This is a genomic window from Clostridium sp. DFI.5.61 (genome assembly GCF_024462915.1).
GTDB classification, from domain to species: domain Bacteria; phylum Bacillota; class Clostridia; order Oscillospirales; family Oscillospiraceae; genus Lawsonibacter; species Lawsonibacter asaccharolyticus.
In genome coordinates this window covers 55,925-112,534 of sequence record NZ_JANGBZ010000005.1, presented here as the reverse complement: position 1 = coordinate 112,534, position 56,610 = coordinate 55,925, and the positions used below count along the sequence as shown (strand labels likewise).

At 61.3% G+C, this 56,610-nt stretch carries 54 protein-coding genes and 2 tRNA genes (2 of these 56 only partly in view); 34 read left to right on the top strand and 22 right to left on the bottom strand.

What is annotated here, in order from left to right; all coding sequences use genetic code 11:
- Nucleotides 1-734 carry the beginning of a class I adenylate-forming enzyme family protein gene (locus tag NE584_RS04540; protein ID WP_256181963.1) on the bottom strand. 901 nt of this gene lie to the left of the window's left edge, so 734 of the gene's 1,635 nt are visible here — the first part of the coding sequence; the start codon lies at nt 732-734; its stop codon lies off the left edge, out of view.
- Between the two features lie 650 nt (nt 735-1,384).
- Between NE584_RS04540 and NE584_RS04535 the strand changes: the two genes are divergently transcribed.
- The 8 genes from NE584_RS04535 to NE584_RS04500 all read left to right on the top strand — a co-directional run bounded on the left by NE584_RS04535 (nt 1,385) and on the right by NE584_RS04500 (nt 6,953).
- Nucleotides 1,385-1,708: a YerC/YecD family TrpR-related protein gene (locus tag NE584_RS04535; protein ID WP_050624983.1), complete on the top strand. Its 324-nt coding sequence runs from the start codon at nt 1,385-1,387 to the stop codon at nt 1,706-1,708.
- A gap of 61 nt (nt 1,709-1,769) precedes the next feature.
- On the top strand, nt 1,770-3,512 hold the full coding sequence (gene iorA, locus NE584_RS04530) for an indolepyruvate ferredoxin oxidoreductase subunit alpha (RefSeq protein WP_050624982.1): 1,743 nt from the start codon (nt 1,770-1,772) through the stop codon (nt 3,510-3,512).
- Nucleotides 3,513-3,515: 3 nt separating this feature from the next.
- Nucleotides 3,516-4,088, top strand: a complete 573-nt coding sequence (locus NE584_RS04525; RefSeq protein WP_050624981.1) for an indolepyruvate oxidoreductase subunit beta — start codon at nt 3,516-3,518, stop codon at nt 4,086-4,088.
- A gap of 15 nt (nt 4,089-4,103) precedes the next feature.
- Nucleotides 4,104-4,667 carry a GNAT family N-acetyltransferase gene (locus NE584_RS04520; protein WP_050624980.1) on the top strand — a complete coding sequence of 188 codons (564 nt, stop codon included), beginning with the start codon at nt 4,104-4,106 and terminating at the stop codon, nt 4,665-4,667.
- Nucleotides 4,664-4,867, top strand: a complete 204-nt coding sequence (locus tag NE584_RS04515; protein WP_050624979.1) for a hypothetical protein — start codon at nt 4,664-4,666, stop codon at nt 4,865-4,867. The genes NE584_RS04520 and NE584_RS04515 overlap by 4 nt, the downstream gene beginning before the upstream one ends.
- A gap of 43 nt (nt 4,868-4,910) precedes the next feature.
- Nucleotides 4,911-5,123: a hypothetical protein gene (locus NE584_RS04510; RefSeq protein WP_050624978.1), complete on the top strand. Its 213-nt coding sequence runs from the start codon at nt 4,911-4,913 to the stop codon at nt 5,121-5,123.
- A 72-nt stretch (nt 5,124-5,195) separates the two neighbouring features.
- Nucleotides 5,196-6,497: a phenylacetate--CoA ligase family protein gene (locus tag NE584_RS04505; RefSeq protein WP_050624977.1), complete on the top strand. Its 1,302-nt coding sequence runs from the start codon at nt 5,196-5,198 to the stop codon at nt 6,495-6,497.
- A gap of 24 nt (nt 6,498-6,521) precedes the next feature.
- Entirely contained in the window at nt 6,522-6,953 is a 432-nt protein-coding gene (locus tag NE584_RS04500) for an acetolactate synthase (RefSeq protein ID WP_050624976.1), read from the top strand.
- Nucleotides 6,954-7,014: 61 nt separating this feature from the next.
- Here the strand turns inward: NE584_RS04500 and NE584_RS04495 are convergent, their stop codons facing one another.
- The 3 genes from NE584_RS04495 to NE584_RS04485 all read right to left on the bottom strand — a co-directional run bounded on the left by NE584_RS04495 (nt 7,015) and on the right by NE584_RS04485 (nt 9,040).
- A complete protein-coding gene (locus NE584_RS04495) occupies nt 7,015-7,800 on the bottom strand; it encodes an enhanced serine sensitivity protein SseB (protein ID WP_256181962.1) in 786 nt (261 codons plus the stop codon).
- 67 nt (nt 7,801-7,867) lie between these two features.
- Nucleotides 7,868-8,098 (bottom strand): DUF4177 domain-containing protein, encoded by a 231-nt coding sequence (locus tag NE584_RS04490; RefSeq protein ID WP_256181961.1) that lies wholly within the window; start codon nt 8,096-8,098, stop codon nt 7,868-7,870.
- A gap of 93 nt (nt 8,099-8,191) precedes the next feature.
- Nucleotides 8,192-9,040: an amidohydrolase family protein gene (locus NE584_RS04485; RefSeq protein WP_108981150.1), complete on the bottom strand. Its 849-nt coding sequence runs from the start codon at nt 9,038-9,040 to the stop codon at nt 8,192-8,194.
- 224 nt (nt 9,041-9,264) lie between these two features.
- On the opposite strand from NE584_RS04485, the gene NE584_RS04480 reads away from it, so the two are divergent.
- From NE584_RS04480 to nrdR, 3 genes are all read left to right on the top strand, one after another.
- Nucleotides 9,265-9,855: a hypothetical protein gene (locus NE584_RS04480; RefSeq protein WP_256181959.1), complete on the top strand. Its 591-nt coding sequence runs from the start codon at nt 9,265-9,267 to the stop codon at nt 9,853-9,855.
- A gap of 296 nt (nt 9,856-10,151) precedes the next feature.
- Nucleotides 10,152-11,639 carry a glutamate--tRNA ligase gene (gene gltX / locus NE584_RS04475; protein WP_108981151.1) on the top strand — a complete coding sequence of 496 codons (1,488 nt, stop codon included), beginning with the start codon at nt 10,152-10,154 and terminating at the stop codon, nt 11,637-11,639.
- Nucleotides 11,640-11,789: 150 nt separating this feature from the next.
- Nucleotides 11,790-12,245 carry a transcriptional regulator NrdR gene (nrdR, locus tag NE584_RS04470; RefSeq protein ID WP_050624970.1) on the top strand — a complete coding sequence of 152 codons (456 nt, stop codon included), beginning with the start codon at nt 11,790-11,792 and terminating at the stop codon, nt 12,243-12,245.
- Nucleotides 12,246-12,548: 303 nt separating this feature from the next.
- Here nrdR and NE584_RS04465 read toward each other — a convergent pair whose 3' ends face one another.
- Complete coding sequence (locus NE584_RS04465) at nt 12,549-12,980, bottom strand: hypothetical protein (protein WP_050624969.1); 432 nt, start codon at nt 12,978-12,980, stop codon at nt 12,549-12,551.
- Nucleotides 12,981-13,167: 187 nt separating this feature from the next.
- Here NE584_RS04465 and purF point away from each other — a divergent pair, with 187 nt between their 5' ends.
- On the top strand, nt 13,168-14,553 hold the full coding sequence (purF, locus tag NE584_RS04460) for an amidophosphoribosyltransferase (protein ID WP_256181973.1): 1,386 nt from the start codon (nt 13,168-13,170) through the stop codon (nt 14,551-14,553).
- 87 nt (nt 14,554-14,640) lie between these two features.
- Here purF and NE584_RS04455 read toward each other — a convergent pair whose 3' ends face one another.
- The 6 genes from NE584_RS04455 to glnA form a co-directional block, all read right to left on the bottom strand.
- Nucleotides 14,641-15,180 (bottom strand): aromatic acid exporter family protein, encoded by a 540-nt coding sequence (locus NE584_RS04455; RefSeq protein ID WP_050624967.1) that lies wholly within the window; start codon nt 15,178-15,180, stop codon nt 14,641-14,643.
- 250 nt (nt 15,181-15,430) lie between these two features.
- Complete coding sequence (locus NE584_RS04450; protein ID WP_256181957.1) at nt 15,431-15,940, bottom strand: hypothetical protein; 510 nt, start codon at nt 15,938-15,940, stop codon at nt 15,431-15,433.
- A 143-nt stretch (nt 15,941-16,083) separates the two neighbouring features.
- Nucleotides 16,084-17,307: an LL-diaminopimelate aminotransferase gene (locus tag NE584_RS04445; RefSeq protein ID WP_256181956.1), complete on the bottom strand. Its 1,224-nt coding sequence runs from the start codon at nt 17,305-17,307 to the stop codon at nt 16,084-16,086.
- Between the two features lie 67 nt (nt 17,308-17,374).
- Nucleotides 17,375-18,169, bottom strand: a complete 795-nt coding sequence (dapF, locus tag NE584_RS04440) for a diaminopimelate epimerase (RefSeq protein ID WP_256181955.1) — start codon at nt 18,167-18,169, stop codon at nt 17,375-17,377.
- 82 nt (nt 18,170-18,251) lie between these two features.
- The gene (locus tag NE584_RS04435; RefSeq protein WP_050624963.1) at nt 18,252-18,791 is read right to left on the bottom strand and encodes an ANTAR domain-containing response regulator; all 540 of its coding nucleotides are present in this window, start codon (nt 18,789-18,791) and stop codon (nt 18,252-18,254) included.
- Nucleotides 18,792-18,828: 37 nt separating this feature from the next.
- A complete protein-coding gene (glnA, locus tag NE584_RS04430) occupies nt 18,829-20,160 on the bottom strand; it encodes a type I glutamate--ammonia ligase (RefSeq protein ID WP_050624962.1) in 1,332 nt (443 codons plus the stop codon).
- A gap of 509 nt (nt 20,161-20,669) precedes the next feature.
- Between glnA and NE584_RS04425 the strand changes: the two genes are divergently transcribed.
- From NE584_RS04425 to NE584_RS04390, 8 genes are all read left to right on the top strand, one after another.
- The gene (locus NE584_RS04425) at nt 20,670-22,778 is read left to right on the top strand and encodes a glutamine synthetase III (RefSeq protein ID WP_050624961.1); all 2,109 of its coding nucleotides are present in this window, start codon (nt 20,670-20,672) and stop codon (nt 22,776-22,778) included.
- A gap of 205 nt (nt 22,779-22,983) precedes the next feature.
- On the top strand, nt 22,984-23,550 hold the full coding sequence (locus NE584_RS04420; protein ID WP_256181952.1) for a sugar O-acetyltransferase: 567 nt from the start codon (nt 22,984-22,986) through the stop codon (nt 23,548-23,550).
- Between the two features lie 2 nt (nt 23,551-23,552).
- On the top strand, nt 23,553-24,080 hold the full coding sequence (locus tag NE584_RS04415; protein WP_256181950.1) for a GrpB family protein: 528 nt from the start codon (nt 23,553-23,555) through the stop codon (nt 24,078-24,080).
- 337 nt (nt 24,081-24,417) lie between these two features.
- Nucleotides 24,418-26,250: a glutamine--fructose-6-phosphate transaminase (isomerizing) gene (gene glmS, locus NE584_RS04410; RefSeq protein ID WP_256181949.1), complete on the top strand. Its 1,833-nt coding sequence runs from the start codon at nt 24,418-24,420 to the stop codon at nt 26,248-26,250.
- An 89-nt stretch (nt 26,251-26,339) separates the two neighbouring features.
- The gene (locus tag NE584_RS04405; protein ID WP_256181947.1) at nt 26,340-27,785 is read left to right on the top strand and encodes a M48 family metalloprotease; all 1,446 of its coding nucleotides are present in this window, start codon (nt 26,340-26,342) and stop codon (nt 27,783-27,785) included.
- Between the two features lie 24 nt (nt 27,786-27,809).
- Complete coding sequence (locus tag NE584_RS04400) at nt 27,810-28,460, top strand: RNA polymerase sigma factor (protein ID WP_256181945.1); 651 nt, start codon at nt 27,810-27,812, stop codon at nt 28,458-28,460.
- A gap of 71 nt (nt 28,461-28,531) precedes the next feature.
- On the top strand, nt 28,532-28,870 hold the full coding sequence (locus NE584_RS04395; RefSeq protein WP_108981160.1) for a PadR family transcriptional regulator: 339 nt from the start codon (nt 28,532-28,534) through the stop codon (nt 28,868-28,870).
- Nucleotides 28,863-30,245 carry a permease prefix domain 1-containing protein gene (locus NE584_RS04390; RefSeq protein WP_256181943.1) on the top strand — a complete coding sequence of 461 codons (1,383 nt, stop codon included), beginning with the start codon at nt 28,863-28,865 and terminating at the stop codon, nt 30,243-30,245. Before NE584_RS04395 ends, NE584_RS04390 begins: the two co-directional genes overlap by 8 nt.
- Nucleotides 30,246-30,432: 187 nt before the next feature.
- Here the strand turns inward: NE584_RS04390 and NE584_RS04385 are convergent, their stop codons facing one another.
- Nucleotides 30,433-31,758 (bottom strand): Ig-like domain-containing protein, encoded by a 1,326-nt coding sequence (locus NE584_RS04385; protein WP_256181942.1) that lies wholly within the window; start codon nt 31,756-31,758, stop codon nt 30,433-30,435.
- A 441-nt stretch (nt 31,759-32,199) separates the two neighbouring features.
- Between NE584_RS04385 and NE584_RS04380 the strand changes: the two genes are divergently transcribed.
- Nucleotides 32,200-33,060, top strand: coding sequence for a patatin family protein (locus NE584_RS04380; protein ID WP_108981162.1), 861 nt, complete (start codon nt 32,200-32,202; stop codon nt 33,058-33,060).
- Here NE584_RS04380 and NE584_RS04375 read toward each other — a convergent pair.
- The 3 genes from NE584_RS04375 to NE584_RS04365 are packed head-to-tail and all read right to left on the bottom strand — an operon-like array spanning nt 33,041 to nt 34,303.
- Complete coding sequence (locus tag NE584_RS04375) at nt 33,041-33,244, bottom strand: hypothetical protein (protein WP_256181941.1); 204 nt, start codon at nt 33,242-33,244, stop codon at nt 33,041-33,043. The two genes, NE584_RS04380 and NE584_RS04375, sit on opposite strands and share 20 nt — an antisense overlap.
- Nucleotides 33,245-33,299: 55 nt before the next feature.
- Complete coding sequence (locus tag NE584_RS04370; protein WP_108981163.1) at nt 33,300-33,734, bottom strand: hypothetical protein; 435 nt, start codon at nt 33,732-33,734, stop codon at nt 33,300-33,302.
- Nucleotides 33,731-34,303, bottom strand: a complete 573-nt coding sequence (locus tag NE584_RS04365; RefSeq protein ID WP_050624949.1) for a helix-turn-helix domain-containing protein — start codon at nt 34,301-34,303, stop codon at nt 33,731-33,733. The genes NE584_RS04370 and NE584_RS04365 overlap by 4 nt, the downstream gene beginning before the upstream one ends.
- A 142-nt stretch (nt 34,304-34,445) precedes the next feature.
- On the opposite strand from NE584_RS04365, the gene NE584_RS04360 reads away from it, so the two are divergent.
- Entirely contained in the window at nt 34,446-35,153 is a 708-nt protein-coding gene (locus tag NE584_RS04360; protein WP_256181940.1) for a ClpP family protease, read from the top strand.
- Between the two features lie 255 nt (nt 35,154-35,408).
- On the opposite strand, the gene NE584_RS04355 is transcribed toward NE584_RS04360, so the two are convergent.
- Nucleotides 35,409-36,737: an acetyl-CoA hydrolase/transferase family protein gene (locus NE584_RS04355; RefSeq protein ID WP_050624947.1), complete on the bottom strand. Its 1,329-nt coding sequence runs from the start codon at nt 36,735-36,737 to the stop codon at nt 35,409-35,411.
- Nucleotides 36,738-37,019: 282 nt separating this feature from the next.
- On the opposite strand from NE584_RS04355, the gene NE584_RS04350 reads away from it, so the two are divergent.
- The 4 genes from NE584_RS04350 to NE584_RS04335 all read left to right on the top strand — a co-directional run bounded on the left by NE584_RS04350 (nt 37,020) and on the right by NE584_RS04335 (nt 39,296).
- A complete protein-coding gene (locus NE584_RS04350; RefSeq protein WP_050624946.1) occupies nt 37,020-37,391 on the top strand; it encodes a GntR family transcriptional regulator in 372 nt (123 codons plus the stop codon).
- Nucleotides 37,388-38,095 (top strand): ABC transporter ATP-binding protein, encoded by a 708-nt coding sequence (locus NE584_RS04345; protein WP_050624945.1) that lies wholly within the window; start codon nt 37,388-37,390, stop codon nt 38,093-38,095. The genes NE584_RS04350 and NE584_RS04345 overlap by 4 nt, the downstream gene beginning before the upstream one ends.
- Complete coding sequence (locus NE584_RS04340) at nt 38,089-38,889, top strand: hypothetical protein (protein WP_256181938.1); 801 nt, start codon at nt 38,089-38,091, stop codon at nt 38,887-38,889. The genes NE584_RS04345 and NE584_RS04340 overlap by 7 nt, the downstream gene beginning before the upstream one ends.
- 140 nt (nt 38,890-39,029) lie before the next feature.
- Nucleotides 39,030-39,296, top strand: a complete 267-nt coding sequence (locus tag NE584_RS04335) for a YlmC/YmxH family sporulation protein (protein WP_050624943.1) — start codon at nt 39,030-39,032, stop codon at nt 39,294-39,296.
- 79 nt (nt 39,297-39,375) lie between these two features.
- On the opposite strand, the gene NE584_RS04330 is transcribed toward NE584_RS04335, so the two are convergent.
- Nucleotides 39,376-43,956 (bottom strand): S-layer homology domain-containing protein, encoded by a 4,581-nt coding sequence (locus NE584_RS04330; RefSeq protein WP_256181937.1) that lies wholly within the window; start codon nt 43,954-43,956, stop codon nt 39,376-39,378.
- A gap of 561 nt (nt 43,957-44,517) precedes the next feature.
- On the opposite strand from NE584_RS04330, the gene rpsB reads away from it, so the two are divergent.
- Nucleotides 44,518-45,252 (top strand): 30S ribosomal protein S2, encoded by a 735-nt coding sequence (gene rpsB / locus NE584_RS04325; protein ID WP_050624941.1) that lies wholly within the window; start codon nt 44,518-44,520, stop codon nt 45,250-45,252.
- 93 nt (nt 45,253-45,345) lie between these two features.
- Entirely contained in the window at nt 45,346-46,269 is a 924-nt protein-coding gene (gene tsf / locus NE584_RS04320; RefSeq protein ID WP_050624940.1) for a translation elongation factor Ts, read from the top strand.
- 134 nt (nt 46,270-46,403) lie between these two features.
- On the opposite strand, the gene NE584_RS04315 is transcribed toward tsf, so the two are convergent.
- Genes NE584_RS04315 through NE584_RS04305 form a run of 3 tightly spaced genes read right to left on the bottom strand, consistent with a single transcriptional unit; the run spans nt 46,404 to nt 49,681 of the window.
- A complete protein-coding gene (locus NE584_RS04315; protein ID WP_050624939.1) occupies nt 46,404-47,939 on the bottom strand; it encodes a glycine betaine ABC transporter substrate-binding protein in 1,536 nt (511 codons plus the stop codon).
- Nucleotides 47,936-48,541 (bottom strand): ABC transporter permease, encoded by a 606-nt coding sequence (locus tag NE584_RS04310; protein WP_242850351.1) that lies wholly within the window; start codon nt 48,539-48,541, stop codon nt 47,936-47,938. Before NE584_RS04310 ends, NE584_RS04315 begins: the two co-directional genes overlap by 4 nt.
- 27 nt (nt 48,542-48,568) lie before the next feature.
- Nucleotides 48,569-49,681 (bottom strand): ABC transporter ATP-binding protein, encoded by a 1,113-nt coding sequence (locus NE584_RS04305; RefSeq protein WP_050624937.1) that lies wholly within the window; start codon nt 49,679-49,681, stop codon nt 48,569-48,571.
- Nucleotides 49,682-50,002: 321 nt separating this feature from the next.
- On the opposite strand from NE584_RS04305, the gene NE584_RS04300 reads away from it, so the two are divergent.
- Nucleotides 50,003-51,265 carry a glycosyltransferase family 2 protein gene (locus NE584_RS04300; RefSeq protein WP_108981169.1) on the top strand — a complete coding sequence of 421 codons (1,263 nt, stop codon included), beginning with the start codon at nt 50,003-50,005 and terminating at the stop codon, nt 51,263-51,265.
- A 230-nt stretch (nt 51,266-51,495) separates the two neighbouring features.
- Here NE584_RS04300 and NE584_RS04295 read toward each other — a convergent pair.
- Both NE584_RS04295 and NE584_RS04290 read right to left on the bottom strand, forming a co-directional pair.
- A tRNA-Ser gene (locus NE584_RS04295) sits at nt 51,496-51,587 on the bottom strand.
- Nucleotides 51,588-51,618: 31 nt separating this feature from the next.
- A tRNA-Ser gene (locus NE584_RS04290) sits at nt 51,619-51,705 on the bottom strand.
- A gap of 343 nt (nt 51,706-52,048) precedes the next feature.
- Here NE584_RS04290 and NE584_RS04285 point away from each other — a divergent pair.
- The 5 genes from NE584_RS04285 to NE584_RS04265 form a co-directional block, all read left to right on the top strand.
- Nucleotides 52,049-52,660 carry a recombinase family protein gene (locus tag NE584_RS04285; protein WP_301578371.1) on the top strand — a complete coding sequence of 204 codons (612 nt, stop codon included), beginning with the start codon at nt 52,049-52,051 and terminating at the stop codon, nt 52,658-52,660.
- Between the two features lie 180 nt (nt 52,661-52,840).
- Complete coding sequence (locus tag NE584_RS04280) at nt 52,841-53,095, top strand: carbon storage regulator (RefSeq protein WP_108981171.1); 255 nt, start codon at nt 52,841-52,843, stop codon at nt 53,093-53,095.
- Nucleotides 53,096-53,164: 69 nt separating this feature from the next.
- On the top strand, nt 53,165-54,262 hold the full coding sequence (locus NE584_RS04275; RefSeq protein ID WP_256181930.1) for a flagellin: 1,098 nt from the start codon (nt 53,165-53,167) through the stop codon (nt 54,260-54,262).
- A 122-nt stretch (nt 54,263-54,384) separates the two neighbouring features.
- Nucleotides 54,385-56,331, top strand: a complete 1,947-nt coding sequence (locus NE584_RS04270; protein ID WP_108981173.1) for a hypothetical protein — start codon at nt 54,385-54,387, stop codon at nt 56,329-56,331.
- 10 nt (nt 56,332-56,341) lie between these two features.
- Nucleotides 56,342-56,610, top strand: the beginning of a protein-coding gene (locus NE584_RS04265; RefSeq protein ID WP_108981174.1) for an adenylyl-sulfate kinase. 886 nt of this gene lie beyond the right edge of the window; the window shows 269 of its 1,155 coding nt (coding positions 1-269); the start codon lies at nt 56,342-56,344; the stop codon falls past the right edge of the window.

Below are 56,610 nucleotides of genomic sequence, written 5' to 3'. Positions count from 1 at the left end.
CCGAACCAGTGCATCTTGGCGCCGGTGTGGTACAGGGGCGGGATGCAGAGGAATACGTCCTCGTGACAGGTCTCGTGGTGGACGGCCTCCATCCGAGCGGACTGGAGCAGGGCCTGGTGCTTGAGGAGGATGGCCTTGGGGAAGCCGGTGGTGCCGGAGGAGTAGTAGATGGCCGCGTCATCCTCATCCTGGATGAGCACCTTAGGGGGCTCACTGGAGCAGTTGGCGGTGGCGGTGTGGTAGTCCTCGGCAAAGGAGGGGCAGTTCTCTCCCACAAAGAAGAGCAGGCGGCCCCGGGACAGGGAGGGCGCCACGTCCTCCACCCGGCCGATGAACTCCGGGCCGAAGAGGAGCACATCCACGTCGGCCAGCTGGACGCAGTACTCGATCTCCTGGGCAGTGTAGCGGAAGTTCAGAGGGACGGCGATGGCTCCGGCCTTCAGAATGCCGAAATAGATGGGCAGCCACTCCAGGCAGTTCATCAGCAGGATAGCCACCTTGTCCCCCTTCTTCACCCCGCGGGAGAGGAGCATGTTGGCCACCCGGTTGGCCTTCTCGTCGAAGACGCCCCAGGTGATCTCCCGGCGGTAGGGGACGGTGGATGCGGGCTCGATGAGCTCATATTCCTTCCACGTGACCCGGTGCTTTTCCTGGATCTCCGGGTTGATCTCCACCAGGGCGGTCTCGCCGCCGTAGAGCTTGTGATTGCGCTCCAGCAGGTCGGTAATGGGCATTTGCCTCGGTCCTTTCCAAAAGGCGGCGGTGCCGCCTGACTTCATTGGTTTTACTCGTTAAAGTATCATAGCGAATTTTTTCCCGAATGTCAAGAGGAAAGGTCCTTTCTTTCCCAAACGCCTCCTGCTGGCGGGATCTTTCAGAGGCAGAGTCTTTGGAGCGAAGGAGGGGACTCCTGCCTGGAGACACAGAAAATCCCGCTTGACAAATGGGAAGAGAGGTGTATAATGCAAACCAACAAAGGCGCAGACGGAGACAGCATAGAGCGCGGAGAGAGCCAGTCAGAGAGTTCCCGGTAGGTGCGAGGGGCCTGGTTCCGCAGCTTGAAATTTCCTCTCCCGAGCCGTCCGAGGAACGCTCCCTCCGGGGGCAAGTAGAGCGGAACCGGGTCCTCCCGTTACAGAGGCTGGGTATTGCTGGATACCCATTGAGGCCGCACTCGCGAGGGGGCGGTAAAAAGAGGTGGTACCACGGGGCACGCCCCGTCCTCTGGCGGCAGTCGCCAGAGGTTTTTTTGTACCCTTTTTCAAAAAACGGTCCCCGCCAGGGCGGTTTTCTCTTTACCTTCACGCTTTGATGTGCTAAAATCACTTTAAACCATTGAACCACGGGCGTCCCTTTGCCCGCGGCGCGAAAAAGGAGTGACACTATGCCCAAAGCGGAACATCAGAGGGGCCGCAGCATGGCCCTGTACGAGACAATCCTGAAGCTGAAGGACCTGGACGAGTGCTGCCGTTTTTTTGACGACCTGTGCACCCCCACCGAGCTGCGCTCCCTGGAGCAGCGGTTCGACGTGGCGGTCTACCTCCAGCAGGGGTTGGTCTACCTGGACATCCTGGAGAAAACGGGGGCCAGCAGTGCCACCATCAGCCGGGTCCGCCGGGCCATGCTGGACAACGGCGCCGGCGGTGTGATGCAGGACGTCATCATCCGGGAGGGCCTGGGAGAGCCCAAAGCAGATCCTGAGCCGTGACGGTGCGGGAAGCCGTCCGGCTTTGCGGGGAAGAACAATACAGAAAGCAGGGAACAGATTCATGAAACAACTGATGTTGGGCAACGCCGCCGTTGCCCGGGGACTTTACGAGGCGGGCTGCTGCGTGATCTCCAGCTACCCCGGCACCCCCAGCACCGAGATCACCGAGGAGGCCGCCAAATTCGACGATATTTACTGTGAGTGGGCCCCCAATGAGAAGGTAGCCATGGAGGTGGCTTTCGGCGCCAGCCTGGCAGGAAAGCGGTCCTTCTGCGCCATGAAGCACGTGGGACTCAACGTGGCCGCTGACCCGCTGTTCACTGTGGCCTATACCGGCGTCAATGCGGGCATGGTCATCGCGGTGGCCGACGACCCGGGGATGCACTCCTCCCAGAACGAGCAGGACTCCCGGCACTACGCCATCGCCGCCAAGCTGCCCATGCTGGAACCCGCCGACTCCGCCGAGGCCCTGGCCTTCACCAGGCGGGCCTATGAGATCTCCGAGGAGTTCGACACTCCGGTGATCCTGAAGATGTGCACCCGGGTGGCCCACTCCCAGTCCATCGTGGAGACCAGCCCCCGGACCGAGGGGCCGGAGCGTCCCTATGAGAAGAACATCGCCAAGTATGTAATGATGCCGGGCAATGCCATCCGCCGCCACCCGGTGGTGGAGGACCGGATGCGCCGCCTGGCCCAGTACGCCGAGACCTGCGATCTGAACCGGGTTGAGATGGGGGACACCAAGCTGGGCATCATCACCTCCAGCACCTCCTACCAGTATGTGAAGGAGGTCTTTGGGGAGGAAGCCTCTGTCCTCAAGCTGGGGATGGTCCACCCTATGCCCGAGGGACTGATCCGGGACTTCGCCGCCAAGGTGGACCGACTGGTGGTGGTGGAGGAGCTGGACCCCATCATCGAAAACTACTGCCGTCAGCTGGGCCTAACCGTTTCCGGCAAGGAGGCCCTGCCCCTGGAGGGGGAGTTCTCCCAGAACCTGGTGGCCGCCAAGCTGGGCGGCGCGGTACATACCGGCACCGCCCTGGAGGACGCCATCCCGCCCCGCCCGCCGGTGATGTGCGCCGGCTGTCCTCACCGCGGACTGTTCTACACCCTGGCAAAAAACAAGTGTACCGTGCTGGGCGACATCGGCTGTTACACCCTGGGGGCGGTGGCCCCTCTGAACGCCATGGAGATGACCCTCTGCATGGGCGCCTCCATCAGCGGCATCCACGGCTTCAACAAGGCATTGGGGGAGAAAAGCGAGGGGAAGACGGTGGCCGTCATCGGAGACTCCACCTTCATGCACTCCGGCATGACCGGCCTGGCCAACATCGCCTATAACCAGTCCAACTCCACGGTCATCATCCTGGACAACTCCATCACCGGCATGACCGGCCACCAGCAGAACCCCACCACCGGCTACAACATCAAGGGGGAGCCGGCGGGAAAGATCGATTTGGAGCAGCTGTGCCGGGCCATGGGCTTTGAACGGGTCCGGGTGGTGGACCCCTATGACCTGAAGGCCACCGACCAGGCGGTGAAGGAGGAACTGGCCGCCCGGGAGCCCTCCGTCATCATCAGCCGCCGGCCCTGCGCTCTGCTGAAGTATGTAAAGCACCAGGCCCCTCTGGCGGTGGATACGGACAAGTGCGTGGGCTGCAAGAGCTGCATGCGCATCGGCTGCCCCGCTATCTCCATGAAGGAGGGCAAGGCCCATGTGGACAACACCCTGTGCGTGGGCTGCGGCGTGTGTGAACAGATGTGCGCATTTGGTGCCTTCCAGAGCACCGAGAAGGAGGGCTGAGCCATGAAGACCAAGAATATCATGATCGTAGGCGTGGGCGGACAGGGCTCCCTGCTGGCCAGCAAGCTGCTGGGCCATCTGCTGATGGAGCAGGGCTATGACGTAAAGGTGTCCGAGGTCCACGGCATGTCCCAGCGGGGCGGCAGCGTGGTCACCTATGTGCGCTACGGCGACCGGGTAAATTCCCCTGTTATCGACAAGGGGGAGGCTGACTACATCGTCTCCTTCGAGCTGCTGGAGGCCGCCCGCTGGCTCAGCTATCTGAAGCCCGACGGCCAGATCGTCACCTCCACCCAGCAGATCGATCCCATGCCCGTTATCACCGGCGCGGCCCAGTACCCGGAAAACCTGGTGGAGAAGATGAAAGCGGCCGGCGCCAAGGTGGACGCCCTGGACTGCTTGGCTCTGGCCGAGGAGGCAGGCTCCTCCAAGGCGGTGAACATCGTGCTGATGGGCCGGCTCTCCCACTACTTCGATCTGCCCGACGAGGCGTGGCAGAAGTCCCTGGAGGTCTGTGTGCCTTCCAAGTTCCTGGAGCTGAACAAGAAGGCATTCCAGCTGGGTAAGAACGCCTGAAAGGAGGGCGGAGAGATGGCGGAGGAGCGCGTCCCTTTGGAGATCCGCAGGGCAGAGCCGGAGGACGCGGCGGAGCTGCTGTCCATCTATGCCCCATATGTGGAGGAGAGCTGGGTGACCTTTGAGTGCGTCCCGCCCACGGTGGAGGAGTTCCGGCGCCGCATGGAGGAATTTTCCCGGCACTACCCCTATCTGGTGTGCTGCCGGGCGGGGGAGATCCTGGGCTATGCCTACGCCCACCGCCACATGGAGCGGGAGGCCTACCAGTGGAACGCGGAGCTCACTGTCTATGTGCGCCGGGGTCGGGAGGGCTTGGGGATCGGCACCGCCCTCTACGGGGCGCTCATCCCCAAGCTGCGGGAAATGGGGCTGGTCAACCTGTACGGGGTGCTGGGACTGCCCAACCCGGGCAGTGAGGCCCTGCACCGCCACTTCGGCTTTACCCGGCAGGGACTGTACCCTCGGATGGGATTCAAGCTGGGGGAGTGGCACGACGTGGCCCAGTACGGCCTGCGCCTCACCCCCCCGGACCGGCCGCCGGAGCCCCTTTTTCGGACAGAAGGGGGGACGCAGGGATGATCTGGAAGTATCTGCTGCGGATCTGGGGCTGGGTGTGCCTGCTGGCAGCCGCCCTGCATGGGGCTTTGACCCTGTATGCGGCCGCTGTGCCGTACAATATCTATCAGCCGGGAAGCACCGGACTGGCGGAGTGGCTGGGCATGGGGCTGATCTCCCACGGCCTGGCCCATGTGATGGCCCGCCTGGACGAGCTGGGATGATCGCAGGGGGTCCATAAAAAATCAGGACAGAGGGGGGACATGGATGAAATTTGTCATTGTCATAGAGTGGCTTTTGGGGCTTTGGGGAGCATTTGCCCTCTATGTGGCTCTGGTGTGCGGAATTGCTTTTTTTGATGCGAGCACGCCGGAAAATCTGGCCATGTTCCTGTTGAGCGGGTGTGCCGCCCTGTTTTCCTTTGCTCTGATCGCGGTGCTGGAACTGCTTCGGAAAAAGCAGCAGACATCGCCTAAATAAAAGCCGAGAATTTCTTTGACTCTTTTTTGCATGAAAGAGAAGAAATATGAAAACGAGAGAGGGATGATTCCATTGGAACGCTATTATCAGCCGGAGATCGAGACTGCGTCCCGGGAACAGATCAAGGCCTGGCAGGACGAGCGCCTGGTAAAGCAGGTCCAGCATGTGTGGGACAACGTGCCCTACTACCGCAAAAAGATGGAGGAGAAGGGGGTCACACCGGCGGATATCAAGTCCAGCGACGACCTGTACAAGCTGCCCTTCCTCACCAAGTCTGACCTGCGGGACGCTTACCCCTACGGACTGGTGGGGATGCCCCTGAAGGACTGCGTCCGCATCCAGTCCACCTCTGGCACCACTGGCAAGCGGGTGGTGGCCTTCTACACTCAGGAGGACATCGATCTCTGGGAGGACTGCTGTGCCCGAGCTATCATGGCTGCGGGGGGCACCAATGAGGATGTGTGCCAGGTGTCCTACGGCTACGGACTGTTCACCGGCGGCCCCGGCCTCAACGGAGGCAGCCACAAGGTGGGCTGCCTCACCATCCCCACCTCCTCGGGCAACACCGAGCGTCAGATCATGTTCATCAAAGACTTGAACGCCACCATCCTGTGCTGCACCCCCTCCTATGCCGCCTACATCGGCGAGACCATGAAGGAGATGGGAATGAGTCCGGAGGAGATCCCCCTGAAGGCGGGCATATTCGGTGCGGAAGCCTGGTCCGAGGAGATGCGCCAGGACATTCAGAATACCCTGGGCATCAAGGCATATGATATCTACGGGCTCACCGAGCTGTCCGGCCCCGGTGTCTCCTTCGAGTGCTCCGCCCAGAGAGGGATGCACATCAACGAGGACCACTTCATCGCTGAGATCATCGACCCGGACACCGGCGAGGTGCTGCCCGAGGGCAGCGAGGGCGAGCTGGTATTCACCTCCATCACAAAGAAGGCGTTTCCTCTGCTGCGCTACCGCACCCGGGACATCTGCACCCTCACCCGGGAAAAGTGTCCCTGCGGCCGCACCCATGTGAAGATGTCCAAGCCCAGGGGCCGCACCGACGACATGCTCATCATCCGGGGGGTCAACGTATTCCCCTCCCAGATCGAGACGGTGCTCCTCAATTACGGTTATCCCGCCAACTACCAGATCATCGTGGATCGGGTCCACTCCACCGACACCCTGGACGTGCAGGTGGAGATGACCCCGGAGATGTTTACCGACAAGGTGGGCGAGGTGGACCGCCGCCAGAAGGAGTTGGTGGACGGCCTGCGCTCCATGCTGGGCCTGTCCGCCAAGGTCACCCTGGTGGCTCCCAAGTCCATCGTCCGCAGCGAGGGCAAGGCGGTCCGTGTCATCGACAAGCGCAAGATCTGACTGATTTGACAGGAGGGAAGAGTTATGAGCGTCAAGCAGCTTTCCGTGTTCCTGGAGAATAGGCCCGGTGCCCTGTATGGGATGACCGGTATCCTCTCCCAAAACAAGATCGACATGCGGGCCCTCTCGGTGGCGGAGACCCGGGATTTCGGCATCCTCCGCATCATCGTGGACGACCCGTACAAGACGGCCACTGTCCTGAAGGACGCGGGCTATGTGTACAACATCACCCCCGTGCTGGGGGTGGCGATCCCTGACGTGCCGGGCGGATTGAACAAGGTGCTCCAGGTGCTCACCGATGCCAGGATCAACGTGGAGTACATGTATGCATTCCTGGGGGGCAAGACCGAAGCCGCCTATATGATCTTCCGGGTAGAGGACAACAATGCCGCGGCGGAGGCCCTGGCCTCCCGGGGCATCAAGACCCTGGAGGAAGCGGATATCCAGCGAATGTAAAGCGAAACAGCTTTCAAGAAAAAGGACAGACCGCGCGCCAGCCGGCGCGCGGTCTGCTTTTTCAGATCCGGTCGTAGAAGGGGGAGACTCCCTTGGAGGCGTCCTGGCCAAAGCGGGAGGAGCGGGGGACCAGATCCACCGTTTTTCCCTCCAGCCAAGGGCGGGCGGCCCCGGCAATGGCGGAAAAGACAGCGTCCTGCTCTCCCTCCTGGTCCACTACCACCAGATAGCTGGGCTCCATCTCACCCTCCCGGACCATCAGGCGCAGGTAGAGTGCCTTTACAGCTGGGAGCTCACGGGCAGCGGAGCAGATGGCCTCCACCATCCGCTCCGGGTACTCCGCCGGGTCCCCCAGCATGACTCGGGTATCCTTCTGAATCACCTGCCGGACCGGTGGAGTGCCCTCTGCCTTCTGCCGGGCCAGGCGGGCCACCGTCTCCCGGTCCAGGGTGAGGCTGTCCCCGAAGGGATCGACCACAAAGCCGGCGGCCCGGCTGTCCCGCTGGAGCATAGAGGCATAGTCGTCGAAGGTGAGGACCAGGGTCTGCTGGTCCCGGGGGCCGCACAGCTTCCGCAGCTCCCCCCAGTTGGTGAAGGCGGGAAAGAAGGGACGGCCCTCCTGGCTGGAGATGAGCTGAAACTGGATGGCGGTGTTCTGCTCCAGTGTAGTCTGGCCGGAGACAGCGGGGGGCGGCGCGGGGGTGAGGACCACAGGCGCGAGCAGATGGGCCTGGGTCATGAGCTCCCTCAGCGCCCGGTCCTGGTTGGCGGGCGTGTTCTCCCGGTGGAGGGCGGCGAGGGCTTCAGACAGACGGGGATTGACGATGGGCTTTGTGACATCAACCATGGCGGTGACCTCCTTGTGTGTCATGGGTAGGGTGCGGGGCCTGACCTGCTTGTCTCTGCTTGGAGCCTCAGGAAATCTCCCGTTCAAAGATCACCTGATAGCACTGGGCGGGACCCACACCCCGCCCCTCACAGAAGGGGATCACGATCTGCTTGAATCGCCACCCATTTGCTGCCTCGTTTTCGATTACGTCCTTACAGGCATCGAAGGTAGACCCTGCTTTCGGGGGACGGGAAATGATCCCCTGGGTATTCCAGGCCACAGGGACCTGTATGAATTTGTACTCGTACTGCTTCATCAAGATGACCTCCCTGCGGGCTTTCTTGCCCGCTGCTTTATGTACTGACGGCCTGGATCTCTCCGGAGAATGGAAGAAAAAGGCCCCGAGTGGCTACAGCCCCAGCAGGCGCTGGGCGTTGCCGCCCAGAATGGCGTCCCGCTCTTCTGGGGAGAGGGGCAGGGCGCGGATAGAGGCCACATCGGCGGATTGGTCCCCCCAGGGGCTGTCGGTGCCGAAGAGGAGGCGCTGGGCCCCAAATTTTCGGACAAAGCGGACAAACTGCTCCTGTTCCATCATGTGCAGCTGGTCCTCCGAAAAAGGGTGTCCCTCCAGGGGGGTGAGGTCGCCGTAGGAAAAGGCGGTATCCAGTAGCACGCTGGACTGGGGGAGCAGGGCCTCTACCTGGTCCCACTGGCGCCAGCCTCCCATGTGGGCCAGGATCAAGGTCACCGGGCCCACCTGTTCCAGGGCGCGGAGCACCATCTCCGGGTCGCAGTAGGTGGGGGCGGGGATGCCGATGTCGATGCCGGCGTGGGTGAGGACCACGAGCCCCAGCTCGCCGGCCCGGTCCAGGATGCGCAGATAGCGGATATCGTCGAACCGGGTGGCCTGATAGGCGGGGTGGAGCTTGATGCCCTTCAAACCCAGGGCGGCGATCCGAGCCAGCTCTCCCCTGGGGTCCGGACAGTCCGGGTGGATGCAGCCGAAGGAGTAGATGCCGGTCCCGCGGCCCCGGGCGTTGATCTGAGCGGCGCTCTCGTTGACATGGGCCACCTGATGGGGGTTGGTGGCCACCGGCAGGACTACGGAGCAATCGATGCCCGCCCGGGCCATGGAGGCGGCCAGGCCGGCGTTGGTGGCGTCGGTGAAGGCCCGGGTATGACAGGCACCCTGGAGCTTGCGGATGGTGGGGGCCGCAAGCTTGTCAGGGAAGGTGTGGGTGTGGATATCAATGACCATGGCGGTCCTTCCTTTCCTGGGAAATGATGCCGAAGCCAAGGGAGCGCGGCATGCCGGTCCCAAGCATACCACATTTTTCGCTCGGAGGCAACGACAGCCCGTTCGAGGTCCGTTTATCTTAAAACTCCAAACTCCGCTGGGGTTGAAGCGGCGGTTTCGTATTGCCATACAGAATCGGCTGCGGTATAATCAGGGCGGCAATCAAAAGCTGCGGAGGTATGTCCATGAAAACGATCTATGAAAAGTATATGGCATCGCCGATCGACAAGGAGCTTTTATGCTTGGAGCATGGCGAGATCACAGAGCCATATTTTTGCTACCCTGTCAATGCAGAGCCGATAGGATTTGAAGGGTGTATCCTGTACTGCTTTTTGCCGGAGTATGGAGAGATGGTATTTGCCTGCGACCCGGAAAGCTGTGCAGATCGGAATGTATATCCACTGGCAAAAAATTTCGAGGATTTTCTCCGTTTGATCCTGGCGTGCGGCACCGCTGATCCAGTGGAGCAGATCGTTTGGATGGATAAAAGGAAATTTGAGGAACACATGGAACACGAAGAAAAAATTTTGACACAGGAGCAGAGGGCGGCGGTACAGCAGCTTCAACGCGAAATGGGTCTGCTGCCAATGGAAACCCCGTTTGAATATGTCAAGGCGATCCAAAAAGACTTTGATGACAGTAAAATACAGTACAGCGATGAATATTACGAGGTGACTGGCAGAGAGGCCCCGAAAGAAACAGACACGCCCAACAAAACTTTATTGGAATTTCAGACTGTCACAGTTGAAGTTCGCGGCCAAAATGATAGAGCCTGACAACTTCTGATCTATCTGGCAGTTACCCGATAAGGGCAGCTGCGGCTTGACTGTTTTGTAAGGAGCATTTCCAAAACTGCTTCTCAGCTAAAAAGAGGAAAAGGGGACCGCCCCGGCGGGCGGGGGATGGGAGTCACAGCAGCAGACAAAGAGGACGGGCTTCGCGGACCGCCCCGGCGGGCGGGGGATGGGAGGAGCGGTGCCGGACTGCGTTCCGGCCCTTGCCAAATGGCGGGAAAGCATCTATAATACCAGTAAAACAACGGCAGAACGTCTGCCGCGATGGAGGGAACGACATGGCTCTGGATATGAAGTATTTTGAGGAGATGGAGGCCAAGATCCCAAAGGGGAAGGTCCGCACCCGGTTTGCCCCCTCTCCCACCGGCTATATGCACGTGGGCAATCTGCGCACCGCCCTTTACACCTGGCTCATCGCCCGGCACCATCAGGGCACCTTTATCCTGCGCATCGAGGACACTGACCAGACTCGGCAGGTGGAGGGTGCCACAGAGGTGATCTACCGCACCCTGGCGGAGTGCGGGCTGGACCACGACGAGGGCCCCGACGTGGGCGGCCCGGTGGCCCCCTATATCCAGACCCAGCGCCGGGACACCTATGGAAAGTACGCCCGGCTGCTGGTGGAAAAGGGACACGCCTACTACTGCTTCTGTGAAAAGACCGAGTCGGAAGAGGACTCCGGCCAGTTCGACCGGGCTTCGGACCCCTGCCGCGCCCTGAGCCAGGAGGAGGCTCAGGCCCGGGTGGACGCGGGCGAGCCATACGTCATCCGCCAGAAGATCCCCAGCGGCGGGACCACTACCTTCCATGACGCCATCTTCGGGGACATCACCGTGGAGAACGACACCCTGGACGACCAGGTGCTCATCAAGCGGGACGGCCTGCCCACCTATAACTTCGCCAATGTCATCGACGACCACCTGATGGGCATCACCCATGTGGTCCGGGGCAGCGAGTATCTGTCCTCTGCTCCTAAGTATGATCTGCTCTATCAGGCCTTTGGCTGGGAAGTGCCCACCTATGTGCACTGTTCCCCCGTGATGCGGGATGCCCACAACAAGATGTCCAAGCGCCACGGGGACCCCTCCTACGAGGACCTGAAAGCCCAGGGCTACCTCACCCCCGCCATCCTGAACTATGTGGCCCTGCTGGGCTGGTCCCCCAGAGGAGAACTGGCGGAACAGGAAGTATTCTCTCTGGAGGAGCTGGTGGCCGCCTTTGATCTGGCGGGTGTATCCAAGTCCCCGGCCATCTTTGATATTGAGAAGCTCACCCACTTCAACGCCCTGTACCTGCGGGCCATGGAGCCGGCGGACTTTGCCCGGGCGGCAGAGCCCTATATCCGCCAGAGCGTGAAAGACCCGGCGCTGGACGCGGCGGAGATTGCCGGCCTGCTCCAGGCCCGGTGTGAGCGGCTCACTGACATCCCGGAGAAGGTGGACTTCTTCGATGCCCTGCCTGACTATGATGGGGCTCTGTTCACCAACAAGAAGTCCAAGACCGACCCGGAAGTGGCCCGGGCCATGCTGGAGGCCGCCATCCCCGCCCTGGAGGGGCTGGACGGCTGGACCACGGAGGGCATCCACGACGCCCTCATCGCTCTGGCGGAGAAGCTGGCGGTGAAGAACGCCACCCTCATGTGGCCGGTGCGCATCGCCGCCGCCGGAAAGGCGGTCACTCCCGGGGGCGCGGTGGAGATCTGCCACGTGCTGGGCCGGGAGGAGACTCTGCGCCGCCTGCGCCTGGGGCTGGACAAGCTGCGATAAGATCCACCTGTCCCCGGCGGCCTGTGCCGCCGGGGACATTTTTTCCGAAACAGGAAAAAACAGGCTGTTCAAGGCTGGGCCGGGATGGTATAATAGCGGAGAAAACACATGCCCGCGGCAGCCGGGCAACCACAGAATGGAGGAATCGAGATGAAATGCCCCTTCTGCGCCTATCTGGAGAGCAAGGTGGTGGACTCCCGTCCCGCGGACGAGGGAGCCAGCATCCGCCGCCGCCGGGAGTGTCTGTCCTGCCATAAGCGCTTCACCACCTACGAGACCATGGAGAGCCTGCCCCTGATGGTGGTCAAAAAGGACGGCAGCCGCCAGAGCTTTGACCGGAACAAGGTGATGAACGGCCTGATCCGGGCCTGTGAAAAGCGGCCGGTCTCCTTCAGCACCATGGAGGAGATCGTCAACGAGATCGAGCAGACCCTCCAGAACGAGATGGAGCGGGAGGTTAGCTCCGCCGAGATCGGAGAGCTGGTGATGGAGCGGCTGAAAAAAGTGGACGAGGTCTCCTATGTGCGCTTTGCCTCCGTCTACCGCCAGTTCAAGGACATCAACACCTTCATGCGGGAGCTGAACAAGCTGCTGGAAGATAAGTGAGCAATCCGGCCCCGGGACCACATGGTCCCGGGGCTCAAATTGTCGCAAAAGGCCGTCGGGTCTTTTGCGACGAAGGGCTGCATGACAGATGAGGCCTATTTTTGCAGGAAAAAGCCGCCTCATCTGTCATGAGAGGTGTCATTTTCCAGAAGCATGTCCCGGGAAATAATGCTTTTTGATTTGATCCTGTCTTCCACGGACGACAGAACTCTTTGGGGCCCCCTCTGGGGGAGATTTTTCACTAGCGGAAGCGGGGGGCCGAGCCATCGGCCTCCCGCTTTTTGTGCCGCGCCAGGGCGGAGCTTAAAGGAACCGCTTCATCTGCTGGATGTTCTGTTCCTCGGTGTGCAGCAGGCGGCTGCCCAGGGCCAGCAGCTCCGGGTCCGCCTTGCCGGTGTACTGGTGGATGCGCCGGGTCATCTCCACAGTGCCCATGGTGCTCCCCTGGATCATCAGCTGAGCCAGCTTGGAGGTGGTGTGGTCGGCGGCAGTGCGGGCCTTGAGCATGGCACCGGACATGGCCCGGACAGCCAGACCCGGGGTATGGAGCCGGGCACCATGCTTCCGGGCATAGGCCTGTGACTGGGCGGCGATGGTCCGGTATTCCTGGAGCTGGCTGTTCAGGGCCTGGCCCATGGCCCGGCTCTGGGGCAGGGACAGCACCTGGGGGATGGCGCTCACCCCCATAGCCGCGTTTTTATGAATGAAAGACAAAAACTGCTGATCGTGATCCATGAAATTTCTCTCCCTTCCTCCATATTATCTGAAAAATTCTGCAAAATATACGAGAAAGAGCAGGGATTTTGTAAAAATATTTGAGATCCTGTCCTTGATGGTCGGAGCGGGGGGCGCTATAATAAACTATCTTTTTCCCGGGGCACGCGAGGCGCCGGAGTCGAAAGGGGCGGAGAATATCGTGAGTATGGAAGACATCCGGCTGGAGCAGGGGCTCCACGAGGAGTGCGGTGTATTCGGGATCTATGACCCGGAGGGCAGCTGCGCCCAGACCACCTATTACGGGCTGTACGCCCTCCAACACCGGGGGCAGGAGGCCTGCGGCATCGCGGCTATCAATGACCGGGAGCAGTCCTTTTATAAGGACGTGGGGCTGGTCAGCGAGGTCTTCGACCGGGAGACCCTTCAGCGCCTGAATGGGACCATGGCGGTGGGCCATGTGCGCTACGCCACCACCGGCGCTGGGGCGCGGGAGAACGCCCAGCCCCTGACCATCAAGTATGTGAAGGGAACGCTGGCGGTGGTCCACAACGGCAATCTGGTGGACGTGGACCGGCTGCGGGCCCGGTTCGAGTACCAGGGGGCCATCTTCCACACCACCAGCGACTCGGAGCTCATTGCCTACGCCATTGCCCAGGCCCGGCTCCACGGGCCCAGTGTGGAGGACGCGGTGTGCCGGGCTGTGGGGGAGCTGAGAGGGGCGTTCTCCCTGATCGTCATGTCCCCCCGTAAGCTCATCGCCTGCCGGGACCCCTGGGGCTTCCGCCCCCTGTGCATGGGCCGGAAGGGGAAGGCGGTGCTGTTCGCCTCTGAGTCCTGCGCCATCGAGAGCGTGGGGGGCACCCTGGAGCGGGAACTGGACCCAGGAGAGATCGTGGTGGTGGAGGAGGGGCAGGTGCGCTCCATCCGAGACAACTGCAGGGGCCAGTCCCACATGTGCATCTTCGAATATATCTACTTCGCCCGGCCCGACTCGGTGATCGCCGGGCAGTCGGTCCACGAGGCCCGGATGAATGCCGGCCGTCTGCTGGCCCGCCGCCATCCGGTGGAGGCCGACCTGGTGGTGGGGGTGCCCGACTCCGGGCTGGACGCCGCCCGGGGCTATGCCCAGGAGAGCGGCATCCCCTACGGGGTGGGCTTTGTGAAAAACCGCTACGTGGGCCGCACTTTCATCACTCCAGACCAGACCAGCCGGGAGCAGGCGGTGCGCATCAAGCTGTCTGCCCTGCGCAGTGAGGTGGAGGGCAGGCGGGTGGTGATGATCGACGACTCCATCGTCCGGGGAACCACCTGCCGCCAGATCACCAACCTGCTGCGGGAGGCCGGGGCGAAGGAGGTCCACATCCGGGTGTCCGCGCCCCCCTTCATCGCCCCATGCTACTTTGGAACCGATATCCCGGACCGGGAACGGCTCATCGCCTGCCAGCATTCCCTAGAGGAGATCCGGGAGATCGCCGGGGCGGACAGCTTGGGCTATCTGCCTCTGGAGGACCTGCACCAGCTGGCCCCCAAGGCGGCCTGCGGCTTCTGTGACGGCTGCTTCACTGAGCGCTATCCGGTGGACCTGGAGTGAAAAACGAGCCCGCGCGCCTGCAGTGTTCTGCGGACGCGCGGGCCTGTTCTTTTTTGGTGGGTTCTTGCTGACAAGGAGTTCAGCCTGTCACTTATCCTGGGGCTGTGGATTTCTGGTGGGGAGCAGGGAGTTGATGAGGAAGGCCACCGTTACTCCCACCACAGTCTCCGACACCCGGGCGGCGGCGTAGTAGTAGCGCTGGATGCCGGACACGTCACCGGAAATGAGCATGACGCAGGGGAGGATACAGGCCATGCCGCAGGCCGCGGGCCGGTTGAAGAGCATGCAAAGCCAGATCCCGCACACACAGGCGGCTCCCAGCATCAGGACGATGCCCACCCAGTGGGACAGCAGGGGCTCCAGGAGCAGCATAGCCACCCCCAGGATGGCACCGATGAACACCCCCACAAAGCGGGAGAGCCCAACCTGGAGGGTCTGCTCCAGGGAGCTCTGCATGCACACGATGCAGGCGATGCAGGAATAGGTGGGGCCCACATAGGCCAGCACCCCAGGGTAGCTCTCGTTATAGAGGAGGCCGAAAGGGACAAAGATCAGGTAGGAGAGCATCACTGCCACGGCGGTCTTAGTGGTGCGCATCCCGATATGTGGGAACTTGAACTGTTTCATGGGGCAGACCTCCTGCTGTGTCCTGTTGTGCCAGGCCCCGCAGCCGGGGCGCCCTGCTAGGATGCCCGGAAAGTCTGAGCAGTAACAGGGGAGAGGGTAGAGTTTGGGAAACAACTCGATTGTATCCTGAGGCGGGGGGAAAGTCAAGCCGTCCACGCCCTGTACCCTTTTCCCCTATGGACCGGTCTTCAGGACAGAAACCCTCCCCGCGTCCATTCAGATGAGGGGGATCTGCTCCAGGTCACACGGGTCAATAAGCAGAAGGCGAATTATCATTCGCTCTAGTGATCTCAATCACTTCTAATTGCAGATGATATGTGTTTTCCTCTCCATCCAGATCAACTGTTTTCAGCTCAAACCAAAGACCATCAACTAAATTATCAATATCATCAGGGATAAGAATGTCCCCGGTTATTTTTCCTATATCCTCGGAAATATTTATTGCGCCTCCTGTTTTATCTTCAACTCTATTGGACATTAAAATATTCTCTTCACCATCTGATGTAAGATAAATGGTAGCTGAGTATGAAGCAATATCCGTAAACTTATCTTTTCTTGTTTCCAAATTACCGCCATAACAGATATCTTCTTCAGCGTCTAAAACGATGACCCCATTTGAAACAGAAATAAATTCATTTTCCCCGCTAAAAGAATAGACTGCTAGCGGCTGCCCTTGCCTGCTTTGAGAAGAAATACTGCACCCTGCGAGCAGCAAAGCGCAGAATACGATTGCCATCAAAACTGGTGTTACCTTTTTCATGACACCACCCACTTAAAATTGTGATTTATCCCTTTTTGCTTTCATTAACGGGATGAAAGGGGGAAGTCGTCCTCTGCCGCTCCAAAGGGAACGCTCCCTCCGGGCAGGAAAAAATTCCCCGTGCCAGGGGCACGGGGAATGGATCACTTGCGGACAGCGGCCTTCACCCGCTCCACGGCTTCCACTGTGGCGGCGGCGTCGCCAAAGGCGGTGAGGCGGACGTAGCCCTCACCGCTGGGGCCGAAGCCGGCGCCGGGGGTGGTGGCCACATTGGCCTGATCCAGCAGCAGATCAAAGAAGTCCCAGGACCCCATACCGCCGGAGGTCTTGAGCCAGATATAGGGAGCGTTGACCCCGCCGAACACCTGGAGCCCGGCAGAGGTGAGGCCCTCCCGGATGACCTGGGCGTTTTTGCGGTAGTAGTCGATGGAGGCGCGGGTCTGCTCCCTGCCCTCGGGGGTGTAGATGGCGGCGGCGCCCCGCTGGACCACATAGGGGACCCCGTTGAACTTGGTGCACTGGCGGCGGTTCCACAGGCTGTTCAGCTTGGCACCGTCCCGCTCCAGCTCCATGGGGACCACGGTGTAGGCGCAGCGGTTGCCGGTGAAGCCGGCAGTCTTGGAGAAGGAGCGGAACTCGATGGCACAGGTTCGGGCACCCTCGATCTCAAAGATGCTGTGGGGGACATCCTCCTCGCAGATGAAAGCCTCATAGGCGGAGTCGTAGAGGATGACGGAGCCGTTGGCGTTGGCGTAGTCCACCCACGCCTTCAGCTGCTCCCGGGTGGCTACCGCGCCGGTGGGGTTGTTGGGGAAGCAGAGGTAGATGATGTCCACCTTCTCACGAGGGGGAACAGGGGTAAAGCCGTTCTCCTCCACACAGGGCATGTAGACCAGCTTGTTCCATCGGCCCAGCTCCTCCTGGTAGTCACCGGCCCGGCCGGCCATGGCGTTGGTATCGACATAGACAGGGTACACCGGGTCGCACACCGCCACCACGTTGTCCAGACCGAAGATGTCGCCAATGTTGCCGCAGTCGCTCTTGGCGCCGTCGGAGACAAAGATCTCCTCCGGCTTGATGTCCACGCCCCGGGCGGCGTAGTCGTGCTGGGCAATGGCCTCCCGCAGGAAGTCGTAGCCCTGCTCCGGGCCATAGCCGTGGAAGCCCTCGAAGGTGCCCATCTCGGTGACGGCCTGGTGCATAGCCTCGATGACAGCAGGGGCCAGGGGGCGGGTCACGTCGCCGATGGACAGCCGGATGATCTTGGCGCCGGGGTGGGAGGCGGAGTAGGCGGTGATCCGGCGGTTGACCTCGGAGAAGAGGTAGCTGCCGGGCAGCTTCAGATAGTTTTGGTTGATGTGGGCCATGGGGAGACCCCTCCTTTGCAGAAAAACTTACAAACTATTATGGCGGAATTTTGCCCCGCTGTCAATCCTAACCTCCGGGCCACTCCCCCTCGAACACGGTGACGGCGGGGCCGGTCATGCGGATGTGCCCGCTGGCTGTGTCCAGAGACAGGACCAGGGAGCCTCCGGGGAGAAGGGCGGTGACCTCTGGGGGGCACAGTCCCAGGAAGTGGGCGGCAGCCAGGGCGGCGCAGGCGCCGGTGCCGCAGGCCAGAGTCTCGCCGCTGCCCCGCTCCCACACCCGCAGCCGCAGCTGATCCCCCTCCACGGCCACAAATTCCACGTTGGTCCGGTCGGGAAAGACGGGGTGGCGCTCCAGGGCAGGGCCCAGCACGTCCAGGGCGATCTCCTCCGGGTGGGGGCAGAAGAGGATGCAGTGGGGGTTGCCCATAGAGACGGGCATGACGGAGTAGGTGAGCTCCATCAGAGGGATGGAGATCTGGGGAAAGACGGAGGGCTCCCCCATGTCCACCTCCACCTGTCCGATGCCGGCGGGGCCGGGGAGGAGCCGGAGGGCACGCAGGCCGGAGTCGGTGTCCACCTGGAGGCTGGTGCGGCGGGTGAGCCCCTTGTCGTACACATACTTGCCCAGGCAGCGGATGCCGTTGCCGCACATCTTTCCCCGCGAGCCATCGGCGTTGTACATCTCCATGGCAAAGTCCCCCCGCCGGCCGGGGCAGACGCAGATCAAGCCATCCGCCCCCACACCAAAGTGGCGGTCGGAGAGCCGGACCGCCAGCCCGGCGGGGTCGGGGGGACGGCGGGAGAGGCAGTTGAGGTAGATGTAGTCGTTTCCCAGCCCCTCCATTTTGGTGAAGCGCATGCCATCACTCCTTTTCGGGGCGCGGCGGGCGCGCCCGGTCTGGAGGATGGATATGCGCCGGCAGGCGGGAATATGCCGCAGCTCAGCCTCCGCCCTGGGCGAGGGTCCGCCGGGCGGTCTGGACCAGTGTGAGGCCCTGGTCCATACTCCGCTTCTGGAGGGTCCGGTGGGCCTGTTCCTCGGTGAGCCCGTCCCGCTCCATGAGCAGGGCCTTGGCACGAGCGATGAGATCCTGCTCTAAGGGGGAGCGGCGGTGGCGGGTATAGCGCTCCATCCGGTGTCCGAACTGGAGCAGCAGGGAGACGGTGGAAAGGGCCTCCTCACGGCGGATGGGGGTCGGCAGCTTGAATATGTCCGGGTCAGAACACAGGGCCAGCTGGTGGGCGGGCCCCACCATCAGCAGGGAGCAGAAGGGGGGCAGATCCCCGCACAGCCACTCCGCCGGGCCGTCGGACAGACGAGTGCCGCAGACCACGCAGTAGATGGGCTGGGCGGCGGCGGCGCGGCGAACCTGGCTGCCCGAGTGGCAGATGAGGCAGGCGGCGGAGCCGGAGCCCTCCAGCAGATCCCGGAATTTGCGGCAGAGGGAGTCACTCTCAAAGGCGACGATGACCGTATCCAATGGGGGGGCTTCACTCCTTTCAGCGGGGGGACGGGGCTCAGTAGGTGACCAGATACTTCTCCAGTTCCCAGTTGGACACCCGGATGCAGTACTCGTTCCACTCCTTCATCTTGCCGTGGATGTAGTGAGAGGCCACATGGCCGCCCAGCACGTCCATGATGACGGGGTCGGCCTCCATCTCCCGCAGGGCCTCCTCCAGGGAGGAGGGCAGGGCCTGGATGCCGCTGGCGGCCCGGGTGCTGTCGTCCATCTCATAGATGTTGCCGGTGATCTCAGGGGGAGGGGTGAGGCCCCGCTGGATGCCGTCCAGGCCGGCGGCCAGGCAGGCGGCCACCGCCAGATAGGGGTTGCAGGAGGGGTCAGGGCTGCGCAGCTCCACCCGGGTGGACTGGCCCCGGGCGGCGGGGATGCGGATGAGGGCGGAGCGGTTGGAGGCGGACCAGGCGCAGTAGCAGGGAGCCTCGTAGCCGGGGACCAGCCGCTTGTAAGAGTTGACCAGGGGGTTGGTGAGAGCGGTGAAGCCCTTCACATGCTCCAAAAGGCCGGCAATAAAGGAGTAGGCCAGGGAGGAGAGCTGTTTTTCCCCCTTCTCGTCAAAAAAGATATTTTTTCCGTCCCGGAACAGGGACATGTTGATGTGCATGCCGGAGCCTGCCAGCCCGAACAGAGGCTTGGGCATGAAGGTGGCGTGGAGTCCGTTCTTTTGGGCAAGGCTCTTCACCGCCAGCTTGAAGGTCATGATCTTGTCCGCACAGTCCAGGGCTTCATCGTACTTGAAGTCGATCTCATGCTGGCCCCGGGCGCACTCATGGTGGCTGGCCTCGATCTCAAAGCCCATCTGCTCCAGATTCAGGCAGATCTCCCGGCGGGTGCTCTCACCGTGGTCCAGGGGGCCCAGATCGAAGTAGCCCGCCTCGTCCCGGGTGAGGGTGGTGGCGTGGCCCTGGTCGTCAGTCTCAAAGAGGAAGAACTCCAGCTCCGGCCCGATGTTGAAGGCATCAAAGCCCATGTCCCGGCTGCGCTGGAGCACCCGGCGGAGCACCCCGCGGGGGTCGCCCACAAAGGGGGTTCCGTCAGGGTTATACACGTCGCAGATCAGCCGGGCCACCTTGCCCTGGGCGGGCCGCCAGGGGAAGATGGCAAAGCTGTTCAGATCGGGGTAGAGGTACTGATCGGACTCATTGATGCGGGTGTAGCCCTCGATGGAGGAGCCGTCAAAGGTGATCTGGTTGTTCACCGCCTTTTCAATTTGGGAGGCGGTGATGGCCACATTCTTCAGCTGTCCGAAGATGTCCACAAACTGCATCCGAATGAATTCGATGTCCTCCTCCTTCACGATGCGGATAATGTCTTCCTTAGTATAGCTCATGGTGTGTCTGCCCCTTTCTCACCGCCCCAGGGACGGAAAATGTTTGGATAAAACAGTATTGCACTGAAGGGGGGCGGCTGTCAAGACTTTTCCGAATGGGAGTGCTGGAGAGGACGAGTACCGAGCCCGCCGCGCCCTGCGCGGCGGGCCGGCAAATGGATGTGGCGGACTTCCTTGGGGCACTTTGCGGGCAAAGGCGGCCCCGCGCGGCCACCCGGTCTCCGGGAACCTGCCGGCGCCATCTCACGGGAGAGGGATTTGTGCGTTTTCGCAACTCCTGCCCCAGAGGGCCCCAAAAAAATGGGCGTTATGGTGGAAATGAAAAAAACACTTGCAAAAACTTCCGGAAAGGAGTATGCTGTCAACCAGAAAGCAGTCCGGTCCGCCGGTCCGTTTGGGAACGAATGAAGACAAAGACGTCTTGATAGGATGTCTTTGTCTTTTTTGTTTTTGCGGCTGGGAGATCAGGAGCGGCTTGGAATTACGGAAATGGAAAGGGTTGACTGGAAATGAGTACTGCGATCACCGAGCTGTTTGGCACAAATGTGTTCAGCGTCTCCGTCATGCGGGAGCGCCTGCCCAAAAAGGTGTTTGCCGAAGTGACCAATGTGATGGAGAATGGCGGCAGCATCAGCATGAGCACCGCCGATGTGGTGGCCAACGCCATGAAGAATTGGGCGCTGGAGAAAGGGGCTACCCACTATACTCATTGGTTCCAGCCCCTTACCGGCATCACTGCGGAGAAGCACGACTCCTTCCTCACCGCCCCGGTGGAGGGCAAGACCCTGCTCCAGCTGTCGGGCAAGCAGCTGATCCAGGGGGAGCCGGACGCCTCCTCCTTCCCCTCCGGGGGCCTGCGGTCCACCCACTACGCCCGGGGCTACACCGCCTGGGACATGACATCCCCCGCCTTTGTGAAGGAGATGTCCTGCGGCACCATCCTGTGCATCCCCACCATCTTTGTCTCCTACACCGGCGAGGCACTGGACAAAAAGACTCCCCTGCTGCGCTCCATGGAGGCCATCAACACCCAGGCCCTGCGCATCCTGCGGCTGTTCGGAAACACCGAGGCCCACAAGGTGACCCCCTCCGTAGGGCCGGAGCAGGAGTATTTCCTGGTGGACCGGGAGAAGTACCTGAAGCGTCGGGACCTGATCTACACCGGGCGGACCCTGTTCGGTGCCCCTGCCCCCAAAGGGCAGGAGCTGGATGACCAGTACTTCGGCGTCATACGGGAGCGGGTGGGCGCCTTTATGAAGGACCTGAACGTGGAGCTGTGGAAGCTGGGCATCCCGGCCACCACCCAGCACAACGAGGTGGCCCCCGCCCAGCATGAGATGGCCCCCATCTATTCTATGTGCAACTTAGCGGTGGATCAGAACCAGCTGGCCATGGAGACCATGAAGCGGGTGGCGACCCGCCACGGTCTGGTCTGTCTGCTCCATGAGAAGCCCTACGCCGGCGTCAACGGCTCGGGTAAGCACAACAACTGGTCCATCGGCACAGATACCGGGGAGAACCTGCTGGACCCCGGGGACACCCCCAATGAGAACATGCAGTTCCTGCTGGTGCTCTCCTGCATCATGAGAGCGGTGGACCGCCATGCCGACCTGCTGCGCCAGTCCGCCTCCTGCGTAGGCAATGAGCACCGTCTGGGTGCCCAGGAGGCCCCTCCCGCTATCATCTCCATCTTTTTGGGGGATCAGCTGGACGATGTGGTGAGCCAGATCGTCTCCAACGCGGACTCCATCAAGCTGCTCACCTCCAGCGGACTGGATACCGGTGTGTCCACGGTTCCCGTCATCAAGAAGGATGCCACCGACCGCAACCGCACCTCCCCCTTTGCCTTCACGGGCAACAAGTTCGAGTTCCGCATGGTGGGCTCCTCCGACTCCATCGCCGACGCCAACACCACCCTGAACGCCATCGTGGCGGAGTCCTTCTGTGAGGCGGCAGACGAGCTGGAAAAGGCGGCGGACTTTGACTCCGCCTGCACCAAGCTTATTCACGATATGATGACGGAGCATCAGCGCATCGTATTCAACGGCAACGGCTACTCCGACGAGTGGGTAGAGGAGGCGGAACGTCGGGGCCTGCCCAACCTGCGCTCCATGGTGGACGCGGTGCCCGCTCTGCTCACCCCCAAGGCGGAGGCTCTGTTCACCAAGTTCGGCATCTACACCAAGGCGGAGCTGGAGGCCCGGGCAGAGATCATGTATGAGACCTATGCCAAGGTGCTGAAGATCGAAGCCAAGACCATGACCCACATGGCAGGCAAGCACTATGTCCCTGCAGCCATCACCTATACCACCCGGCTGGCCGAATCCATCACCGCCGTCACCGCCGCCTGTCCCCAGGCCGACCTGACGGTGCAGCGGGAGCTGCTGGAGAAGGTGAGCCTGCGCCTCACCGCCGCCACCAAGGCCCTGAACAGCCTGACCGAGCTGGTGGAGCAGGTGGACGCCATGGAGGATGTGAAGGAGATGGCCCTGGCCTACCACGACCAGATCGTCCCCGCCATGGCCGCGCTGCGCAAGCCGGTGGATGAGATGGAACTGCTGGTGGATAAGTCCATCTGGCCGGTGCCCACCTACGGCGACTTGATGTTCGAGGTGTAAGGACCAGCAGAGATACTGATGCATACAGAGCCCCGGCGTCTGACGGCGCTGGGGCTCTTTCCGTTCAAAGAAATCTGCCTTTTCAGAACGGCGGAAAAAGAAAAAGATTTTCAATGGCAGAGGGTATTTACTCCAGGCCACCGGTCTCGTATAATAAAGCGTCCCACCCGAGCTATGAAGCAGGAGGGAGACAGGAGGAGAAGCCATGACTGAGCGGGAAAAGATGCTGTCCGGCGCACTATATGCTTCAGAGGACCCGGAGCTGGCCGCGGCCCGCATCCGGGCCCGTACCCTGTGCGGCAGGCTGAACCAGACGCCGCCGGAGGAACGGGAGGCGCAAGAGGAGATCATCCGCAGGCTGTTCGCCTCGGTGGGGGAGAACAGCACCGTCAATCCTGTCTTCTGGTGTGACTATGGCAGCAACATCACCGCTGGGGACAATTTTTATGTCAACTACAATTGTGTCATCCTGGACTGCGCATCCGTCACCTTCGGGGACAACGTATTCATTGCCCCCAACTGCGGCTTCTATACCGCAGGCCACCCCCTGGACGCCCCTACCCGGAATGCCGGGCTGGAGTACGCCAGGCCCATCACCGTGGGCAGTGACGTGTGGTTCGGAGGAAACGTGGTGGTACTGCCCGGGGTGACCATCGGCTCCGGCTCGGTGATCGGCGCGGGCAGCGTGGTCACCAGGGACGTGCCGCCCGGGGTGCTGGCGGCGGGCAACCCCTGCCGGGTGATCCGCCGCCTGGTACCGGAGGAGGGGTGAGCATGCCGCAGCACGTGCGGGTGGTTCCGCCGGACCCGGCCTGGGCGGAGGGCTATCGCCGGGAGCGGGCCCTGCTGATGCCAGTCTTCGGGCCGCTGCTGGTGGAGCTGCACCACATCGGCAGCACGGCGGTGGAGGGACTGTGGGCCAAGCCCATCCTGGACCTCATGCCGGTGGTCACCAGCCTGGAGGCGGTGGACCGGCTGGACCCGGAGCTGGAGGCCCTGGGCTACCAGTGCATGGGGGAGTTCGGCATCCCGGGCAGGCGGTATTTCCGCAAGGGCGGGGACCATCGGACCCACCAGCTCCACGTCTTTCAGGCGGGCGACCGGAAGAATATCCTCCGGCATCTGGCGGTGCGGGACTATCTGCGGGCCTGCCCGGCGGAGCGGGAGGCCTATGGGGCGCTGAAGCGGTGGCTGGCCGGACAGTACCCGGAGGACATTGAGGGTTACTGCGACGGAAAGGACTCCTTTGTCCGGGCGCTGGAGCGGCGGGCCCTGGACTGGTACGACGAGAAACGGCCGTGATATGAGATATGAGGGCCCGCCGCCCCTGGCGGTGGCCTTGATATACCAGCTTCGCAGAGAGAAAGGAGGACTATGGGCTCTGGCCCATCATAAGCGCCAGCGCCCTTCCCGGCAGAACGCCCGGGGAGGGACGACGAGGGGAAGGGAGTATCGAGGGGGAGCGCCGCCGGCACAGGGGGCGCTCCGGTTCGGCGGATGCCCTTCCGCGCCGCTCCGGGCGCGTGACATGGCTCGAAATATGCGGGCGACCGCAAAACAGAGGGGCCGTGACCGGGGAACGAGGTGCAAATGGCTGCGAGTTTGTCCTCCATTTCAATTCAGGAGGATCATCATTGCAATGTGTGGTATCGTAGGATATATTGGAACGGAAGAGGCGGCCCCCATCCTGCTGGAGGGGCTGCGCCGCCTGGAGTACCGGGGGTATGACTCCGCGGGGCTGGCGGTGCTGGACCCAGAGCAGGGGCTCCAGGTGGCCAAGGCCAAGGGGCGGCTCCAAGTGCTGGCCGACCTCACCGGTCAGGGGCAGAAGCTGACCGGACACATGGGGCTGGGGCATACCCGCTGGGCTACCCACGGGGCGCCCAACGACGTCAACTCCCACCCCCAGGTGAGCCAGTCCGGCCGGATCGCTGTGGTCCACAACGGGATCATCGAGAACTATGCCCGGCTGAAGGAGTTTTTGGAGTCCAAGGGGATAGCCTTCGTCTCGGAGACAGATACGGAGGTGGTGGCCCAGCTGCTGGACTACTACTATGAAGGCGACCTGCTGGACGCGGTGGGCAAGGTTCTCCACCGCATCGAGGGGGCTTATGCCCTGGGCATCGTCTGCGCCGACGAGCCAGACCGGCTGGTGGCAGTGCGGAAGGACTCGCCCCTGATCTTGGGATACGGGGCGAACTTCCACATGCTGGCCTCTGATGTCACCGCCGTCATCCAGCACACCCGGGAGGTGTGCTATCTGGAGGATGGGGAAGTGGCGGTGCTTACCGCCCATGGGGCCCAGGTGTACAACTCCCTGCTCCAGCCGGTGGAGAAGGAGATCTCCCATGTAGATTGGGAGATCTCTGCCGCGGAAAAGGGGGGCTATGAGCACTTTATGTTCAAGGAGATCATGGAGCAGCCCAAGGCCCTGCGGGACACCATTTTCCCCCGCCTGCGGGACGGGGAAGTGGTGCTGGACGAGGTCTCCCTCACCCGGGAGGAGCTGGAGAGGCTGGACCGGCTGTACGTCATCGCCTGCGGCTCCTCCTACCATGTGGGGGTTGCGGCCAAATACACCCTGGAGCGGCTGCTGCGCATCCCGGTGGAGGTGACACTGGCCTCAGAGTTCCGCTACTGTGACCCCATCGTCACCCGGCGCACCCTGGCCGTCGTCATCAGCCAGTCCGGCGAGACTATCGATACCCTGGCCGCCATGCGGGAGGCCCGGAGGCTGGGAGCCCGGCTGCTGTCCATCGTCAATGTGGTGGGGTCCACCATTGCCCGGGAGTCGGACGACGTGATCTACACCTGGGCCGGGCCAGAGATCGCCGTAGCCACCACAAAGGCATACTCCACCCAGCTGGCGGTCATCTATCTGCTGGGCCTGCGTTTCGCCCATCTGCTGGGCACAGTGGGGGAGGAGGAGTACGCCGGCATGGTAGCCCAGCTGAGGCAGCTCCCCGCCAAGGTGGAGGAGATCCTGTCCGACACAGAAAAGATCCAGTACTACGCCTCTATCTACTTCAACCACGACTCCGTGTTCTACATCGGGCGGAACATCGACTATGCGGTGGGGCTGGAGGGCTCTTTGAAGCTGAAGGAGATCTCCTACATCCACTCGGAGGCCTACGCCGCCGGGGAGCTGAAGCACGGCACCATCTCCCTCATCGAGGACGGCACCCTGGTAGTGGCCCTGGCCAGTTGGGGGGACCTGTTTGACAAGCTGATGAGCAATGTGAAGGAGGTAAAGGCCCGGGGGGCGGACGTGGTTGGCATCACCACACGCAGCCATGGGGCGGAGCTGGCCAAGAGCGTGGACAGCGCCATCCAGATCCCGGACACCCACCCCATGTTCCTCCCCTCCCTGGAGGTGGTGCCCATGCAGCTGTTCGCCTACTATGTGGCCCTGATGCGGGGCTGTGACATCGACAAGCCCCGGAATCTGGCGAAAAGCGTCACGGTGGAGTGACGGCCCGGGGCTGCACAGAAAAACAGGAGCGCGCGTCTCCTTCTGACGCAGAGGGGGGCGCGCGCATTTTTGCGGAGGAAAAGAGAGAGATGGGACATCTGCTGTGTTTTTATCTGCTGGAGCTGGGGATGGCGGCAGCCTGGTGCCGGTGGGTCATCTGCCGCGAGGTAGACCTGCCCGCCCTGCTCCGCACCGCCCGAACCGTGTGGAGCGGGGAACGGCAGGTGCTGGGGGAGCTGCTGCTGGTCCGCCGCCGCTGGACAGAGGGGGAGGAGACAGAGCGCTTCCGCCAGGCCTGGCGCAGGATCGCCCTGCGCCTGCTCCCGCCTCTGCTATACCTCACCCTGGGTGGGGCGCTGGCCCCAGTGCTGGCCTGGAGCATGTTTCCGGAGGGGGCCGGCCAGCTGGCGATGGGCTGCTGTGTGCTGGCGGGGCTGGCAGGCGGCTGCTTCAAGGCGGGGACCCAGAGGACCGTAGAGGAGCTAAGCTGGATGCAGGGGGAGCTGGAGGGCCTGCGTTCCCGACCTGGGTTTCTGAAAGAGCACACGCGGCCGGTGGAGTGGGACCAGAAAAAGAGAGGGCTCCTTGTCTTGCTCCTGCTGGCTGCGGCGGCCGTTTTTGGAACCGTCTGGGGGCTGAGCCACAGTCTGGCCGCCGCCGGTCCGGTGGGAGAGGCGGCGGCCCTGGTTCTGCTGGCCCTGCTGTGGCTGCTCTCAGAACAGCCCTGGCGGAAGAAAAAGGGGAGGAGCGCAGCAGCAGAGCCGGGCGTGACCATCCAAGGGAGCAGCCTGGAGCGGTATCAGGAGGCGCTGGAGGACTTCTGCCGGGCGATGAAGATCCCGGCCCTGCTGGTAACGGAGACCCAGGAGGGGACGGTCAACGCCAGCGCCCGCCTCTCCCCAGGCCAGGTGCCCGAGCTGCGGGTGACCGGGGGACTGCTGAAGCAGGCTGAGCTCCTCTTCCGGCGGACGGGAAACCTGGAGCAGATGGACCGGACAGTGCTTTCCATCCTGGGCCATGAGCTGAGCCACATCGCCCACCGGGATGCCCTCCAGCTGGAGCGGCGGGCACGAAAGGCGGCACTGGTCAGCGGAGGCCTCTTCCTGCTGCTGGCGGGATCGGTCCTGCTCCTGCCGGCGGCTGCCCCACTGCCCGCTCTCCTGCTGGTCCTCTATCTGGGGGCAGACCTGCTCTTTGGGAAGATCCTGACGGACCGCCGGTTCTGGGGACAGATGTGTGAGCTGCGGGCGGACCGGACCGGCCTGCGCCTGAGCGGGGCGTCCGGGGAGGAGTGGATGCAGTTCTGGGAGATCGCGCGGCTGCTCCAGGCGGAGGAGAAGCGGCAGGCGCGGCTGAGAGGGGAAAATGTGCTGTACCAAGGTTACCGGCGCTATCTCAGAGTGGAGTTCCACCCCTCCCTCCGGCGGCGAAGAGCCATGATGGAGCGGGGGCGGCCCTGGGGGTGGCGGGACTATCTGGATCAGCTCTGGTATCTCCGGATGGCTCTGTGGCAGGGGAGGGGCTGGAATGAGTGAGAGACATGGGGAGGAGAGCCGCATATGAGTTTGGAGCGGGCCCGGCAGGCCGCCCTGGTCCAGGCTGCCCTGCGAGGAGACGAGCACGCCCGGGAGGAGTTGGGTGCGCTGGCAGAGGAATATTTGCGCCGCTGTTTCTTCCGGCACGCACGGCGGTGCTATGGGGACGGTGTGAAAGAGGAGTTGGAGGACATCGCATCCGATGCGGTGGAGAAATGCCTGGCAAGGCTGGACCGGTTTCAGGGGGGAAGAGCTCTGTTCACCACCTGGGTCTATGGGTTCGCGAAGAATGTCCTTCGGAACCACCACAGGAAGAGGGCACGCCGAGATCGGATCTGGGAGGAAGTGCGGAAGGATCAGAGTGCATGGTGGCATGAGCCGCCACCGGATGAGCCCCACTTCGGCGGCGACCCGCTGAGGTGGGTGATCCATCAGGAGAAACTGGAGGCCCTCCACTTGGCTATGGCGGATCTTCCAGTCAACGATGAGGTCATTTTGACGCTGAGGGTGGCAAAGGCACGGCCTGAGGCAGAGACAGCCAGACAGCTGAAGCTGGAGGATGAGGAGGCGGAAAAGCTCTATCGGTGCGCCCTGGAGCTGCTTCGGGAGCGGTTTTTCCGCTACTATTACGGAGCCCCCAGGCGGAAGAGAGCGGGGCAGCCGAAGTCGGCCTGAAAAAATTGTCCTTGACAAAAGGATGGGACCGCCTTTAATATATAGATATCCGATATATAGGAGGCCTATCTATGGGCATCGATAAAGGATGGATGGCCGGGAGCACAGCGATGCTGCTCCTCCGGTTGCTGGAGGAGAGAGACCGGTACGGCTATCAGATGATCGAGGAGCTCCGCCGCCGCTCAGACCATACGTTTGACTTGAAAGCAGGAACACTTTACCCTTTGCTTCATGGGCTGGAGGAGAAGGGGTGGATCACCTCCTATCAGGGGGAGGGGGGCGGAAGAACCCGAAAGTATTATCACTTAACAGAAAAGGGAGGGCGGGAGCTGAAGGAGAAGCGGGCGGAGTGGGACCGCTACACCCGGGCGGTGTCCCGGGTGCTGGAGGGGGGCGTCTGTTTTGGATGACTTTTTTGCGGATTACCTGGATCAGGCCATGGAGCAGGTGCGCTGGAGGCGCGCCCGGCCCGCTCTGGCCCAGGAGCTGCGCACCCACCTGCTGGACCAGCGGGACGCCTGCCTGGCCCAGGGGATGAGCCAGACGGAGGCGGAGGCGGAGAGCCTGCGGCAGATGGGGGACCCGGTGGAGGTGGGTACCCAGCTGGACCGGGTGCACCGGCCTGCGCCCCAGTGGGGCATGCTGGCCCTGGTTGGGCTGCTGCTGTGCTCCGGATTTTTCATCCAGGCCACCGTGATGCAGCAGCTAGGCAGAGTTCAGCCCTATATGCCTACCGTGATCGTAAGCATCCTCCTGGGGGGCGCCGCTATGGCGGCGGTGTACCTGGGGGACTATACCCTGCTGGGACGGCGTCCGGTCCTTCTCTATGGGCTGGGCATGACCGGCCTGGTCCTCCTGACGGTGACGAGTGAAGTCAAGGCCCAGGGCGTCAAGTTGGATGCGATTAGCTATCTCCTGCTGGGGCCGGTGCTCTACGCCCTGCTGGTCTATGGCCTGCGAGGGAAGGGCTGGCGGGGACTGCTACTGGCCCTGGCGGGGCTGGTCCCGCCGGTGGTCCTGCCCTGCCTCATCCCGAATTTCACCAGCGGTGCCATCGCCGGCCTCAGCGGAGCAGCGGTGGTGCTCACCGCGGCGTGGAAGGGCTGGATGGGGGTGCCCCGGAAGAAGGGGGCAGCCGCCGTGGCCGTTGGGCTCCTGGTATTGAACGGGGCCGCGCTGTGGCATCTGTCTCAAAGCCCTTATGCGTTGGAGCGGGTCCGATTCGCCCTCCACCCGGAGCTGGACCCCCTGGGGCTGGGATATTTCCCCATGATGGTCCGGGAGATGCTCTCCGGCGCCCAATGGCTGGGGAAAGGGGAGCTGGGGGAACTGAGCGGAGCGGCTGGCTATCTCCCTGGCGTTTCGGATTACTGGCTGGCCCGGGTGATCCACGAGCTGGGCTGGGCCGCTGGGCTGGCCCTTCTGGCCCTGATGACTGCCCTCTTCGCACTGGGGCTGCGGCGCTGTATGCGGCAGAGGGGGATGCTGGGACGCCTGCTGTCCACCGCGGCCCTGACGACTCTGGTCCTGGAGACAGTGTGCTTTGTGGTCTATGATCTGGGATTCCCCCTGGCCGCGCCGCTGGTGCTCCCCTTCCTGTCCACCGGCGGGCGGTATATGGTGGTCAATCTGCTGCTGCTGGGGCTGATGCTGTCCGCCTTTCGGGAAGAGAGGCTCCCGCAGGGGCAGAAGGGGCCCGCCGCACAGTCAAGCCGGGGCCGCCCTCTGATCTCCTGGAGGGACGGGGATCTGGTCATCGCCTTGGGCAGAAGGACGGGAAAATGACCGCAGGGGAAGTCTCCGACGCATCTTGAATAAAAGGCCCTCCAGCGGGGATTATCTGGAATTTTGTTTTTTCCCGGGACATGTGTCTGGGAAGGGACATCCCATACAAAAGATGCCTCAGACAGACAAAACCTCCGGCTCAGCCGGAGGTTTTGTCTTAAAAGTGGAGCTGTTTCGGATCTCCGCATCAGGACCAGCTGAACCAGATGCTGCCGTCCTGATCCGCCATCACGTCCATCGCGCCGTCCAGCAGCTCGGCCACGTCGGCCCGGGTCAGCGGGTCGGCCATGGCCTGGGCGCTGTCGTCCCCGCCGTGGATAACGCCTGAGGCGGACAGGTTGGCCGCGGCCTGGCCGGCCCAGTGGCCGCCGCTCTCAGAGGCAAAGACCTCCGCGGGCACGTCCAGGATGCCCATGAGGTTATCCAGCATCACCGTGGCCTCCCCCCGGGTCACCGTCTCACCGGAGCCGAAGACGGGCTGGCCCTCCTGGTCCAAACTGCCTTGGATAGCCCCTGCCTTCAGGGCAGAGGAGACATAGCCCTTGGCCCAGGTGGGGATGGCCTCGTCGTCATAGAAGCCGGTGAGGGTCACGTCCTCCAGGGGTTCCAGGCCGGTGGCCGCCATGGCCATGGTCAGAAATTCCGCCCGGCTGACCGGCTGGTCTGGGTCAAAGAAATAGCTTCCGTTGACATAGGAGCCCACAAAGATGCCCTCTTCGGCCAGGCGGATGGAGGCCTTGTGGGCAGGGTTGCCCTCCATATCAGCGTAGGTCACCTTGGTGTCCGGCTTTTCGATCTGGATGGATACCTTGGCCTCGGGAGATACGTTGCCCGCCGGGTCCACCGCCACATAGGTGAAACTATCCTTGCCAGTCTTGTTCTCATAGGGGGTATAGACGAACTGGCTGGAGCCGTCCTCCGCCACAGTCACGGCCCCCCGGGCGGGGGTGGAGGTGAGCTGGAAGGTGAGGGAGTCCCCTTCGCCGTCCTCCGCGTCGAACCAGCCGGTGATAGCCACATTTTTATAGGTGGACAGGTCCATATTCCGGGCGATGGGGGCCTCGTTGGCCTCGGTGAGCAGATATAGGGTGACGGTCACCTCCTCACCGGTCTCTCCGGTGGTAAAGGAGGGAAGGAAGGTGAAGGCAGTCTCGTTGACAGAGGGGGTGGGCAGAGCTTGGAACTGGAGCCCGCTCAGGGCGGAGGCGTCCACCAGGGCGCCCTCGGTCAGGGGCTGTCCTCCTACGGTGAGCATCCCTGTGCCGATATCGGGCAGAGTTTTCAGCGTAATGGCGGCCAGCGCGGTCCCACCGCTGCCGCCGGAGACAGGGAAGTCCTCGGCAGAAAAGGAAATGACCTGCCCCACCATGCCGTTTTTGGAGAAATCGGAAACGCTGGGGACATCAGTTTTCTTGTTCCAGAAGAAGGCGGAGGCGGGCAGGGACAGGGTACAGACCAGCGCCAACGCCAGCACCGGGGCGAGCATCCTGCGGAAAGCTGGGGAATGATTCAAAGGAATGACCTCCTTACTTTGTTGATGTGCCCTTATTTTCTGTGCTAACAGGAAAAATATGCGGGCCCACATGCCGGAAAAGCCCATGGAAGATATTGAGAACCAGCAAAAGGAAGTGCAAAAGGAGCTTTGAGGCAGATCCTCCACATCATCTTATTTAGATACAGAACGGGCAGAACGAAGTGCTGCCGTGATGAATGAGGGGGATGTTCTTCCATCAGAACAAATCGCCGGGATCGGGCGTGTATGGGACACGCCCCTGTGTGAGACGGCAAGACCTGGCGCGCCGCGCCGGGCTCAGCGGTCAAAACCATCCGAAAGAGGGAAGATAATGACAGGTGCCTTGACGGGGGGCGGCAAAGGGGATACAATGAAAAAAACTATGGATGTCCACGGAATGCCGCCGGGGGCGCGGCACCGGCCTGGAAAGGAAGTTTCATCATGAAGACTGGATTGGTGTTGGAGGGCGGAGCTCTCCGGACGATTTTTTCCAGCGGGGTGTGCGACGCCCTGCTGGACGGCGGCGTGATGGTGGACTACGTGATCGGGGTGTCCGCCGGGATCGCCTATGGGGTGAGCTATATCTCCCGCCAGCCCCGCCGCAACCTGGAGATCGTGACCCGGTACGCCGGGGACCGGCGGTATATGGGGATGAACAACCTGGCGGACCGGCACAACAGGAGCTACTTCGGCCTGGAGTTCGTCTATGACACCATCCCCAACGAGCTTGTCCCCTTTGATTACCAGACCTTTGCCGCCTATCCCGGTCAGGTGGAGGCGGTGGTGACCAACCTGAGCACGGGGGAGGCGGAGTATATGCCAGTCCCGCGGGAGGATGACAAATTCCTGCTGCTCCAGGCCACCTGCGCCCTGCCTCTGATGTTCCCCATCTACCATCTGAATGGACAGCCCTATCTGGATGGCGGCGTGGCCGACTCTATCCCCTATGAACGGGCCTTCCAGCAGGGGTGCGACCGGGTGGTGGTGGTGCTGAGCAAGACCCGGAGCTATGTGCGCCGGCCGGAGAAGCTCCAGCCGGTGATCGAGCGGACCTACCGGGAATATCCCAACTTCTGCCGGGCTATGGCGCGGCGGGCAGAGCAGTACAACACCTGCCGGGAGCGCCTGTTCCAGCTGGAGCGGGAGGGCAGGGTACTGGTGCTGGCCCCGGTGTCCACCCACAAGGTATCCCGCATCGAGCGGGATACCAAAAAGCTGAGGATGCTGTGGGGAGATGGGTATCAACAGGCGGTGGACCGGATGGACGAGATCCGGGCTTTCCTCACGCCGGACAGAGCGTGACCTCGTCCTCCGCAGCTGGACAGCTGGGCTGGAGGGCCAGCAGAGCCAGGGCGTCCCCCAGCACAGTGAAGAAGGCGGCCATGCGGCCCCGCTCGTCCACGTCGGCCTCCCAGGCCAGGAGGACGGCCAGCAGGACGGCCGCCGCCAGAAGGATGTAGGAATTTCGGGAAAACATATGGGACAAAAAAGACCACCCCCCGCAGTCCATTCTATGTGGACGGCGGCGGGGCGGTCTCTTTTTAGTCAGAAAGTGGGGCGGTACAGTAGACCGTCACGCCCCCGGCAGTGAGATAGAGGGCGGCCTCCCGGCTGCCATCGGTGTGCTCTGTGATACCATACACCGCCCAGCCTGCCTCGGCGCCGGGGAAGGACAGGGGGTAGGCGGTAGTGCCGTCGGAGAGGGCCTCGCCGGGGGCGAGGGTGCCGCTCCATCGCTCTCCGGTCTCCGGCCGGGTGAGGACCACGCTGTCTGCCTCCACCTGGACGGACAGGGAGAGACGGGGAACGTCCTTTCCCCCTTCCCAGCCTGGGGCGGCGGAGAGCAGCGCGCCTCCCTTCTGGTCAGTGACGGTGAGGGCCTGCCAGTCCAGACCGCGGGGGATCCCATTCCCCAGCCCACAGCCGGGCAGGGGGAACAGGAGCAGCGTCAGCAGGAGAGGGAACAGGCGCTTCATTTCAGCCTCCTCTCCAGGCAGTGGAGCCGGAAAACCAGTACGCCGCAGGCGGCGCACAGGAGGGCCAGCAGTGCCGGCCGGAACCAGGCGGGGAACAGGGGAGCCGAGGAAGTGATGATAACGGTGGGGCCCTCCGCGCTGCCGATGACCCCCATCTGGGGCTCGATCACCCAATGAAAGTAGAGCTGGGAGACGCCGTAAACCAGGTACGGCAGCAGAAAGAGGAAGCAGAAGACCGCCGCGGCGGTGCAGACCCACCGGAACAGCCGGAGATAGCGCAGGACGGTGGTCTGCTGGTACTGGTCCATAGCGCGGGCCGCCACCTGTCCCGCCTCCTCCACGGACAGAGTGGGGGAAGAGGTCCGCTCCCCCTGGAGCAGCTCCACCAGAGAGACCTCCAGGGTCTGGGCCAGGGGCTCCAGCAGCTTCAGGTCGGGAAATCCCCGTCCTGTCTCCCATTTTGAGACGGCCTTGTCCGTCACGTGGAGCCGCTGGGCCAGCTCCTTCTGGGTCAGCCCCCGCTCCTTTCTCAGCTGGGCCACAAAGGACCCAAAGCGTATGTTGTCCATACAGCCCCTCCTTTTCTATTTTATTATGACATGGGGCGGAAAAAAGTCAACCTACGAAAAGTAGACAGGGCCAATGAGGGAAAATCAGGAGTAAAATTCCGGACTTCGGCGCAAGCTACTTCTGAAAAAGGAGGAATGCATTATGGAGGAGAACCAGCAGGGGGAGCAGCAGGAGATGGAGCAGGCCATCCAGCCCATCGTGGAGATGGGGTCCTCCACCATTCGGACCGGCCGCGGTACAGTCCATGTCCTCACCATCGTGGGGCAGATCGAGGGACATCAGCTGCTGCCTCCCACCAGCAAGAGCACGAAGTATGAGCATGTGATGCCGCTGCTGGCCATGGTGGAGGAGAGCGAGGAGGTGGACGGACTTCTGGTCCTGCTGAACACGGTGGGCGGGGATATCGAGGCAGGGCTGGGCATCGCGGAGCTGATCGCCAGCATGTCCAAGCCCACGGTGTCCCTGGTGCTGGGCGGAGGGCACTCCATCGGCGTGCCGCTGGCTGTGTCGGCCAAGCGCTCCTTTATCGCCCCATCCGCCGCCATGACTATCCATCCGGTGCGGCTGAATGGGCTGGTGATCGGCGTGCCCCAGACCTTTTATTATTTTGAGCGCATCCAGGAGCGTATCCTGCAATTTGTGACTGCCAACAGTTCCATAAAAAGGGAGACCTTTACAAAGCTGATGCTCCAGACCGGAGAGCTGGCCGCCGACGTGGGCAGCGTGATCTACGGTGAAGAGGCGGTGGAGCTGGGGCTGATTGACCGGATCGGCGGCTTGTCAGATGCCCTATCCTGTCTGCACGAGATGATTGAGGAACGGAAGAGCGGGGCCGCCCCTTCCCCGTAGGGGACCCATCAAAGCTGGTGCGGCCCGGAGGATACTTTCGGTTCTTGCATAAGGGAGGGGGCCCCTCCCGCCTCCATCTTATAGGGGGAGTTGTCACGGCGGATGCAGTGACGGATGAGAGGACACCAGGGCAGTCAAAAAAGCTGTGAGGAATTTTCCTCACAGCTTTTTTTATAAATCGGTACTCTGAAGCTTTTCTGAAGAGAACAGTGAACTAAAGGGGAGGAGCGATAGACTGCGGGAAAGGCAAGGAGCCTATCTGGTCCCAAAATGTTCGCCAGCGTAGCGGAGGAGCTCCTCCCGGAAGCTTGGGTGGGCGATGGAGGCCATAGCCTGGGCCCGCTCCAGCAGGGACAGGCCGGTGAGGTTGACGACCCCGTACTCCGTCGCCACATACTGGATCATGGTACGGGGGGCGGAGACCACGCTGCCCGCCGGGATGCAGGGGACGATGTTGGACTTCAGTGTGCCGTCCTTCTTTTGGTGTGTGGAATTGAGGCAGATGAAGCCCTTTCCGCCCTTAGACCGGAAGGCACCCTCCAGGAAATCCAGCTGCCCGCCGATGCCGGAGAGCTGCCGGGCGCCGGCGCTCTCTGCGTTTTCCTGGCCCATAAGGTCCAGTTCCACACCGCCGTTGATGCTGATCACATTGCTCATCTGCCCGATGCGTTCCGGGGAGTGGACATAGTCCACATCGCTGGGGCGGAACAGTCCGGGCTCCCGGTCCAGCCAGTCATAGAGCTCCTGGGAGCCCATGGCCAGGTTCCAGGTTGCATATCCCCGGTCCACCTCCTTGCGGCTGTTGGTCAGCTTTCCCTTCTGGAACAGGCGCAGAAAAGCGTCGCTGATGGTTCCGGTGTGACAGCCCAGATCCTTGATGTCGGAGTCGGCCAGCATACTTGCTACCGCAAAGGGGACGCTTCCCACCCCCAGGGAGAGGACCGCTCCGTCCGGAATCTCCTGGGCCACCAGCTGGGCGATCCTGAGATCAGTGGGGCTGGGGTCCCGGTAGGTGCGCAGGGGCAGGGGTTCATGCTCACCCTCCACGATATAATCCGCCTCCGAGAGATGGACGCGGTGGCTGCCGTCCACCCCTTGCAGCCGGGGCAGGCGCTCGTTGATCTCAAAGACCACCGTGCGGGCGGACTGGAAGATGGTACGCCAGGCGTAGTTGGAGATGCCCAGGCCGCAGTAGCCCTGGTCATCCGGCAGAGAGACGGGGACAAATGCCGTGTCGCAGCGGATGTGCCGGTCCCGGTAGAGGCAGGGCAGGGAGCGCAGGATCATGGGCAGGAACTGGACCAGGCCACGGGCCTGCAGCTTCCGCTCGTAATCCCCCAGGTGCCAGCTGTAATAGTGGAAGGAGATCTGCTCCGGGTCGCACTCCACCACCTCGATCCTGGGGCGGATGACCAGTCCGCCGCGGATCTTCACGTCTGTCAGCCGGCCTTTCCGGGCGGCCAGCGCCCTGTCCATCAACTCCGGATATCCGCCGCCGAAGCCGTAGTCTACCCAGTCACCGGAGCGGACCGCCCTCTCCGCGGCCACCTCCGGTGTCACAAATTTGCTCCTGTCAAGCTCCATATTGACCTTGTCCTCCGTTTCTGTCTCTGTGTGGTGCGGCCCGATAGAGATCCGCCGGTGATTTGCTATGTCCCATATAGTACACAGAAATGCGGACTCTGTAAATAGAAATGAGCATAAGAAATATCTCCGGAAACAGAAAGCGCTCTGGAGAGAGGAGGCCCGCTCAGGAACACAAAATGGGATCGGGAGAAATTTTTAAAAAGGGGTTGACAAATTTGCACCAATGTATTATTGTACTAATTGCTTAATACAATAATACGAACAGAAAGGAGCACAGACATGCAATGGCAGCTGGAAGGCGACCGGCCCATCTATCAGCAGCTGGTGGACCAGATCATGATGCAGATCGTCAGCGGGCAGCGGAAGGCGGGGGACAAGGTCCCTGCCGTGCGGGAGCTGGCGGCGGAAGCCGGGGTAAATCCCAACACCATGCAGCGGGCGCTGGCCGATCTGGAGCGCCAGGGCCTTCTGTACACCAATCGGACCAGCGGACGGTATGTGACGGAGGATGAGGAAATGATCACAAAGATCAGGGAACGGATCGCGGAGGAGCGGATCTGTGCCTTTTTGGAGAGCATGTCCCAGCTGGGCTTCACCCAGGAGCAGGTCCTGGGGCTGATCCAGCGGGAGAGAGAGGAGAAGAACGCATGAGACAAGACAACGATTTGGTGGTCTGTCAGGGACTGACCAAGCGGTTCGGCCGCCAGACGGCCTTGGACCGTCTGGACCTGAATTTGCCCAGGGGCAAATTCATCGGCCTTCTGGGCCCCAACGGGAGTGGAAAGACCACCATGATCAAGCTGATCAACGGGCTGCTGACTCCCACCGAGGGGACCGTTCTGGTGGACGGACAGGCGCCGGGGACCTACACTCACAGCATCATCAGCTATCTGCCGGACCGCCCCTACCTCAGCGACTGGATGCGGGTGTCCGACCTGCTGGCCTTTTTTTCCGACTTTTACAAGGATTTTGACCAGGTGAAGGCGGACGAGATGCTCAAGGACCTGAAGATCGGCCCGGGGCAGAGACTGAAGGTGCTCTCCAAGGGCACCAAGGAGAAGGTGCAGTTGATCCTGACTATGAGCCGGAAAGCCCAGCTCTATGTGCTGGATGAGCCCATCGCCGGGGTGGACCCGGCGGCTCGGGACTACATCCTGGGCACTATATTGTCCAATTACAGCGAGGAGGCCAGTGTCCTGCTCTCCACCCACCTGATCGCCGACATCGAGCGGGTGCTGGACGAGGTGGTCTTTATCCGGGAGGGCGTCATGGTCCTGCACAAGGACGTGGACGCCATCCGGGAGGAGACGGGCAAGTCGGTGGATACTCTGTTCCGGGAGGTGTTCGCATGCTGAGCAAACTGATTCGATACGAGTGGAAGGCGGTCGCGCGGGTGTGTATCCCCATGTATGGCGGCCTGATCCTGGCGGCGATGCTGACCCACTTCCTGCTGGGGAACCTGGAGCGGTTCAGCTCCACGCTCTATGATATCATCACTATGGCGATGAGCACCCTGTGCTTCGGCCTCTTTATGGCTGCCTTCGTGCTGACCCTGATCATCCAGATCCAGCGCTTTTCCAAAAATCTGCTGGGGGACGAGGGATACCTGATGTTCACCCTGCCCGCCAGTGTGTCCCAGCATATCACTGCCAAGCTGGTTGTGGCGGTGCTGCTGGACGTGCTTTCTGTGGCGGCCGCCATCCTGGCCGTGCTGGCCCTGGCGCTGGACGGCACCATGTGGCTCGACCTGCCCGGTGATTTTTTTGACATGATCGTATATGTGGACTGGAGCGACTGGCTGCTCCTCCTGGAGGTGCTCATCCTGTGTCTGGCCGCCGGCGCCGTGGGCATGCTGCACATCTATGCCAGCATTGCGGTGGGCCACCTGGCCCGGAAGCACCGTACCCTGGCAGCCTTCGGCGCCTATTTTGGCTTTGCAGTGGCGCTGAATATCCTCTTTACCGGTATGCTGGAGATCTTCGTCTCCTCCCCCTGGATGGCGGAGATCGGCCGCTGGTTTATGGAGCTGAAGGGGGATACGGGGGGACACCTGCTCATGTGGCTGCTGATCCTGGGCATCGCGGTGCTGGGTGCCGGGTTCTTTGTTCTGACCCGGTATCTCCTGAAAAACCATCTGAACCTGGAATAAGGGATGCCGGACCGTTTTCAAGGGGGGCGCCGCGGACTGCGCGGCGCCCCCCTCTTTTTTGCGGGCAGGCGGGGCATAGGACGGGCCCGCAGCTCATAATCTGAGGGCAGGAAGAACATCCCCTGGAAGGAGGTCCGAGCATGGAGACCAGGATCGCGGAGCTGCGGTACAAGGAGGTCATCAGCGTCACCGACGGCAGCCGGTTTGGATATGTGGGGGACATGGAGGTGGACCTGGAGAGCGGGCAGGTCCGGGCCCTGGTGGTGCCGGGGCGGCTGCGGCTGTTCGGCCTGCTGGGCCGGGAGGAGGACCGCTATATCCCCTGGGACCGGGTGCGGCGGTTTGGGGAGGACATCATCCTGGTGGAGCAGGAGCCCCAGCCTCGGGCACTGCGCCGCCGCCGGTGAGAGAGGCGCGGAACGGGAAAGGCCCGCCGGTCACAGACCGGCGGGCCTTTCCCTATGAGGGGAACAAAAAGGGGGGAGGTCAGCGAGCAAGATCCTCACAGAAGTTCATGAGGATCTGGGCCACTTCGGCCCGGGTGGCGGTGCCGGCGGGGTCCAGATAGCCTCCGGGTCTGCCGGAGATCAGGCCCTCGGACACGGCCCAGCCCATGGAGTCGGCCGCCCAGACGGCGACGCTGTCCCGGTCGGCGTAACCGCTCAGGCTGACGGAGGCGCTGGTGTCATAGCCCTTGTATCTGGCGTAGCCATAGAGGATCAGGGACAGCTGCTCCCGGGTCACCGGGGCATCAGGAGCGAAGGAATTTTCACCCATGCCGGCCACGATGCCCTGGGCCGCGGTCCAGTTCACCGCATCGGCGTACCATGCGCCGGCGGCCACATCGGAGAAGGTGGCCGCGCCGGAGACAGCGGGCTTGTCCTCCATGGCATAGAGGATCTGGGACAGCATGGCACGGGTCAGTGTGCCGTTGGGGGAGAAGCGGGAGCCATCGGTGCCCGACATGATGCCGTTTTCGGCCACGTAGGCCACTGCATCATAGTACCAGTCGTCCTCTGCCACATCGGAGAAGAGGGGCTGTTCCTCCTCCTGCTCCAGAGCCGTAAAGACGGCCTCTACCGTGACCTTGGAGGCGGGCATGGTGAAGGTGAACCTGCCGTCGCCCTTGTCCTTGAGCTTGATGGAGTCCCCGTCCTTGTCGGTGACGGTCAGATCATCCAGTTCATAGCCGTCATCGGGCTTGACAGTGATGGTCACAGTATCGCCCTTGGAGGCACTCTTGGGGGAGACAGTGACGTCGCCGTGGCGGCTGCTGTCCACGCTGACCGTGTAGGTGGCGGAGCCGCTGGAGCCGCCGCCGGAAGAGCGGCGGGAGATGGTATAGGAACCGTTACCGTGATCCGTCAGACGGTACCCGGAGGCGGCCACCAGAGTGGGCAGGGTATCGACGTCCTCACCCTTGACCAGGGTAAAGGTCTTACTGCCCTGAATGGTGACCGTGCCCAGGCCATCCTTCAGCACGGTGATAGTGCCTCCGTCAGCAACCGCGTCGATAGCGTCCTGAAGATCAGCGTAACCCACATCTTCCACCTGGGCCGCTGCCTCGTTGGTCAGAGAGAAGGTGAAGGGGCTGAAGCCGTGGCGGGTGCTGAAGGTGAGATTGGCTCCCTCATCCGCCTCCGCGGTGTAAAAATAGGTCCTGCCGTTAGAGGCCTGATGCTTGATATAGATGGTCTTGCTGGCAAAGTCGTCGGGCAGGGTTAGGGTGACATGAGCGGTTCCAGTGATGTTCAGATCCTCCTGGGGGATCTCCTTGACCACCACGGAGTTGCCCTGGTTGATATCGCCTGCGGTGCTGGCGGTGGAGGCCACCACCTGTCCCTTGGGCGAGATGTCCAGGGTGACGGAGTTAATACTGCCGTCCGTACCGGTCAGAGCGTCTACTGTGGTGACCTGCAGATAGGTCTGAGTATAGAGGACAATCTCCTCGCTCCCAAGTTCGGACTGTCCTTTTTGTAGCAGTTCGTCCTTTTCTGCGCTGTCGGCCAGCTGGCCGGCCTGTTCCTGGGCTGCCTGAGACAGGGCGGAGCCTGCGTTCACAGTGCCGGCCGCCTCGTTTACGGCCTCCTTGACCTCATCATTCAGGCCGTCAGGCAACTGGTCCACAGTCTCGGTAGGCTCGGTGCTGGGGAGAACGTCTACGTCCGCCCCGGTGACGGTGACAGTGCAGGAGGCGCGGTAAGCGCCAGCAGAAGCAGTGATGATGGCCTCACCGGCGGCCACGGCGGTGACGGTGCCGTCTTGAGCCACAGTGGCAACGGCCTCGTCGCTGCTGGTCCAGGTCACCGTCTGGTCTGCATTGGAAGGGGAGACGGTGGCAGTCAGGGCAGTGCTGCCGCCGCTGACGAGTGTCAGGGCGGAGCGGTCCAGGGAGATGCCGTCCACACCGGCGTAGCTGACTGTGACGGAGCAGGTCAGTGATTTTCCGTTTACCTCAGCGGTGATGGTAGCCGTCCCGGGAGCCGCAGCGGTCACAGTGCCGTTGTCCACGGCGGCCACAGCCTCATTGTCGCTGGACCAGGACACAGCGGAAGCAGGCACAGCGCCCCAGGGCTCGGCATTGACAGACAGGACAGCCTCGCCGCCCTTGGTCAGGGCGAGGGTCTGCTGGCTCAGGGCCAGCGTGCCCACCATGTACTGGTAGCCATCCTGATTGCTGGCTACGGCATCCTTGCCGCTGACAAGATAACTGGTAGGATCGGCGGTGAAATAGCCGCCGGAGATGCTCAGGCCATGGGCGGTCCCGGTCTGGATATCGCCCTGGAAAGAGCCGCCGAAAATGTTCAGAGCCGCATGTGCGGAGTTGGCCATGATCACAGCGGGGGGGAAGGTATTCCGTTCGGTCCCCTCGGCGGGAGTGACGGCGTAGGTGCCGCCGGTGATGCTGAGGGAGCTGGTGCCGCCGACGGAGGAGGAATAAGCCACATAAACGGCCCTGGAATTCCCGGCGACGGACACGGAGACATCTCCGCCCATTTCGCCGATCATGCCGTAGTTGGTGATGCCATAGCGGGCTGCGGGGTTGGGCTGTCCAGCGATAAGATATCCGTCATCGCTGCTTCCAATGGCTCGGAAGGCGCCGCCTGTGATGGAGTCGATGGTGCCGTAGTTCTGGAGCACATTGTTGCCGCCCCAGAAGTGCTGCTCCTGGTTGTCCATGGTAAAAGTGCCTCCGGTGATCGTGCCGATTTTGCCGTTGGGTTCATTTTTCAGCACATTGGCAGCGCCGGTAAAGGTGCCACCGGAGATCAGTTTGATCTCCCCAGGATGCGGATCAGCGGAATCATCCACTCCGTTTCGGATCACACTGGAGAGGTTTCCGAGGGCTTTGGAAGTGCCATCACCGGTGGTGAAGGTGCCCCCGGAGATCTCCTCGATGACACCGCCGTTGACCACAGTGTACCAGGAATTAGCGGCGGTGCCGCCGGAGACGGGATATTGAGTCTCCTTGCTGCGGGTGAACATACCGCCGGAGATCTCGGTAATGGTGCCGTAGTTGTACAGAGCTGCCTTGCCATGGGTGACCACATCCACCACACCGCCGCCGGCGCTGTCCAGAATGGTCAGGGCGCCCTGATTGACGATGGTGTGGCTGGACACATTGGTCAGGGCTTGGCCGTTCAGGTCCAGGGTGAGGGTGCTGTTTTCAGAAATCACCACATCCTCAGAAAGGTCGTGGAGCAGCTTCACGCTGGTCTCACCGGCTTTCAGCGCTTCGGAGATAGTGGCATAGCTGCCTATGCTTCCCTCCACGTTGTCGGTAGACACCTCGCCCTTGGTGACCAGTGTGCCCAGCTCGGTGGATGCGTCATAGTTGAAGGTGACCTCACGCCCCTCATCCGACATGCCGTAGACATAGGTCCCGGTGTAACCGCTGGTGGCGGTGACAGTCACATTGGACAGGGTACAGTCGGTGGGATAGTTGTAAGCGTTGCTGCGGTTACCCACCACCAGAGCCGCCATGGGGACCTCGTTGCCGCTGCCCCAGTTGCCATCCAGGTACTTGTCTTTTCCATCGATGTAAGTGGCGTTCAGCTGGATGTCGGTGTTGGAGATCTTGGCGGTCCCGCCCCGGACTAAAACACCCTGCCGTCCACCAATGACAGTGCAGCTGTCCATGGTCAGCTTACCGGGGATATTGATCATCACCGGGCAGGAATCGCCTTTGCTCAATTCGGAGGGGAGTCTGGCCTGGAAGGTGGAGTCTTTCAGGTCAATAACGACATCATAGTTATCTGTCTGGCCTGCATTGGTAGCCACCGCATACACATCGGCAGTGATGGTGGAATCGATGACCGTAACTTTGGCTGCATTTCCCTGGGGATACAGTGCACTGCCTGTGCAGTCATATGTCACATTATCGAGTTTAATAGAGGAACCGCTCTGGATATTGAAAGCAGTTACTGTGGGATTCTCCAGAGGTTTGGAAACAAGATTGCCATTCTGGATGGTAAGTGATTTCCCATCAGCCAGCAAGATAGAAGTGTTGTTTGTCAGGGTCAGGGTGTTCTTGCCCAAATCGATGGTAAGAGTTTTGACACCCTCGGGGAAGGAGAAAGATATCTCTGCGTTATCCGTGAGCGTGATCGTGTCGTCATTCTCCGCAGCACTCAGAGCGGCGTCCAGCGTCTCGTACTCAGTGGTACCGATCACGGCCACCTTGGCGGCACCAGCATAGAGTTGAGTGTCATCCGTCGGAAGAACGACCGGATTTTCGTCTCCGGGCAGGCTGGGGGCGTCTCCAGCATCCGGGCCGTCTCCGGGCAGGGTGGGATCATTCCCCTCGTCCGGGCCGTCCCCAGGCAGGGTGGGATCATTCCCCTCGTCCGGGCCGTCCCCGGGCAGGGGGGGATCGTCCCCCTCGTTTGGGCCGTCCCCGGGAAGCGGATCGTCCCCGCCGCCTCCGGTGTTCCCCAGATCGGGGTCCTCCTGCACCTGCCCCGCGGGCTGACTGCCGGTGTCCGCACCGTCAGCCAGTGCTGTGACAGGGAGCAGAGACAGTGCCATGGCCATCGTCATCACGATGGCCAAAAGCCGTTTTTTCATGCATAACACTCCTTTACAAAAAATAGGGTCTGCTGTATGAATAAGCGGATGATACCGCTGATTCAATAAAACGAAATATAAATTACGTCTATAATTAAAGCGCGTTTTAGTGGGAAACGCCTGCCATCTTCAATCTTGAAGATGGATCATGCCCATATGGGCATGATCATGAAATTTGGCGTTCTATTTTTTAAAAGAAGAAAAGCATCTCAAGCTGATCTCCTGGTTCCCGATACATGAGCAATAATATTCAAAATAATTATTATGTTATTTTTGGGATAAGTATAGCACAAGTGCGGACTGTTTTCAAGGGAACTCTTCTTTTTTGCTTTTGCGAAATTTGAAGAAATTTCCTGAAGGGCAGGGCAGAGACAGAAAAGGGGAGCTGCCCGCTCACTTTTTTCAAAAAATACTTGTATTCGGCGGAAAACTGTGATATACTACCAGCGCATTATGCCTGGGAGTGCTGATTTTCCGCCCAGTGCCCGGCCTCGGCCGGGTTGGCGGGGAATATGAGGCGCCCGGAAAGATCAAACTGAATTTTAGGAGGAAACAAGAATCATGGCAGTCGTATCTATGAAGCAGCTGCTGGAGGCCGGCGTGCACTTCGGCCACCAGACCCGTCGTTGGAACCCCAAGATGGCCGCTTACATCTACACCGAGCGCAACGGCATCTATATCATCGACCTGCAGAAGACCGTGAAGAAACTGGAGGAGGCCTACAACTTCGTCCGTGAGCTGGGCGAGAAGGGCGAGACCCTGCTCTTCGTGGGCACCAAGAAGCAGGCCCAGGAGGCTATCAAGGAAGAGGCTTCCCGCGTGGGCATGTACTATGTGAACGCCCGCTGGCTGGGCGGCATGCTCACCAACTTCAAGACCATGCGGGGCCGTGTGGACCGCCTGAATCAGCTCAAGCGGATGCAGGAGGACGGCACCTTCGACATGCTGCCTAAGAAGGAAGTCATGAAGCACCTGGGCGAGATCGCCAAGCTGGAGAAGTACCTGGGCGGCGTCACTGAGATGAAGAAGCTGCCCGGCGCCCTGTTCGTGGTGGACCCCCGCAAGGAGCGCAACGCCATCAACGAGGCCCGCAAGCTGAACATCCCCATCGTCGCTATCGTGGACACCAACTGCGACCCCGATGAGATCGACTACGTCATCCCCGGCAACGACGATGCCATCCGCGCCATCAAGCTGATCTCCTCCGTCATGGCCAACGCCATCCAGGAGGGCAAGCAGGGCCAGGATGAGGCCCCCGCTGCTGAGGAGGCCGCTCCCGCCGCCGCGGAGCAGTAAGCCTTGACCCAAAGCGCCCGCCCGACGGACGGGCGGGCGCTCTCTTTCTGTATTCCAGAGAAAAAACGATCATATTTTATGGAGGTAATACAAATGGCTTTTACCGCGAAAGACGTACAGGCCCTGCGCGAGATGACTGGCGTGGGCATGATGGACTGCAAGAAGGCGCTGACCGCCGCTGACGGCGACAAGGACAAGGCTATCGAGTGGCTGCGTGAGAAGGGCCTTGCCGCCCAGACCAAGAAGGCCGGCAAGGTGGCCGCCGAGGGCGTCTCCTACGCCATCGTCAATGAGGCTGGCGTGGGCGTCGTGGTGGAGGTCAACTCCCAGACCGACTTCGTGGCCAAGAACGAGGTGTTCCAGGGCTTTGTCAAGGACGTGGCCTCCGTCATCGCCGCCGAGGACCCCGCCGATGTGGCCGCACTCCAGGAGATGACCTACCCCGGCACCGACCGCACCATCGCCTCCGTCACCGCCGACAAGGTGCTCTCCATCGGGGAGAACATCCAGATCCGCCGCTTCGTCCGCTATGCCGAGGGCGTCAATGTGCCCTATATCCACATGGGCGGCAAGGTCGGCGTGCTGGTGAACCTGGCCGTGGAGGGCATCGCTGACATGGCCAAGGTCGTCGAGGTGGGCAAGGATGTGGCCATGCAGATCTGCGCCATGAACCCCACTTTCCTGGACAAGAGCGACGTGGATCAGGCCACCCTGGACAAGGAGAAGGAGATCCTGATGGTCCAGGCCAAGGAGGACCCCAAGAACGCCAGCAAGCCCGAGAATATCATCGAGAAGATGGTCATGGGCCGCATTGGCAAGTATTACGAGGAGAACTGCCTGCTCCAGCAGGCCTTCGTCAAGGAGAATAAGATCTCCGTGGAGAAGCACGTGGCTGAGGTGGCCAAGCAGCTGGGCGGCAAGATCACCGTCAAGGCCTTCACCCGCTTCCAGACCGGCGAGGGTATCGAGAAGAAAGAGGACGACTTCGCCGCCGAGGTCGCCAGCATGATTAAGTAAGACCGCTTTACAGCGCCTGACAGATAACTTGATGGAGAGAGCCCGAGGCAACGAGAGTTGCCTCGGGCTCTCTTTTAGTTTTTCCACAATAGAAGATCCCCCGCCGCAGAATTCGGCAGGGGATCAAAAGGACATCAGGCATCCAGCAGACCGGACTGGACCAAGAAGTCGTGGGCGACGGTCTCCACCTCCTCGCCCGCCACGTCCACCCGATAGGTGAGCTCACTCATCAGTTCGTCGGTGAACTGCTCGTTGAGGAGCTGGATGGTCTCCTTGAGGCCGGGAGCATCCTCCGCGAAGCGTTCGAATACGTCGCTGCGGGCCAGAATGGTGCCGTAGTAGTCGGGGAAGAAGTGCTGGTCGTCGTCCAGAAGAGTCAGATTGGCCCGTTTGTTTAGGCCGTCGGTGGCGTAGACCACCATCACATCGTAGGCGCCCTGCTCGATCAGGGTGTACTTCATCATAATGTCCACCGGGTTGGCCACCTGGAAGTTCAGGCCGTAGGTCTCCACCATGGGACCGAACTTCATGTTGCCCGCGTCGGTGAAGAAGTCCTGCTCAGCGCAGAAGCGCAGCTCTCCGGCGATGGGCACCAGGTCGCTGATGGTCTCCGGGTGGTAGGTATCCACCACCTCCTGAGTGACACCGATGACGTAGGTGTTGTTGACACCGATCTTGCCCAGCAGCTGGAGGTCGTACTCCTCATTCATCTTCTCGTTGACAAAGTCGTAGAGGGTCTGTCCCTCTGGGATATCGGTGGTGTCCAGCCCCATGATGGTGGTAAGGAGGGTGCCGTCCCACGTGTACATCAGATCGCAGGAGTGATTGGCGGCGGTGAGGGCGTTGAAGTTGTTCACCGCGGTCATCTCGTCCTGGATGGTGACAGGGATGCCATGGCGGTCCTCCACCAACTGCTTGATCATGCTGTTGACCAGCTGTACCTCGGAGAACTGGCCCTCATAGAGGAGCAGGCCGGCGGTGCTCTTGGGCAGGAAGGCGTACACGCACAGGGCCAGGGCCGCCGCACAGGAGAGGACGGCAGCTCCCCGGGCGGCCATCCTGCGGCCCCTGGGGCGCTGGCTGTCCCGGCTGTTGAGATACCGCTCCGCCATGCCCATCAGCAGGTCCAGAACCAGGGCCGCCGCCATGAGTACGCCGGTGCCGCCCAGGATGGCCTGCATGTCCTCCTGGCGGATGCCGGTGGTGATGACGCTGCCCAAGCCTCCGCCGCCCACAAAGGAGGCAAAGACCGCGGTGCCGATGGCGTTGACTGCGGCAATGCGGATGCCGGTGAAGATGATGGGGGCGGCGATGGGGATCTCCACATGGACGAGGCGGTAGGTACGGGTCATGCCCATGCCCCTGCCCGCCTCGATCAGGTGCTCAGGCACTTGGTCCAGCCCCAGGCAGGTGTTGCGGACGATGGGCAGCAGGGAGTAGAGGGCCAGACCCACGATGACAGTGGGCTTGCCCGGACCGATGAACACCATGATGATGCCCAGCAGTGCCAAGGCGGGGGTGGTTTGGATCAGGTCCACCACTCGGAGGACGATCTTCCGGGCAGCAGGATAAAAGTGGCAGAGGATGCCAAGGGGAACACCCGCCAGGACGGCGAAGATGAGGGCGGCGACCACCAGAGACAGGTGCTCTAAGATCATGGAAGCGGTCATACCTTATCCCCTCCCTTCCGCATCCCCTTGGGGACCACCTGACGCTGGACCAGATCCACCAGAGAGCCCAGCACGAAAGCCAGGAGGGCGGCGGGGATGGCCCCCATCAGGATGAGGCCGTTGTCATTGGAGCTGATCCCGGAGTAGATGAAGTCCCCCAGGCCGCCGCCGCCGATCATGGAGGCCAGTACCGCCCAGCTGACGGTGTAGACGGTGGACATGCGCAGCCCGCCGATGATGGTGGGCATGGCCAGGGGCAGCTCCACCCGAATCAGGCTCTGTATGGCGCTCATGCCGCAGCCACGGGCAGCCTCGATGTACTGCTGGTCCACGGATACCAAGCCGGCATAGGTGTTTTTCAGCACCGGGAAAGTGGCGTAGATGCCCAGGGCAACCAGTACCGTTGCGGTGCCCGCCCCCCAGGCCAGCACCAGCAGACCGATGAACACGATGCCCGGGATGGTGTTGAAGACGGACAAGACGGGCAGGACTACTCCGGAGAGCTTGGGCCGCCGGGACAGCAGGATGCCCAGCACAAGGCCCAGGGCAAAGCCGATGGCGACGGACACCAGGGTGAACAGAAGATGTTGGCCGATGGCCACAGGAAGTTTATCCCATCCCAATGTGTCTCACCCCCAAAGCTGTTCCGCCATAGCGGAGGTCATGCTGGTCTTGGTGATGATGCCGTCCACCTTTTCCTCCTCGTTCAGGACAATGAGGTAGGGGGCGCCGCTGGAGATCAGCAGGTCGAAGCAGTCCTTGGCGCTGTCCCCTGTGTGGACGGTGGGGGTGTTGCAGCGGATCAGGGGCTCGATGGTCTTGACCACATGGCCGGTGAGGCGGATGTCCGCAATGGACACGGTGCCCTGATAGCGGTCCTGGTCGTCCACCACGATCAGGGTGTCCACGTTGCGCCGTTGCATCTTGCTGACGCACTCGTTGACGCCCCGGCGGGCGGAAACGGTGGACACGCCGGAGCGCATGAAGTCGGCGGCGGTGAGCTCCTTCTGAGCGTGGGTGTCGATGAAATTGCCCAAAAAGTCCTGGATCTGTCCGCTGGCGGGGTGGGCCAGCATCTCTTCCGGAGGCGCCATCTGGACGATGTTGCCGTGGTCCATGAAGATAATGACGTCGGCCAGATCCAGAGCCTCCGCCATGTCGTGGGTGACGAAGATGAAGGTCTTGTGCAGCTTCTGCTGGAGGCCCTTCACCTCCTGCTGCAGGGAGCGGCGGGTCATGGGGTCCAGGGCGCTGAAGGGCTCATCCATCAGGACGATAGGAGGGGAGGCGGCCAGTGCCCGGAGGATGCCGATGCGCTGCTGTTGTCCGCCGGACATCTCCGAGGGGTACTTGTTGGCGTACTGCTCATAGGGCATCTCCACCATGGCGAGCATGTCGCGGACGATCTGGTCGCACTGCTCCTTGGAGTACTTCAGCAGCTTGGGCACCACGCAGATGTTTTGGGCCACCGTCATGTTGGGGAACAGGCCGATCTGCTGGATCACATAGCCGATGTGGCGGCGCAGCTCCACCTTGTCCTTGGAGGTGATGTCCTCCTCGTTCAGATAGATCTTTCCCGTGTCGGGCTGGATCAGACGGTTTATCATCTTCAGTGTGGTGGTCTTACCGCAGCCGGAGGGGCCGATGAGCACGGCGAACTGCCCCTCCTCAATTTCAAAACACAGATCGTTTAGGATCTTTTGGCTGCCGTAGGACAGGGATACATGGTCGAATCTTAACAAATGAGACCTCCTTTTCCGGTGTGGCCGGAGACCGGCCAGCGGGCCAACGAGAACGGCACCGGAGGGGCGCCCTTCAGGTATCAGGTGCGGGATGGAGGGGGAGAGCCCTCTGCTCCAGGTAGAAAATTGGGTAACATTACAACTTTATTATAGCAGTACCAGAAAAAACTGTCAAATAAACAAAATGTAAATATGGGTCGGATGACATAAATATGGAATTAAACTGGGAAATTAAGAAACTTTTTATAAAATCTTAACCATATCCCGGGCCTGTCCTTAAAAAACGTCTGGTACACTCGAACCAGCAAAGGAGGCGAGCGCATGAATCTGGAAATCATCCTGGTCAGGACGGTCCTGGTGCTGACCGCCGCGCTGTCGGTGGGGATCTCTCTGTGGGGCGGATACTATCTGCTGACGGGCCTGATGTCTTGGCGCAGGCCCATGGACTACGGCCGGCACCCCGCCGGCACCCGGTTCGCGGTGCTGATCGCGGCCAGAAACGAGGAACTGGTCATTGGTCCGCTGATCAACAGCCTGCTGGAGCAGGAGTATCCGGCGGAGCTGTATGACATCTATGTGATCCCCAACAACTGTACGGATAACACAGCGCTGGCCGCCCGACAGTTCGGGGCGGAGGTGCTGGAGTGCACCGTGCCGGTCCGGTCAAAGGGGGAGGTGCTCCGCTTTGCGGAGGAGCAGCTCTCCGGGCGGCACTATGACGCCTTCTGCGTCTTTGACGCGGACAATGTGGTGGACCGGTGCTTCCTGAAGGAGATGAACAATGCATATCGGGCCGGGGCCCGGGCGGCCCAGGGCTATCGGGACAGCAAAAATCCCTATGACAGCGCCATCTCGGGATGCTACTCCATCTACTACTGGATGATGGACCGCTTTCACAACCAGGGGAAAGCCGGACTGGGGCTGTCCGCCATGATCAACGGCACAGGCTTCATGGTGGCCGCCTCTACTCTGAAGAAGCTGGGGGGCTGGCGGACGGAGACCATCAGCGAGGACCTGGAGATGACCGCCCAGTGCGTGCTGGCGGACGTGCAGGTGGCTTGGGTGCCGCTGGCCGTCACCTATGACGAGCAGCCCCTGACTTACCGGGAGTCGGTAAAGCAGCGCAGGAGGTGGAGCAGTGGCACCATCCAGGTGGCGCGGCAGTACCTGCCACGGACCGGACGCCAGATGACAGCGGCCCCCCGGGGAGCGCTTCTGGACATAGGCATGACGATGCTGATCCCGGCCTATCAGCTGGTGGCGGTGGTCAATACGCTGGCCGCGGCCGCGGCGGCCGGCCTGAGCGGACGGCCCTTCACCTTCGCGGCAGGGGCGTTCTGCGGTGCGATCCTGCTGAACGTGGGACTGACGGCGGTGTTCGCCACCTTGAGCGGCGCCCTGGTGCTGACAGTGGAGAGAAAGTGGGACCGCCGCCTTTGGAAGAGCTTGCTGGTCTATTGGCTCTTCCTGCTGAGCTGGCTCCCCATCACCATCGGGAGCTTTTTCAAGCAGACTACGGTCTGGGAGGAGATCCGGCACACCCGCAATGTGCTGCCGGAGCCGGTCCTGGCCCGGAAGTGGTGATACATGTGGAAAAAGGAGGACCGCCCATGCCCATGGGCGGTCCTCTCAGTTTGTGGGAAAAGCCCTCCTGCAAAAAGCTCCGGGGACCGATGGGCGGCACCAAATCGAAGCCAAACGCAGTGGATTCGATTTGGAACGGAGGAGCAAGGGAGCGGCAGAATGAGTGCGCGATGAGCTTTGCAATTGAAATGAAAAGGCTCGTGGCAAGCGATATGTCGCTTGCCACGAGCTGGCGCAGAAGGAGGGATTCGAACCCTCGCACGGTTTAACCCGTCTACTCCCTTAGCAGGGGAGCCCCTTATAGCCACTTGGGTACTTCTGCAACTATCAATAGCGCCTCGTCAGGAAAGAGGTGGCGGAGAGAGTGGGATTCGAACCCACGGCTCTTGCGAGTCACCGGTTTTCAAGACCGGCTCCTTAAACCACTCGGACATCTCTCCCTGTTGATCTCCAACTCAGAGGCGAATGAAAGCATACCATATTTTGAGCCGTATGTCAACCTTAAACTGCGTTTTTTGTGGGCTGTTTTTTCTGAGCCTCAAAACAGGGGCGGTCAGCCCGCCGGGCCCCGACTGAAAAGGCCCCTGGAAAAAACGGGCAGTGCATGTTCCGCAGGGCGCTTTCGGTTTTTGATATAATAAGAAGGACCCCGTCCAAATTCATATTTGGGACGGGGTTTTTGATGGAACTTCCCGATTCCCATTTGGTGCGGCTTGTTTATGCAGGGCGTTCTCTGCCGCATCGATCTGAATTGGGGCGATGAAAGAGGAGGAGCCGGAAAGCGTGGAATATGGATATGTTCGGGTGTCGGGAAAGAGTCAGAATGAGGAGAGGCAGCTCTATGCCATGGAGAAGGCGGGGATCGCCAGGGAGAGGCTTTACATCGACAAGCAGAGCGGGAAGGATTTCAACCGCCCGGAATACCAGCGCCTGCTCCGCAAGCTGCGGGAGGGAGACGCGCTCTTTGTCCAGAGCATCGACAGGCTGGGGCGGAACTATGAGGAGATCCTGGAGCACTGGGGGCTGCTGACCCGGAAAAAGAAGGTGGATATCGTGGTATTGGACTTTCCTCTCCTGGACACCAGGGGGAGGGGAGAGGACCAGAGCCTCACCGGGAAATTCCTGGCCGACATGGTGCTGCAGATACTGGCCTATGTGGCACAGAAAGAGCGGGAAAACATACGTCAGAGACAGGCGGAGGGCATCGCCGTGGCGAAGGCCAGCGGGAAGCGCTGGGGGAGAAAAAAGAAAAACTTACCTCCTGATTTCCCGGCACTCTACACGGCCTGGAAAAATGGGGAGATAAGTGAGGGGCAGCTTCTGGAAGTCTGCGGAATGAAGCGCAGCACGCTGTATAAACGTCTGCAGGAGAAGAGGGCGTGCCAGAGGGAGTAGGAAGAAAAGTCCCAAAAAGTGTACTCAGATAGACTTCTGTCTGCTCCTGGGTCTCTGTTATGTACTTCGGCATTCCGGCGGAAAAGTTAAGTATTACAGAGAGAAAAGATTTTTTTCTTTCGTCTATCTGAGTACACTTTTCTGGACTTGGAAAAGCCTTGGGCGTTTGGAGGGAAGAGCATGCTGGTGTTGGGAGTGCGCTCCGGCGAATACATCACCATCGGACAGGATATCGTGATCCAGGTCGTCAAGGCCGGTGAAGTGACGCGGCTCGCCGTTCAGGCGCCCAGGGAGTGCCCTGTGGTGCGGGGAAAGCTGGTGGAGTCCAGCGGCGGGGCGCCCGACTGCATCCGTAAGCTGCGCCAGAAGAAGACACCTCCCCATACATCAAGATTCAAACAGGACCGGGACGAGACCGGGGCCCTGTCTGAATAGTACCATCCACCCCTGCGGACCGGAGGGAAGGAACCGTCCGGGAATATCAAAAATAAAGGAGAAATCACTATGCGTATTCAGCACAACATCATGGCGATGAACGCCTACCGCAACTACAGCAACAACACCAGCGCCCTGTCCAAGAACCTGGAGAAGCTGTCTTCCGGCTATAAGATCAACCGGGCCGGCGACGACGCCGCGGGTCTGGCCATTTCCGAGAAGATGCGCGCCCAGATCACCGGCCTGGACAAGGCCCAGGACAACGCCAAGGACGGTATCTCCCTGGTGCAGACCGCCGAGGGCGCCCTCACCGAGGTCCACGACATGCTCAACCGCATGTACGAGCTGGCCGAGCAGTCCGCCAACGGCACCTATGAGGACGCCACCGACCGCAATCAGCTCCAGAAGGAGGTCGACCAGCTCAAGAGCGAGATCGACCGCATCGCCGACTCCGCCAACTTCAACGGCATCAAGCTGCTGGACGGCTCCATGAAGGACGGCACCACGGTGGCTATCGATGCAGGCAGCGTCACTGGTAAAGTGAATGGCCAGGCTATCACCGCTGCTAGCGGAACGGCCAACCTGTCTGGTAACTTCCAGGCGGGTGACACCGTCACCATCAACGGCGTTACCTATACCTGGGCGAGCCAGGCCACAGGCGCTGACGGCAAGACCTTTAAGGATTTCGACGCTCTGAAGTCTGCTGCCAAGGTAAACGGCGTGACCATCGGCGGTACTGCCTCCAAGGCCACCTTCTCCAAGGCGGGCAAGGATCTGACCCTCCAGATCGGCGACACCAGCGAGACGTTCAACCAGCTGGAGGTCTCCATCAACGACTGCCATGTGGCCGCGTTGAATCTCACCGACATGAATATCTCCGACCAGGACAGCGCCGCCGAGGCTCTGAACATGATCAAGAGTGCCATCAACTATGTCTCCGACGTCCGCGGCACCCTGGGCGCCACCCAGAACCGTCTGGACCACACCATCAACAACCTGTCCGTCATGCAGGAGAACATCCAGGATGCCGAGTCCACCATCCGCGACACCGACGTGGCCGACGAGATGATGGCCTATACCAAGAACAACATTCTGATCCAGTCCGCCCAGGCCATGCTGGCCCAGGCGAACCAGGTGCCCCAGGGTGTGCTGCAGCTGCTGCAGTGATCCCGGGCAGTTGTTCTGGAACAGCGACCACAGGGGGCCGGGCTCAGTGCCCGGCCCCCGTTTTTTAGGCGCGGAGGGCGCTGGCCCCTCGCAGGAATACTTGCGGACCGTGAGGTTTTTCTATGGATACGATCAAAATCGCCCGCCGGCTGGCGGAGCTGGGACAGACGGCGGACGCCCAGCGGGCCTACACCCTGGCGCTCCAGGCGGCAGGATTGTCCCCGGAGGAGGAGCTGGAGGCCGCCAGCTATCTTCTCTTTTCCAAAGGCGACTACCGGGTGGCCTATACCAGCTTCCTGTCTCTTTACCGCCGGGGCCTTTTTCAAAAGGAACTGCTGGAGCTGATGACCCAGGCCTTCTACCTGCCCAATGTGGAAGCTCTCCGCAGGCAGTATGAGGAGAACTGCACACTGCTCTCCCGCTATCCCTATCTGTTTCGGAGAGACTTTCTTCCCTTTGAGGACCTGCCTATTCAATTTTACCCCTATGACGATGACGGCTATCTTCCCTTTGACTGGAAGAGCGGCCTTTTTTCCGACTATGTGAATTTCCATACTCCAGTGATCGACCGAAATTTTTTCCATGACCTCGAAAAGCCTGTACTGGCATCAGATGTGTACTCCCAGTATCAGCTGGAGTACCTGAACGACACGGTGCGCAAGAGTGAGTGGGTGGGCCGGGAGAATCATATCTACCTTCACTACACGGATTGGGGGACCTTCTGCGCCCATCTCCAGTGTCTGTCCTTCAAAAAATTGCTGAAGGAAGAGAAGCTTGTTTTCCTGATCGAGGACGAGCTTGCCCAATATCCCATCGATTTTCAGGCTCGGTTCCATATCGATTACAGCCGTTACCCGGTGCGCCCGGTGGGCATCCGGGAGGTGAACCGCCTGATCTGGCACACCCAGCTGGCGGCCCACAACGGCGGCGACTTCTTCAACGAGATCTTTTATGGGCACCCCAATCTTCTGGCCTATGAATCCGTTATTCTGGATGGTATCGACAACCTTTTGGACGAGATGCGCCGCCGGGTGCGCGAGCGTCGGCTGGAGACCGCCACCGACCGTCAGCTCCTCCAGATCAAACATCCCACTGACAAGGACCTGCTGGTTGCCTATTTTTTAAACCAGCAGGAAAGCAACAGCAGCCTCGATCCCGATTCCCGCATCACCCCGATCCTCTTCTTCCAGCCCCACTTTTATAATATTTCGTATGATATCTCAGTGGACACGAAGAGCAACAAGACCGTGCTCCACTCGGAGCAGTACGACCGCATCCGTTCCTCCGCTGTGTTCCAGAACTTCAAATACATCAAGACCTTCACCCCCATCCGCCGTCCCACCACCAGCTATGCCGCGACCATTCGCTTCATGGAGCCGCAAATTGAAAAAGAAGGGCGTATTGTGGCCGATGACCTGACCGCCCGCATGCTCAACCGCAGCTTTATGGTGGACCCCTGGGATCGACTCTACCGGGACAGCGTCCTGGTGCGCTTCGAGGACGGCAAGCTGAACCCCAAAGCCACCTTTACTGCCCTGGCGGAGTTCCTTGACCTCCCCTACACCCAGAGCATGACCTATTGCTCCGGGGCCAGCGGCATCGACCCGGAATCTCTGGCCGGAAATGCCCGCGGCTTTGACCCGGCTACGGTGTATCGGACCTATGATGAGTTTGCAAATGATGATGAGCGGGCATTTCTGGAATACTTCCTCCGCGATGTCTATGAAACCTATGGATATGATTTTCACTATTATAAGGGCGAGCCGGTCGATGAAGAGTGGGTGACGAAAAAAATATCCAGATTCACCACTCTCAACCGGTTTATCAGCCGTTCTTGGGAATCTCTATACCGGAATACTCATAATCAGAAAACTGGAGCTCCCTTGGATCAGGAAGAGATCGAACGGCGTATTCAGGATACCCTCTCCGGCCTGGATTCCAACCGGCTGCACGTTTCCAAGCTTCTGATGCGGGGACTGCGTTTTATCAATGAAGATGGTCAGCCCCTGAAAATGATGACGCCGCTCAAGCTGGACCCGGCCCTGCTGGAACAGCCGCTCTATCACTGAGGAGGACCACATGGAACACAAGGGAACCGTTTACTTTTTCACCGGCCTCTCCGGCGCGGGCAAGACCACCGTAGGCAGCCTCTTTTACCGGCGGCTCAAAAACACCAAGCCCAACGCGGTCTATCTGGACGGTGACGAGATCCGGGTGGCCTTCGGTGAGGATGTGGGCTACACCAACGACGAGCGCCTCCGATGGGCGGGGCGGATCTTCCGGGTGTGTAAGCTCCTCTCCGACCAAGGCATCGACGTGGTGTGCTGCTCCATCGCCATGTATCAGAG

Coding starts and splice junctions, on each gene's coding strand:
- NE584_RS04490 (WP_256181961.1), bottom strand. CDS start 8,098: ATGAAGCAGTACGAGTACAAATTCATACAGGTCCCTGTGGCCTGGAAT.
- NE584_RS04380 (WP_108981162.1), top strand. CDS start 32,200: ATGAAGACTGGATTGGTGTTGGAGGGCGGAGCTCTCCGGACGATTTTT.
- NE584_RS04480 (WP_256181959.1), top strand. CDS start 9,265: ATGAAAACGATCTATGAAAAGTATATGGCATCGCCGATCGACAAGGAG.
- nrdR (WP_050624970.1), top strand. CDS start 11,790: ATGAAATGCCCCTTCTGCGCCTATCTGGAGAGCAAGGTGGTGGACTCC.
- NE584_RS04275 (WP_256181930.1), top strand. CDS start 53,165: ATGCGTATTCAGCACAACATCATGGCGATGAACGCCTACCGCAACTAC.
- NE584_RS04315 (WP_050624939.1), bottom strand. CDS start 47,939: ATGACCGCTTCCATGATCTTAGAGCACCTGTCTCTGGTGGTCGCCGCC.
- NE584_RS04455 (WP_050624967.1), bottom strand. CDS start 15,180: ATGAAACAGTTCAAGTTCCCACATATCGGGATGCGCACCACTAAGACC.
- NE584_RS04465 (WP_050624969.1), bottom strand. CDS start 12,980: ATGGATCACGATCAGCAGTTTTTGTCTTTCATTCATAAAAACGCGGCT.
- NE584_RS04495 (WP_256181962.1), bottom strand. CDS start 7,800: ATGGTTGATGTCACAAAGCCCATCGTCAATCCCCGTCTGTCTGAAGCC.
- NE584_RS04525 (WP_050624981.1), top strand. CDS start 3,516: ATGAAGACCAAGAATATCATGATCGTAGGCGTGGGCGGACAGGGCTCC.
- NE584_RS04425 (WP_050624961.1), top strand. CDS start 20,670: ATGAGTACTGCGATCACCGAGCTGTTTGGCACAAATGTGTTCAGCGTC.
- NE584_RS04405 (WP_256181947.1), top strand. CDS start 26,340: ATGGGACATCTGCTGTGTTTTTATCTGCTGGAGCTGGGGATGGCGGCA.
- NE584_RS04450 (WP_256181957.1), bottom strand. CDS start 15,940: ATGAAAAAGGTAACACCAGTTTTGATGGCAATCGTATTCTGCGCTTTG.
- NE584_RS04355 (WP_050624947.1), bottom strand. CDS start 36,737: ATGGAGCTTGACAGGAGCAAATTTGTGACACCGGAGGTGGCCGCGGAG.
- glmS (WP_256181949.1), top strand. CDS start 24,418: ATGTGTGGTATCGTAGGATATATTGGAACGGAAGAGGCGGCCCCCATC.
- NE584_RS04360 (WP_256181940.1), top strand. CDS start 34,446: ATGGAGGAGAACCAGCAGGGGGAGCAGCAGGAGATGGAGCAGGCCATC.
- glnA (WP_050624962.1), bottom strand. CDS start 20,160: ATGAGCTATACTAAGGAAGACATTATCCGCATCGTGAAGGAGGAGGAC.
- NE584_RS04415 (WP_256181950.1), top strand. CDS start 23,553: ATGCCGCAGCACGTGCGGGTGGTTCCGCCGGACCCGGCCTGGGCGGAG.
- NE584_RS04445 (WP_256181956.1), bottom strand. CDS start 17,307: ATGGCCCACATCAACCAAAACTATCTGAAGCTGCCCGGCAGCTACCTC.
- NE584_RS04395 (WP_108981160.1), top strand. CDS start 28,532: ATGGGCATCGATAAAGGATGGATGGCCGGGAGCACAGCGATGCTGCTC.
- NE584_RS04280 (WP_108981171.1), top strand. CDS start 52,841: ATGCTGGTGTTGGGAGTGCGCTCCGGCGAATACATCACCATCGGACAG.
- iorA (WP_050624982.1), top strand. CDS start 1,770: ATGAAACAACTGATGTTGGGCAACGCCGCCGTTGCCCGGGGACTTTAC.
- tsf (WP_050624940.1), top strand. CDS start 45,346: ATGGCTTTTACCGCGAAAGACGTACAGGCCCTGCGCGAGATGACTGGC.
- NE584_RS04485 (WP_108981150.1), bottom strand. CDS start 9,040: ATGGTCATTGATATCCACACCCACACCTTCCCTGACAAGCTTGCGGCC.
- rpsB (WP_050624941.1), top strand. CDS start 44,518: ATGGCAGTCGTATCTATGAAGCAGCTGCTGGAGGCCGGCGTGCACTTC.
- NE584_RS04340 (WP_256181938.1), top strand. CDS start 38,089: ATGCTGAGCAAACTGATTCGATACGAGTGGAAGGCGGTCGCGCGGGTG.
- gltX (WP_108981151.1), top strand. CDS start 10,152: ATGGCTCTGGATATGAAGTATTTTGAGGAGATGGAGGCCAAGATCCCA.
- NE584_RS04335 (WP_050624943.1), top strand. CDS start 39,030: ATGGAGACCAGGATCGCGGAGCTGCGGTACAAGGAGGTCATCAGCGTC.
- NE584_RS04515 (WP_050624979.1), top strand. CDS start 4,664: ATGATCTGGAAGTATCTGCTGCGGATCTGGGGCTGGGTGTGCCTGCTG.
- purF (WP_256181973.1), top strand. CDS start 13,168: ATGGAAGACATCCGGCTGGAGCAGGGGCTCCACGAGGAGTGCGGTGTA.
- NE584_RS04420 (WP_256181952.1), top strand. CDS start 22,984: ATGACTGAGCGGGAAAAGATGCTGTCCGGCGCACTATATGCTTCAGAG.
- NE584_RS04345 (WP_050624945.1), top strand. CDS start 37,388: ATGAGACAAGACAACGATTTGGTGGTCTGTCAGGGACTGACCAAGCGG.
- NE584_RS04350 (WP_050624946.1), top strand. CDS start 37,020: ATGCAATGGCAGCTGGAAGGCGACCGGCCCATCTATCAGCAGCTGGTG.
- NE584_RS04370 (WP_108981163.1), bottom strand. CDS start 33,734: ATGAAGCGCCTGTTCCCTCTCCTGCTGACGCTGCTCCTGTTCCCCCTG.
- NE584_RS04510 (WP_050624978.1), top strand. CDS start 4,911: ATGAAATTTGTCATTGTCATAGAGTGGCTTTTGGGGCTTTGGGGAGCA.
- NE584_RS04330 (WP_256181937.1), bottom strand. CDS start 43,956: ATGAAAAAACGGCTTTTGGCCATCGTGATGACGATGGCCATGGCACTG.
- dapF (WP_256181955.1), bottom strand. CDS start 18,169: ATGCGCTTCACCAAAATGGAGGGGCTGGGAAACGACTACATCTACCTC.
- NE584_RS04500 (WP_050624976.1), top strand. CDS start 6,522: ATGAGCGTCAAGCAGCTTTCCGTGTTCCTGGAGAATAGGCCCGGTGCC.
- NE584_RS04270 (WP_108981173.1), top strand. CDS start 54,385: ATGGATACGATCAAAATCGCCCGCCGGCTGGCGGAGCTGGGACAGACG.
- NE584_RS04535 (WP_050624983.1), top strand. CDS start 1,385: ATGCCCAAAGCGGAACATCAGAGGGGCCGCAGCATGGCCCTGTACGAG.
- NE584_RS04365 (WP_050624949.1), bottom strand. CDS start 34,303: ATGGACAACATACGCTTTGGGTCCTTTGTGGCCCAGCTGAGAAAGGAG.
- NE584_RS04400 (WP_256181945.1), top strand. CDS start 27,810: ATGAGTTTGGAGCGGGCCCGGCAGGCCGCCCTGGTCCAGGCTGCCCTG.
- NE584_RS04300 (WP_108981169.1), top strand. CDS start 50,003: ATGAATCTGGAAATCATCCTGGTCAGGACGGTCCTGGTGCTGACCGCC.
- NE584_RS04520 (WP_050624980.1), top strand. CDS start 4,104: ATGGCGGAGGAGCGCGTCCCTTTGGAGATCCGCAGGGCAGAGCCGGAG.